Here is a 57,671-nt window from a genome sequence, read left to right as displayed (position 1 = left end):
CGTTCGGTCATGAGAATCGTCCTCCTTTTTGTTAGTCAGCTAACAATTTTAAGCGATTGGTGGCTGATTTTCAAGGGGAGATTTGTGAAACGAGCCCGGGGTAGAATTTTACACCTCAAGGCGATGCCGAAACGTTCCGCCAACTGGTACACGCTGGCCAAAAAAACGAGCCTGGAATAAAATCTCCCAAGCTCGTTTCTTTCACCTTTACTTAGCTGAAACGTGTGCCAAAAGGCAGCCGGTTCCGCTTAAACCTGATAACCGAACAATCCAAGACCAGGATTTTTCGGTTATCAGCCTTAATGCTCGCCGGCTAATCGCCTTTTGTCTCACTCTCCTTCGTTTCATAATTCAATTAAAGATTGTCACCCTGCGCCCGCAACAGCTCTCCTAAGGAAGGTTGCTGGGTCGTGTCGATGTGATTTTCCTTGGCGTAAGCGTCAACGGCGTCTTGCCCATACAACTTCGGATCGAGTGGCATGAAGGCCGTCCCAATCGGATCATCGTCCTTGATGACGGCGTTGACCACGATTGGCTTGCGGTTGCCCTTGGCCTGCAGGTCCTTGATTTGATCGAAGACCTCAGCGACCTCGGCGTTGTTGGTAACGGTAAAGCCGATACCGCCCAGCCCTTCAGCCACCTTGGCCCAATCGGCATCGGTCAAATCGACCCCGTACAAGTGTTGCTTGGTGTCGATCTGTTCGCGGTAGATGAAGCCGAAACGCCGGTTACTGAAGACCACGTTGATGACCGGCAAGCCGTAACGCGCTTCAGTAATGATATCGGGTGCCACCATCGCGAAGCCCCCGTCACCGGACAGTGACCAGGCCTGGGCATCTGGAACGCTCAAGGCCCCGGCTAACCCGGCTGGCAGGCCGTAGCCCATCGTGGCAAACAGCCCGGATAAGGCGAAACGTTGCTGCTGATCCATTGGCAAACCGCGGACCGCCCATTCGGAAACGTTCCCAGTGTCGACCCCATAGGTATCCTTAGGGCCCACCATTGACGCAATCTTCTTGGTGACGGCTTCGGGCGCCAGGCCATTGCTGTCATCTGCGGCCAATTGATCCAGCCAGTGGTTCCAGTTTTGCTTGTTTTGCCGGTTAGCAGTCAACCAAGCTGTTTCAGGTAATGTTTCACCCGTGGCATTCATCGCCTGTAGGAAGCTCTTAGCATCGCTCAAGACGGCGTAATCAACGGGAACCATCTTGCCAATATCAAAGGAATTGTTATTGACTTGAACAATCTTGATATCCTTCGGCCAGAATTGGGCAAAGGGGAACTCGGACCCTAAGAACAGAATCAGGTCGGTATGTTGCAGGGCTTCAAAGCCCGACTTGGACCCGAGCCGGCCAAAGGTTCCGATGGCGTTGGGATGATTTGTCGGAATGACACCAGTCGCGGGCACCGTGTTTAACACGGGCAGGTTGAACTGTTCACTGAATTGGACCAGTTCAGCGCGCGCTCCCAGCAAGCCCCGGCCTGCGTAGACCAGTGGATGCTTGGCCGCCTTCAACAGCTTCAATGTTTCTTGAATGGCGGCCGGGTCGATCTGTTGCGTAAAGGAATTCGAGACGACGTTAGGTGTCTTAACCGGTTCGTAGTCGATCTCTTCAGCGGCTAAATTTTCGGGGATGATGACGACCGCTGGCCCCTTTTGCCGGTAGGCTTCGCGAATCGCTTGGTTCACGACGTACGGCAGTTGTGCCGCCGTGGTGGCCGTCCGATTGTACACAGCCACGTCACTGAACATCGGTGTTTCATCCATTTCTTGGAAATAATTCGTGTTCATCGCGGCCTGGGGCACCTGGCCAACCAATGCCAACATCGGCACGTGATCCATCTTGGCGTCATACAGACCGTTAAACAGGTGGGTGGCACCGGGGCCGGCAGACCCAAAGGCCACGCCAACCTTACCAGTGAATTTCGCATCGGCCGCGGCGGCTAAGGCCCCCACTTCTTCATGGCGCACCTGAATATAATCGATATTGGCCTTTTCTAGGTACAACCCTTCAACCGTATGATTGATTGAGCCACCAGGAATCCCGTAAATATGGTTAACGTCCCAGGCTTCTAAAACCTTCACTAACGCTTGTCCAGCAATCATCTTTGACATCTAAATCGCGCTCCCTTGTGGTAAGGATGGGCGGCCGCCATGCGTGGTCGAACACCCCGAAATCATTGATTGGTAACATCATAGTCCCCCACCAACGAAAAGGCCAGTAATTTGACTTACTTTTTGTAAGTGATTAAATGCACTTGTTAGCGGTTACAGTCCTGACGCGGGTTGCGGCGGGACTCGTCCCAGCATCTTGACCCAACGCAAAAAGAGCCTAGGCTAGGCACTCCCAGACTCTCAGTGAACCTAATCTTATTTCAGCCGCCACTAGCGGTTTTACCAAAAATGCCGGTGCCGCAACAGCAAGGCGACAACGCCCATAATGCCCAGCATCATTACCACCGTGAAGAGCCACGAGATGGTATCGTTGGCAAAGGGCAGTTTCACGTTCATCCCATAGAACCCGGTGATGATCGTGGGAATCGTCAAGACCAGCGACCAAATCGTCAAGAACTTCATGGTGTCGTTCAGGTTGTTGTTCAGCACGTTGTTAAACGTATTTGAGATCCGGTCGACTACGTCCGCCTCAATCGCCGTCATTTCAGAGGTTTGCCGGGCTTCAATCACGGCATCCGCCAAGTGCTCCGAATTCTTATCCGACAGTTGCTTACCAAATGGCGTACTGCTGAGGTTGACCACCATCATGGCGTTGTTGCGCGTGGCACTCACGAAATACGCCAGGCTTTGTTGCAGGTTGGACAGTGCAATCAGGTCCTTGTTGTCGGGCGCCTGATTCAGTTGTTTGTCCAGCCGATTTTGTTCCGCATTGATCTTGCGAATTGGGGGAATGAACTGGTCGAACAAAATGAACAGACCGATCAACATGAACTCGTTGGTATCGGAAATTTGTTTCAGTTTCATCCGCTCGCTTAACGTCTGATTCACCCACTGCGTCCGCTTGGTGGTGATGGAAAAGACCTGATTGCCCTTCAACAAAAAGGTCACGGGCCGCGTGATGTAGCGTTGCGACACCTGGTCGACCACGACCGGCACGTGGAGCACGAACAGTTGCGTATTCAGGTATTCATCGCGGTCATAGTGCGACCGTTCATTCACGTCGGTCACGTAGGTCAAAATTTCATCGGTCAAACCGTACGTCACCTGTAGGGCGTCTTTATCGCTATCGTCTTCGATCATGGCCATGACCCAGACTAGATTTTGCTCGCCCGTTCCAATTTTTCTCTCGACAATCATGGGAATTCCTCTTCTCTGCCATCGTTACGTCCAGTGTACCACGTCCTTTAAAAAAAGCGGCGGCATTTTTGAACTGTTAACCGTCATCGTTTTAAACGGACAAATTCGTTAAAAACCCATTCTCACATCTCATTTGATTTGGCTAAAAAAAGAGAATTGGTCGCGTTCGACCAATTCTCTGGAGTTAAAATCTAAATCGTTTTACGCTTTCTGGTCTTCGGGGTCTTCTTTGACCGTCAGCGCACTTAACATCTTGGTCAACTGACCAACTGTATATTGACTGCCACTATCATCTAACGTCACCTGACTCATGGTCTCCGCGGCGACGTCTAACGCCTCGTGACACTTGATTTCTAACTGTTCACCACTAGCCGTTAACGACAGTGGCCGAACGCGCCGGTCAGAACTTTGATAGCTCTGAACCACATACCCCCGGCGAATGAGCTGTGAAATTCCCCGAGAAACGGCTGCCCGCGAAATGCCGCGACTATCAGCGACAGTGGCGGAAGTGAGCTTCCCTGGGTTCTCCAAAATATGGTGTAAAATCGCATATTGATCCACTGAAATCCCCATGGTTCGTTGGAATCGGGTTGCTGCCTTCTCTAGTTCTCGTTTCAACTCCATGAAAGATTCAAAGAAACTTTCCGCATGAACGACCTTACTCTTCATAGTATTATCATATCCTTATCTTCACTTTGCTAACCGGTTAGATAGTTAACACGACTAGCAATACGCAAAATGGTTGACCCCATAGAAATATCTATACATTTAATAATAAAGAACAACTTGCTGAAATGCAAGCAGAAAACCACAATTTAATAAAAAAGTTTACCATGTAAAAAGGGAACCGAGGAGTTGCATTCGGTTCCGCCTGTTTCACTTGTTTTTTTTCAACCTACTCCAATTTCCGTAAGTGGTACAACCGAGCCTCCCAAGGATGAATTTCCAAATCATCCGAATCCGCGTCCACTTCCGTGTTGGTGAAAATCAATTCGCTGGTCGTCAAATCAAACTCCTGCGTCGTGGCGACCTGGTCGCTCATGTTCACAACGACCAGCCAGTTATCCCCGTTCAAGGTACGCCGGTAAACGTACAGCTGGTCATCACGGGTATCGATCAACTCATAGCGACCTTGTTCCAGGGCCGGAACAGACTTTTTCAGCCGAATCAGCTGTTGATAGAACGTCAAGACCGAATGCGGGTCGTGACTTTCGCGTTCCACGTTGATCTGTTCGGTGCCCGGTGCCAGCTGAATCCACGGTTCGTGGTCCGAAAAGCCGCCGTAACGTTGATGGGTCCACGGCATGGGCGTCCGGGCATTGTCCCGGCTGCGCATGGCCAGTTGGGCCAACACCTGTTTTTCCGGTACCCCTGCGGCCCGTTGTTGCTGGTAGTACAGCCGACTGTCGAGGTCACGATACTGACTGATCTGCGTGAAACCGGCGTTCGGTAGGCCGAGTTCTTGGCCCTGATAAATAAACGGGGTCCCCTTCATCAACAGGTACCACAAAGCCAGTGCCTTAGCGGAACGCCGGCGGTAATTGACCGGATCGCCATAGTATGAAACAGCGCGTGGTAAATCGTGATTTTCAATGAACAAGGCGTTCCAGCCACTCTTTTCCAAGCCAAATTGCCATTTGGAAAGAGTCGCTCGTAACGCCGCAACTGGTAGCTTCGGCTCAGCCTTTTCCCAGAAGTGCACGTGATCAAATTCTAGCAGAAGGTGGAAGAACCCCTGTTGCGGGTCCAGCCAGCGTTGTGCGGTGGTCATGTCGATGCCGCCCGCTTCACCGATGACGAACAGGTTGTTGCGTTTCAATACCGGCTGTAAGTCGGCAAGAAACACGTCGGTGCCCGTCACGTCTTGATAGTAGTCCACTCGCGGATGACCGACGTTGGCGAAGTCTTGGCGCTTTTTTAAATGCGTGACGCCATCTAATCGCACACCATCGATTCCCCGGTCCGCCCACCACTGAATCGTGGCCGCCATTTCACGGCGCACGGCGGGATTTTCCCAATTTAAGTCTGGCTGGTCCTCAGCAAAGGTGTGCAGATAAGCCGCATCCACGGCGGGGACATAGGTCCAGGCTGACCCACCGAAGATGGACTCCCAATTGTTGGGACGTGTCGTGGCCGTAGCCGGACGCCAGATGTAGTAGTCGTGGTAGGGGCTCGTGGTATCATGCACGGCGGCTTGGAACCACGGGTGTTGGCTGGACGTATGATTCAACGCCAAGTCGATCACCACTTTGATGTTCGCCGCGTGAAACGCCGTGACCAAGTCGGTAAAGTCCGCCAAGGTGCCGTATTGGGGGTCAATGCCGCGGTAATCCGTCACGTCGTAGCCACTGTCCACCTGACCGGAGGGGTAAAATGCAGACAGCCAAACAAAGTCGACACCCAGGGAAGTTAAGTATGAGATTTTCGTTTGGATGCCGGGCAGATCACCCACACCGTCATGGTTACTATCCAAAAAACTTTGCGGGTAGATTTCATATCCCACCGCGTGTTGCCACCACTGTGCGTCAGCCATTGCTGTCTTCCTTTCACTGCAAAATTGTAACCGGTTGTGTTTCGTCATCTTCTGGGATTGTATCCGGCTCCAATTGTACCAATAATTATCTATTTTGTCGGCTGATTTCGCAAACTTTATGCTCAGCAGGGCAACACTATTTCTCGGTGAAACAGTTGCGTCGTCTGGGAAACTAACCCATTAAATTTCACAAAAGGAGCGTTAGGCGACTGGTGCTCGCCAGCCCACTTAACGCTCCCCGTTGCAACTCACACAACGTTTGTTCAGTTTCTTTAATCGATCTTGCGTTTCGGGTTCAACAGGTTCATCGGGTCAAACAACGTCTTGATCTGATGCTGTAACAGATCGACTGTTTCGCCTAATTCGGGGTTGTTCCATTGATTCTTAACCATCCCCACGGCGTGTTCCCCGGAGATGGTCCCGCCCATTTCCAGCGTCTTCCAGAACGTCTGCCGCAGTGCTTCGATGATCACTTCCGGCACGTCGTCTTCGTCCTTTGACCAAGTGTAGGTCGGGTGCACGTTGCCATCGCCGGCATGACCGGCCGTGTAGATGGTGATGCCCAGCTTCTTGCCCAGGTCTTGTAAGAAGTCCATCATCGGCGCCAGCTTAGACAGCGGCATCGCCATGTCTTCCATCAGGTGATTGTTCCCAGCAAAGACGGCCGGTAACATGTCCTGCCGCAGCTTTTCCAGCCCGGCCTGTTCCTTAGCGTCGGTGGTGACCTGAACGTTTTGCGCATCGTGTTTCGCTAACAAATCGTTCAAAACGCCAACGCTTTCGTCACTGCTGCCGTCCAGCCGGAAGATCAACATGGAGCCGCTGTTGTCCGCATAATGCGTGTGTTCGTAGCGGTCCAACGCCTTGACCGTGTTGCCGTCCAAGGCTTCCAACATCGTCGGGTAGACCCCCGACATGCGAACGGCCGTCACCCCAGCGGCGAGGGCACTCATGTCTTTAAAGAAGGCCACGCCCATGACGGACTTGCCTAGCGGAATCGGCATTAATTTGACCGTGATCTCATAGATGATGCCCAAGGTGCCTTCGGAGCCCACAAAGAGCTGGGTCAGGTCGTAACCAAAGGCTTGTTTCAGCGTGCGACCCCCGAGCTTGATGACCCGGCCATCTGCCAACACGGCCTTGAGGCCCAAGACGTTGTCCTTAGTGGCGCCGAAACGCACGGTACTCATCCCACCGGCATTGGTCGAAACGTTGCCGCCGATGGATGAAAATGGCTTGGAACCCGGATCTGGCGCGTAGAACAAGCCTTGTTTTCGGGCCGCTTGGTCCAAATCACCGTTGACCACACCAGGTTGTACGACCGCCACGGAATCTTCCTTGTTGATTTCTAGGATCTGATTCATCTTACGCGTCGACAGGATAATGGCGCCGTCGATCCCGTCAGAGCCAATCACCGTACTGCTGAACGTTGTTTGGGGCACCACGGCGATGTGAAATTTCCGCGCCGTCCGTAACACCCCTTGGATGTCGGCCACGCTGGCAACTTCAACGAACGCCCGAGCCAAGCCAGACTCGCCACCAGACGCATTGGGGTTGAAGGATTGCTTCTTCAACGTCTGCTCATCGGTTGCTACGGTACCATCCTTGACCTGTTCTTTCAGAAACGCCGTGATGTCTTCATCGGCGTAAGCACTAAAAACTGTCATGTCATCGACCTTCTTTGATTAGTATTCAACAGTGATCAGTGTAACACGTAATTTTAAAAAATACAGGTTTAATCTATCGCCCGCGACCGTTTCCCGCAAAAACAGCCCCGCCACCCGCTTGTTTCAGCGTGCAACGGAGCTATTTCCGGTCGTTAACTGAAGGTTGAACCTAAAATTGGGGAAACCAGACGCCTGCGTCAGCCAGGGTTCCACCTGCTCTGGGGAACGGCTCCAGCCTGAGGAGCGGTCTTCTGCCTCGCTTGAAAGCCTGGCAAAAGCAGCCAGTCTCTCAAGTCGTCCCGCGCTGTAGGCTGAGAAAGGACCTCAGCCAACACCGCCGACACAGCTGGCTCCACCCTGGCTGCCTCCGGCAAGGTTGATGTCTATCAGTGACACTGTGTTAGTGAAAGACTAGTCGTCAATATAGCTATCACCTGGGGGTAAGGCAACTGTTACTAACACGCACTACAGCAGCCGAGAGTGAAGTGAAATCCAGGCTCAGCCGGGGAATTTTGTAGCGTCCTTGGCTACAAAATTGGTGACTTTGAGACGTGGGTTTGCGGCTCAAAGCAAGGACCGAGACCGGACTTTGGCTCGGACCGTCCTCCCCCAGCGTTCCGGCCTGGAGTTTCACGTAACGGCAGGCGACCAGCACGAATCAGGTTGCCGTGATGCAGGCATTAATTAACAACGACATCATGCCAACTGCGTGAACTGCTTGTTTTCCAGCCGGAACTGGTGGTCACACCGCGCTGCCACGTCGGGCTCATGGGTCACGATGATGACGCATTTGTGCTGCTGATGCGCCAGCTGCTGGAACTGGTCGATGACTTCTTGCGTATTGTCCTCGTCTAGGTTACCTGTAGGCTCGTCTGCCACGACTAACGGGGCATCGCAAGCCATGGCCCGGGCAATCGCTACCCGCTGTTGCTGGCCCCCTGAGAGGTGCTGGACGTTGCGTTCAACCAGGTCTTCACCGATTCCCAGACTATTGAGTGTCCGCCGAGCAAAGAACTTGTCGCCGGCGTGTTCCGCCCCCGTGATGGCCATGGCCGTCAAGAGGTTGTTGAGCGGCGACATGTACGTGAACAGGTTGTAGGCCTGAAACACGATTGAAACGTCGTGGCGCCGGTAGTTGGTCAATCCGATTTGTTTCAGGGACCGGTCGCCCAGCCAGATGTCACCACTTTTGGGCTTATCTAACCCGGCAATCAGGGACAAGAAGGTGGTCTTCCCCGTACCGGAATGGCCGAGGATCGCGTAGGATTGGCCCTCGTCAAATGTCAAATTGAGATCTTGAAACAACGGTTGCGATTTATCCTGGTACCAATAACCCAGGTTTTGTGTCTTTAACATGCGCATCCTCCTTAGGAAATTAAGACTTTCTTCGGTTCCAGTCGTAAAATGCCACCCGAAGCGATCATGATCGACAGGAACGTGATAGCTAAGCCGAAGCCGCCCAGTTCCGCCAGGCTGACGGCACTCACGCTAATGTCCAGGTCGGTATCCGCGGCCTTGGTGCTAGAAGCTTGTTGCATCCCCGGACCACCGTTGCCGCCGCGCATACCGCCACCACCAGGTTGCCCACCACCGGGTTGGGTTGACGTGCTGCTCGACGTGGTTTGCGTCGTGGTGCTTTGGGCCACCAGTTGTGACCCCAGCTGGTCGCCGACAAATTTACCACCGGCCCCCGCAATCGCTACGGCCACCACAATGACCATCAACATTTCCGTAAAGAACTGGGCCACAATCTTCCAACGCGCTTCGCCCAGCGACAGGAGGACGCCAATTTCAAAGCGCCGTTCGCGAATCATCAAGATCACGATCAACGCCAGAATAATAGTCCCGGCAATGGCGACCAGCCAGACGATCTTATTGGCAAAGCTTTCGACGTTGCTCATCGAGGCCTTCACCGTCTGGTAACTGGCGTCATCGGTGCTCAGTGAATAGCTGCTGGTATTGATCAATTTCTTACCGGCGGCCTTCACGCTGCTGACCTTGGCGGGATTGCTGACGTTAAACGTGACAGAATCCGCGGTCCCCGCATACTTGCTGCCCTTGAACGTGTTGGCCAGGGTGTATGAGGTGTACATCGTATTGCTAGGGTCACTGCTCATCGGACCGGCGCTGCTGGAAGCTGTTGCGCTGGCGCGGTAAATACCGACGATCTTCAACTTGACCTTGGCCTTGCTACCGGTCGTCTTCTTAACGGTGATGGTGTCGCCCACGGTCAGGTCGTTTTGACTGGCCAGGTTCTTTTCGATGACCACGTGATTCGTGTTCTTGTCGGCGCTGGTAATGCCGCGGCCCTTGGTGATTTTGCTTTGATTATCACTAAAGGCGGTGGTCAAACTCGTGGCGCTGACCCCATTGATCTGGGTATCGCCACTGCTGGTGCCGCCCTTCATGTTGCCAGGACCGCCCTGACTGCTGCCCATCCCACTGGTGGTTGAGACCACGTCATAGGAGCTGGCATTGACGCTAGTACTGCTAGTCACATTTTCGCTTTTCACGTTACTGAGCTTAGCGATTTTGGCGGCATCGCTCAGTTTGACCGGTGTCAGCGTCATCTTAGGTCGACTAGACTTGCTGGAACTGCTACTACTTTGCACCTTCTTAAACGCCGCTTGGCGATTCGCCGACAGGGTGACCGTTGCCCCCACGTCGGCCTTCGCTTGGTCGGTCGCCTTCACCGCAGCGCTGCGGATCAGTAGGCCGGCTAACACAAACATCAAGATGGCGGACGAGACCAGGATCAGTAAGACTGACCGGCCCTTCTTCGCCCACACATTTAACCAGGCCCGTTTCAAAAAATTCATTTTGGGTCGCCTCCATTTCATAACATGTTCCGAGTATCCCAGAGCGGGCTTTGCTGAAACTTAAAGTGGCCGGGTAGTTGTGAAATTTTCACGGAAACAAAAACGACGCAACCACTAGGGCTACGCCGATTTGACCCGTTTTCGGGCAACTTGATGGTGTTAATCAAACGTTAAGGTTCCAACTCGTCTGGTGGCAAAACGTCCGGATACAGCGCGGAATATTCCTGGTACCACTGGAAGCCCGTGGTGGCCAGGACCTTGAGCACGGCAAAGCCCGGTACCCCGAAGATGACACCGAGTAGGCCAAACATTTTGCCCCCAGCGAGCAGGACGAAGACGATGGTGATGGGATGCATGGCCAGACTGTTGCCCATGATCAGCGGCGACAGGACCTGCGTTTCCAAGACCCATTCGATCAGGTACACGATGACCACGCCCAGCAACATGGACGGGCTGGTGACCACACCGATGATGAGCGCGGGGACCAGCGCGATGGCCGACCCAAAGTACGGAATCAGGTTCAACGGCCCCGCCAGCAGCCCAATCAACAGGGCATAGCGCAAGCCAATGATCGAGTAGCCGGTCGTGAAAATGATCAGCACGCACAACGCCACGGTCAGTTGCCCCCGCACGTAGGAACTGACCTTCACGTTCATCTGGTCGAGCATCGTGACGAAGCGGCTGCGGTACGCCGTGGGCACGACCTGGCTGATGTAATGCGGAAAACGCGTGCCGTCCTTGAGCATGAAGAATAGAACCAGCGGCGCGGTGATGATGGTGATGATCCAGTCGCTAACGGTCGTGACCACGTTGCCCAGTGAGCTCAGCGTCCCGGTCAACAAGTTCAACCCCCGTTTGGAAAAGTAGGTCGTAACTCGCTGGTTGATGTCCGCCAGATTGCTGTTGGACAGCCAGTGGTGCTCTTGGTTCAGGCGATTGATATTGTGGAGCATGTCATTGGCAAATTGCGGCAGCGCGCCGATAATGCCACTGGTCTGCTTGGTCAGAAACGGAATCAGATTCAAGAAAATAGCCACGATGATGCCCACCGTCAGGAGCATCGCGATGGCAATCGCCAGCCCCGTGCGCAAATGCAAGCGCCGTTCCATGAAGTGCACGAACGGGTCGAGCACGTAGAAGAGGATCCCCGCCACCACAATGGCCGGCATGGTGATACCGATGAATTTCCAGACTGGCGTCAGGATCCAGGCATTTTGCATCAATTCATTCAAGACCAACAACAAGAGAAAAATATTTAACAGTAAAATTGTAATATGATTATTTAAAAATCGTTGATAGAACCAGGAAAGTCCCGACTCTGGTTGACGCAGATTCTTCAAAAGCAACCCCTCCCGTTGATTTCCATAGCTCTAGTTTACGGCTCAGAAACGTTGGTTACTAGATTTTTTTGAATTATTTTTGGCGGGGTGCCAAAAGGGGCTACGGTTCGTCGCCGCAGCCCCTGGTTTAGCCTATTCTGCTTAACTGTTCACATTCCGTCGCCTGGCAACTTTAGTGTCTTGTCTGCCGGCCGCCTTACCGTTCGCTAGAGATGAGTTGGAACGCTGAGGGCGCCGGTCCGAGCCAAAGAGCGGTCTCGAACCTCAATTCGGAGCCGATAGCCCGCGTCTCCAAATTGCCAGTTCCCTAAGCGCCAAAAAGCGTGCCGCTAAGGGAACTCCCACAGCTGAACTCATCTCTAGCGAACTCTCGGCTACAAAAGTGCTTGCCAGTAACGATTGACTTCGCCCAAGGTAGTGAACATTGGCCGACTGAATCCTACCTAGACGTCGTGTTACTGACAGGAGCACCACTTTGCCGGAGGCAGCCAGGGTGTAGCCAGCTGTGTCGGCGGTGTTACCTGGCGTCATTTGCCAGGTTACAGCGCGGGACGACTTGAGAGACTGGCCGGTTTTTGCCAGGCTTTCAAGCGAACCGGAAGACCGCTTCTCAGGCTGGAGGTGTTCCCCAGAGCAGGCCCCACCCTAGCCTGACGCAGGCACTGGCTTCACCAGTTCCAGTAGTCAGAGTCGGCTATGGGTACCGGACGCGAACGGTAAGGCGGCCAGTATCGCACTGTGTTAGTTCAGCCCGTTCTTCGCCAGCGACATTGCCGAAACGTGCACCAGCAGGCAGCCGGTTCCGCTTAAAACTGGTAACCAAATCATCCAAAACCGGGATGATCCAGTTACCAGCCTTAATGCTCGCCGGCTAACCGCCTGCTGGCGCACTCTTTTCTCTAATTATCCGCGTTCTGGGCTACCTTGACCGTGGCGTCGGCCGCTGTGCCGCTGACCTTGTAGACCTGCTTGCCATCTTGCCAGGTCACCGAATTGGTCTCGTTGTCCTCATCTTGACTGTAGACCGTGATGGCACCCGTATCGGCCTTCTTGGGCAGACTGGCCTGGTTCAACTGCTGGTTGACCTGCTTGGCAAATTGCGTCGGCGTGCCCGTGGCATCGGCGTTGCTGGTGACCGCGGTCACGGACCAGTCACCCTTGTTCCAGTGCACATAGGTGTGGCCCATGGTCCCCTGGACGACGGCCGTGGTGCCATTATTTAGCTTCACACTCGCGCCATTTGACTTGCCCACGTAATCAACCTGGTCCTTGGCCGTGCTGGTGCTACCGTACGTGGTTTTCTGGTAGGTCGCCGACTGGCTATTCGTGGCTGTGTAATTGACCCGGTAATTTTGCTTGGTCCCACTGGCACTGTCGGCCTGTAGCTTAGTCCCATCGGCCGTGGCCTTAGCCGGCGCCGTGGTTTGGCCAACTGAACTGACATCGTTAGCCGCGTGAATCTGCAGGGCCGTGCCGGAACCCAAGGCCAACAGCGCCAGGGCCGTCGTCACGGTCGTGATGATTTTCGTTTTTCGTTGCATAACTATCCAACTTCCTTTTCTCTATTTCGTCACGTAACTTTTCAGTGCCGTGACGTAGTTGCCGTTGCTCAAAACAAAGTACCGTGAGCCCGTGGACCGCTTCTTAACGCCCGTAACGGCCAGCGTGGTGCCCTTCTTGACCGCCTTTTTCCGGCTACTCTTGGCAAATGAAGACTTCCCGTATTCGTAGACCTTCTTCTTGGTCTTGATGGTCGTTTTGGACCCCAATGACTCGTAGTAAGCGTGGTCTGAGTACTTCGTGTTGGCGGACAAGTAACCTAATTTGGTCTTGATGCGGTAGGACTTGCCGCTCGGTGCCTTGACGATTTTCCCGGCGACGGTATCGCCGGCCACGTAATAACCCCCAGTCTTCTTGGACAGACTCGAAGTTGTATAAAGATTCAGTTTATGATTCAACGTGAAGGAACCATGTTGGCCGACCCAATAGCCGGTCGCATCCTGGGACAAGACCCACTGGTTCAGGCCGCTCAAATACAACGCCTGCTTAGACTTGTCCGAGGTGACGCTCTTCACCTTGCTGATCTTGTAAAATTTCTGCCGGTCACTGGCCGCAATCGCCGTGCCATCCGCATCCTTGGTTGCCCCTTTATGTAGATAGACATGTTGGCCCTTCTTGTAACTGCTGTAAGCGTAGGTCGTGTGCGTCAGCGCGGTCGTCGTGGCGTCCGTCCACCAAGAGATCGGGTGCACCGAAGTTACGGCCTTACTGTTATCCGTGTATTCGCCCAACGCGGACAGGTAGTTGTGGTCCGTATATTGCCACAGTGCGTAAGAAATCGTAGGCGTCGTGGAGTAGTTGGCGATCCACTGCGCATCAAAATTCTGGCGTGCGGTGTTGGCATAACTTGTCGCAAAGGATTGGTAGGAATAGAACACCAACTTCTTATTGGTCAACGCGCTCATTTCATCATACCAGGCCTTGACCGCCGCGTTGGTGGTACCGGACGTGACGTCATTTTCTTCAAAATCCAAAACGTAAAATTTGGCATTTTTATTCGACCGGTTGTAGAAATCCTTAGCTTCTTGCTTGGCGCTGGCCGCGCTGGTGAACCGCGCGTAATCGTACTCCCCAAAAGGAATGCCATACTTCACGTACAGCGCCGTGTTATTGGTGGCATAGAGGTCCTTGTACGACGAGCCGTATTGCCGCCGGTTGATGACAAAGGACACCTGACTCTTCAAATTGGCCACCTGTGACGATGTTAACTTTCCTTGCCATTCGGAAATATCCGGAATGGCCAATGTGCTGGCGTGCGCAACGGTCTGGCCGCCACCCCACGCGATTCCGACCAAGGCACTCGCTGCCATCAACGTTTGCGCCAGGCGCTTGGTCCAAGTTTGTTTACTCGACATATGTTTGGCACTTCCCTATTTAAAATTGCTCTCGCTGACTCCTCGTGGCGTGACTGTTTCCCCGCACACCACGGTTCCCCTGAGGGCACCACCTCACTTCATCTTTAACCATAGCCGATTAAAATGTGCAGACCGTAACAGGGGGATTGCAGTTCAGTTACTGGATTTTACAATTATATTTATTACAGGAATGCCGTTAAATCAACGATAGTGGTAACAATCGGCCTGACAGAAAGTTAGTAACTTGAACTGGCAGCGTGGCGGTCAGCACTGGTTTGTCGGAAATCAAACAAGACTGAAGCGGGTAGCCGCGGGAAGGCGACCTATTTAGTGACCTTAACCGTTATCGTTCGCTTATAATTAACCTAATATTCTTCGTTGGCGTGAATCACGTGCGCCGGTTTGTAAATATACGAATATTTATATTTTGTTCCCGTTGATTGTTCAGGAGAAATCACGTACAATGGGGATACTCAAAAAAATCTAGGAGGCCTTCTCATGCGCCGTGCTCTGTTAAGTGTTTCAGATAAGACTGGACTGGTGGAATTTGCCCAGACGTTACTTGCCCAAGATTTCGAAATTGTCTCAACCGGCGGGACGCAAGCGGCCCTCGCTGCGGCCGGAGTCGCCGTCACACCCATCGAAGACGTGACCCACTTTCCCGAAATGTTAGACGGTCGGGTCAAGACCCTCAACCCGCTGGTCTTTGGCGGTATCCTAGCACGCCGTGACAACCCGGAACACCAACAAACGCTGGTCGACCACGCCATCACGCCGATCGACCTGGTCTGTGTCAACCTCTATCCCTTCGCGGCCACGATTGCTCAACCCGACGTGACGCTTGCCGCTGCCGTGGAACAGATCGACATTGGTGGTCCCTCATTGATCCGGGCCGCGGCCAAGAACTACCGCGACGTGCTGGTGGTCTGTGATCCCGCTGACTACGATCAAGTGGGCCATGCGCTCGCTGAACACACGGATGACCTACGTTTCCGCAAGCACTTAGCGGCCAAGGTCTTCCATCATACGGCCCACTACGACGCGGTCATCGCCACCTATCTGACCGACGACGCCAAGCCCGATACCCTGACGCTGACTTACAAACGCAAACAAGCCCTCCGCTACGGCGAAAACCCGCAACAGACGGCAACCTTCTATCAAGACTACGAACCGGCCCCCTTCTCCATCGCCGCTGCCAACCAGCTGCACGGCAAGCCGCTGTCCTTCAATAATATCAAGGACGCTGACGCGGCGCTGGGACTGATTCGGGAATTCAGCGACCCGACCGTCGTCGCCCTCAAGCACATGAACCCTTGTGGCATCGGCTCGGCCGTGGACCTGTCGACGGCTTGGGACAAATGCTACGCCGCCGATGACATCTCCATCTTTGGCGGAATCATCGTCCTCAATCGCCCGGTCGACCTGGCCACTGCCACCAAAATGCACAAGTTATTCTTGGAAATCATCATCGCACCGGCCTTCGACGACGATGCGTACGATGTGCTGGCCAAGAAGAAAAATCTCCGGTTGTTGACCGTCGACTTCGCGACCGCTCAACAACCGGAACCCGACGAATTAGTCAGCGTGCGTGGTGGACTTCTTCGTCAGGAACGCGACAACGTGCTGGATGACCCTGCTGATTTCCAAGTCGTCAGTCACGCCCAACCCACCGCCGACCAATTGGCGGCCATCAGCTTTGGTTTGAAGGCCATCAAATTCGTCAAGAGTAACGCCATCTTGATCAACACGGCGGACCAAACGCTGGGCGTCGGCCCCGGTCAAATGAACCGGATCGATGCCGTCAAGATTGCGGTCGGTAAGGCCGAAACCAAGCCCAACTATGCTCAGGGCGTTCTGGTCTCCGATGCCTTCTTCCCAATGGACGACTGTGTCGCCTACGCGGCAGAACACGGCATCACGGTCATCGCTGAACCGGGCGGTAGCATTCGTGACCAGGACTCCATCGCCATGGCCGACAAGCTGGGTGTCGCCTTGATCTTCACGGGCAACCGGCATTTCCGTCACTAACCACAAGCATGTAAAAGGGAGAGTAGGACAGAGGGCAATCAGCCAGTGAGCATTAAAGGCGCGACTCCCTTTGGCGCATGCTTCAGCTATCTAAATACTAAGCTTAGAGACATAAGAGCATCCCGTCGGATAGCTCTTATGCCTCTAAGCTTAGTATATTTTCTATGGTTAATATTTAAGAAGCTTAATTATAAGGCTGATAATGATGGGATAAAAATAAAAGAATACATCAATTTTAATGAACTAGTTGCCATAAAAAAATACGCTCGGTCACCGCGCGCACTTTTAAGGAACAATTTATCCTTCGCACTATTCAAATGGATTGGGTAACCCGTTAGCGACTTTTTCAGTTGCAGCCGCCGCCCGTTCTTGATTAACTAAGTCGATTGCCTGTGGATTTCGATAAATAGCAAGTTTTTCATCAATCCCCTTGAGGTTCGCCATAATTGTTGCTTGCTGAGCTAGAATTTGTTGGCGGTGACGTTGCAACAACCGTTCACGGTGAGCAATCGTCTTCGGCCCTTGCATCACGTCTTCGATGTAGCTTCGAATATCGGCAATTTTCATACCGGTATTTTTCAAACAACAGATCGTATGTAGTAAGTGTAGATCGCCATCCGTAAAAACTCGGTAACCCGCTGCGTTGCGTGCGACAAACGGCAACAAGCCTTGCTGATCATAATAGCGCAGTGTATAGATGGACAGACCAGTTTTAGCAGCAACGTCCTTAATTTGATATAGCAAAATAAACTTCACTCCTGACTTTCCCTCGAGTACACTCGAGGGTTTATAGTAATGATAATAACCGATTCAATCAAAATATACAATTGATCCTCAAGGAGTTTAAAATGAAAAAATTAATTTTAGTCACCGGCGGCAATGGCTTTTTAGCGACTCACATTATCAAAGAACTGCTGACTCATGGCTACGCTGTCCGGGCGACCCTCCGTTCATTGAGTAAAGCCACCCCGGTCAAACGAGCCCTTACACACCACCACGTCCCTCACTTAGATGCACTCAGCTTTGTCGTAGCCAATCTCACTCAAGACGCAGACTGGGCCGCGGCAATGACTGGTGTCGATGCCGTGATGAGCGTCGCCGCACCCGTTTTCGTCAACGGCGAAAGTGTCGATGGAAAAATTAGTCACGCCGCCCAGGTCGGCGTCCAACGGATTTTACGCGCCGCAACCACTGCCGGGGTCAACCGAGTCATCATGACGGGCAACCTCGGTGCCGTGGGTTTCAGTAACTTTAGCCGGACAAAGCCAGTTACGCCTACTGACTGGACGGACCCGGCACAACCGGGCCTATCCCCTTATGAAAAATCAAAATTGTTGGCAGAACAGGCGGCGTGGCAATTCGTCAAAACACATCCCCAAGCACCCCAACTGGTCACTGTTAACGCGGGGGCAATGCTGGGACCTAGTTTAAGCGACCACGTTTCGGGGAGTTTTGGTATTTTAACACGCTTAATTGACGGCAAACCAACGCCAAATCTAACGATCAACGTGGTTGACGTGCGCGATGTCGCCCACATGCACGTTTTGGCGTTACAAACGCCCAATGCGGCGGGCCACCGCTTCATCGCAGTCGCGCCGACCCCCATCGATATGCGAACGGTGATCCAATTGATCAAAACGACTCAGCCAACGTTAGCGCTAAAATTACCACGTCATTTGTTGCCAACCACTTTGATTCACTTACTGGCACCGTTCAATGCGGAGGTCCGGACCGCTAACCTCATGTTAAAGCTCAATCATCACGTCAGTACCCAGTCTGCAACTACATTTTTAAATTGGCACGCGCAATATTCCAGTACACAAGCCGTAGTTGCAGCATTGGATTCTTTAGCAAACCGCTAAAAATTTTCTCATTAACAAATACCCCGCATCTGTAGAGCAACTCTACTTGATACGGGGTGTTTGCGATGAAATACTAAATATACTAAGCTTAGAGGCATAAGGTTGAAAGACGAAAATCAGCTGAAACTACTGTTAGCATGCGACTTCTGATGTTAAAAATGGTCGTTTACAGCCTCACGATGCGAGCTGGCCGCCTACCGTTCGCCAAATATAGGTCGGAACGCTGGGACGGGCCGAGCCAAAGGGCGGTCTCGACGCCTCGCTTTGAGCCGAAAATCGCGTCTCAAAGTGGCCTCATGACCGAAACGTGCGCCAACAGGCAACTGGTTCCGTTTAACACTGCTAGACAAATAATCCAAACCCGGGATTATCCGCCTAGCCCGTTAATGCTCGCCAGTTAACCGCCTGTCGTCACACTCTTTTCAGCGGCTGAACCCATATTTGGCGAACTCCCGGCTAAGGTGGTGCGTGCTAGTAACAGTTGGCTTAACCCCGGATAGTAGCTGCACTGACAACTAGTCTTTCATTAACACAGTGCTGCTGATAGACATCAACCTTGTCGGAGGCAGCCAGGGATGGCCCCAGCTGGGTCGGCGGTGTTGGCTGAGGTCCTTTCTCAGCCTACAGCGCGGTTCGTTTTTCAGTCTGGAGCCGTTCCCCAGAGCAGGCCCACCCTAGCCTGACGCAGACGTCTGGTTCCGCCAATTTTAGGTGTCGGAACACCGTCGTTATAGCAATCAGCGCGTTAATTTTACTTGCAACCTTCAGTCAGCTATGTAGAAGTGACGCGAAAAGAGCCTGGGATGATCACTTGTCCCAGGCTCCTTGTCTCTAGATTTAAATGACTAAAGGTGATCCCTATTGTGCCGACATCCCGCCATCGACCACAAACTCGGAGCCGGTCGCGTAACTGGCGTCGTCCGAAGCCACGAACAGGACTAACTTGGAAACTTCCTCAGGCTTGGCGATGCGCCGGAGTGGGATGGCCTTGGCAAACTGCTTCACGGCTTCTTCCGTTCCGGGTTGGGAGATCATCGGCGTTTCAATCACTCCTGGGTGAACCGAGTTGACCCGCACGCCGGATGGTGCCAATTCTAAGGCGGCGGCCTTGGTCATCCCCCGCACGGCAAACTTGGTATCGGTGTACCCCACGGCACCACCGACGAGCCCATTTAATGAAGAAATGTTGACGATGGACCCAGCGTGTTGGGCCACCATTTCCTTGGCCACGGTCTTGACCCCTAGGAAGGTCCCAAGTTGATTGATCTTAAAGATCTTTATGTAATCCTCTTCGCTAATGTCTTGGAGTCCCTTGGCAAACGTGATGCCGGCGTTGTTGACCAAGATATCGATCCGGCCAAACGTTGCCTTGGTTTGATCGACCACCTTTTGCCAATCGGCTGCGCTGGACACATCGTGTTGGATAAAGATGGCGGCATCGCCGAGTTCTTGGGCCAATTGCGTCCCTTCGGCTTCCTTCACATCGGTAATGACGACCTTAGCGCCTTCTTTGACAAACAGCTTGGCGTGAGCGGCCCCCATGCCTTGCGCAGCACCGGTAATAATCGCAACCTTACCATCTAGTTTTCCCATAATCGAACGCCTCCATATTATTTTGGTGATATCGCTTACAAAAAATATTATACTGGATTTACTGATCAGTCGCTAATTAAATGCCTAACCCCAAAGTTAATCACCCTTAAAAAACACCCCAATTCGGGGCACATCCGTCATCATAATCTTCAGAAAGCCTTATGATGGAAGAACGTAGGGGGATTCATCACTGAGATTTTCGGGGGAGACGACTAATCATGAAATTTACCCACACGCCACGGTTGACCATTGTGGTCCCGTGCAACAATGAAGCACCAGTTCTACCGACGACGGCGCCCGTGCTGGCCGACCTGTTGACCCGCTTGATGCACGAGCGCGCCATTGCCACGGACAGTAAGATCTTATTTGTTGACGACGGTAGTCAGGACCAGACCTGGTCGCTGATTTCGCAATACACGCAACAAGACCGAATCTTTACGGGTCTCAAATTCAGCCGCAACTACGGTCAAGAAGCGGCCTTGATGGGCGGCATGCAGACGGCCAGCGCTTACTCGGACATGATCATTACCATCGACGCCGACCTGCAAGACGACCCCAACTTGATTCCGGAGATGGTCGCCAAGGCCCACGCCGGTTTTGACGTGGTCTATGGCGTACGTAATGACCGATCCACAGATTCCTGGTTCAAACGCACGTCTGCCGAGGGCTTCTACTGGGTCATGGGCAAGCTGGGCGTCGATTTGATTCCCAACCACTCGGACTTTCGGCTGTTGACACAACCCGTCGTGGCCGCCTTGATGGCCTGCCAGGAACGCAAGCCCTTTATTCGGGGCATCATCCCGCAACTGGGCTTTCCGGCTACCAAATTGTACTACAAACGCCAGCCCAGAACAGCCGGCGTTTCCAAGTACCCGTTACGCAAAATGTTGCGGTTCGCCCTGGACGGCATTTTATCATTTTCCATTGCACCGATTCGCGCGGTCCTGTATGCTGGACTGGTCATCTGCACGGGGGCATTCGTCATGTTACTGTGGATTCTCATCCAACATCTGCGGGGCACCGTGGTCACCGGGTGGAGTTCCATCATGGCGTCGCTGTGGTTCCTCGGGGGCTTTCAGCTGATCGCCATCAGCATCATCGGCGAGTACGTGGGGCGCACCTTTACCGAGGTCAAACACCGGCCGCGTTTCATCATCCAAACAGATACCTACACACCCAGCTTTGCGCGGCAACCCATGCCCTACCCGCAAGCCGTGACGCTGTACCGCAAGCAACAAGTGATTAAATCAGGAGGCCACTCATGAAAATTCGACACGACATTACCGTCACGTTAGGCGGCATCATTAGCTTAGGACTACTACTGACCTTTGGGCTAGCGCTGTGGCCGGTAACGATTCGCGTCGATCATGACTGGCTCAAACCCTTGGCCCTACTGGTGGCCAGTGCCCTGTATTTGGGCGGTGTCGGGTTATTGTTTCGTTTCTTGCATCGCGTCACCCCCCGGACGAGTAAATGGCTGGCCTGGGGGCTGTGGGGCATATTCCTCCTGGTTCAAGTGTGGGTCGCCACGACCTGGGTGGCCGCACCGCGCGCCGATCTGTACTTCGTGCATCAACAGGCGCTCAACCTACTCGATGGCAGTCATCACTGGAACGCCTATTTCTACACCTATCCCAACAACGTTAACTTCACGCTCCTGCTCAGTGGGATCCTGCAACTGGGCCGCTGGCTGGTCGGCAGCGAATCCGGCGTTTGGCTCAACGTCGTGCAATTTGCCTGGCTGGACCTCGGGCTACTGGCTATTTGGCACCAGCTCCGCCGCCACAATCCGGCGCGGGCCAACTTGTTCATGGTGCTCATCATGACGGCGGTCCCCTTCTACGCCTACGCGCTGAACACTTATAGCGATACGGCCGTGATCCCGTTGGCCTTACTGGCGATTGCGGCCTTTCGCCACCTTCAGCGCGCCACGACCTGGGAACAGATCACCGTGCGCAGCATCGTCTTGAGCCTCCTACTGGTGGCCGCCTACCTGATCAAAGCCAACTTCATCGTTCTGTTGATTGCGGCGGTCATCACGCTGTGGGTCCGCCCCAACCAGTCGCCGCACCCCGGTTTCACCCGTAGCCTCTTGACGCTGGTCTTGCTGGCGACGCTGGTGGTGGGCGGTGGTCTGGCCAAGAAGACGGCGCGCGCCAACGGTTACGTGACCGACCCGAACCAGGCCCTGCCCGCCATGAGTTGGGTGGCCATGAGCTGGAATCCCGCGACCTATGGACAATACCACCTCGATAACGTCGCTCAGATTCGCCAGCAGCCGACCCAGGCGACCAAGCAAGCGACGGCCAAAGCCGACCTGACGACCTATCTCCACGAAATGGGTCCCAGCGGCATTGCCAACCATCTGTTCAAAAAAACCCGCCTCTTCTTGGCCAACGGGACCTTTGACAGCTTTCAGATCAACCGGGCCTACGACCGTGCGCCCAACTGGTACCGCCAGCACCGCGCAACCAGCGATTGGTTCCTGGCTATCTGGTGTCAACTGAGCTATTTGGCGCTCCTATTGGTCAACCTAGGCTGGGGCATCCAGCAGATTCGCCGCTACCATCTGACTTCAGCCTATCTGCTTGGCGGCCTGTTTTTCATCGGGCTGGCCTGCTTTCACGTCATCTTCTGGGAGGCTGAAGAACGCTACGCCTTGCCGATTTTCTTCCTATTGATTGCGGGCACGGCGGCTGGGTATCGCCAACCACTGAACATCCTACGCTATTCGGAACGGTCCAGCTGGCTGCCGCTGGGCATGGCCCTAGCCTTCACCGGCATTTTGGGGCTGGCGGCCTGGCAAAATACCAACCTGATGGTCCACTCCAACAGCGAGCCCGTCAGTGTGGTCAGTCAAAGTGAGGGCCACTACTACCAAAACCACCACCTGCGCCTGAACACGCGCCAGTCGCTGACCCAACCGTTTACGGCCCCCCTGCCTTTTGATCAGTTCACGATTGGTACCGGCAAACGTCTGACCGGTCAACTCACCTTGACCAACGCCCAAGGGAAAGTCGTTTGGCAATCTCGGGGGAAGACCACCACGTTTGATCAGACCATTCCGCTGCAAGCGCCCGGCACCTATCGCCTGACCGTGACCAACCGCGGGTCCCACACTATCGCGCTCCAGACGGCGCCCGCGACCTATCCGTTATTGCCGCAAGCCATCCAGCACCATCCCCACGAGTACCTGAGTTTTGAGGTCAAACAACGTAGCGTCGCCCCAGTCTTGTCCAACGGCAAGTTCTGGCTGCTCTTTGGCGCCATGTGGCTTAGCGGCCTATTGGTCATCGACCGTTTCTACTGGTACCGGCGGCGAATTTAAGCTTTTTTGTGGAATTTCTTGCCTTCGAGCCACACGAAGGGTCTAGAATAAGTTTTATGGGGCATTGGGCCCCGCAGTCTATTCCCTCATCGGTTCGTAAAAAGGAGTAATCAATCAGTGACAACAGAAATCAACCAACAAACCTTAACCGGCGAACGGGCCCTCTTTCAGGGGCACGATTTGCACATTACTAACAGTACCTTTGTCGACGGGGAATCCCCGCTAAAACACAGTCAAAACGTGGCCATTGACCACACGATTTTCAAATGGAAGTACCCGCTGTGGTACACCCATCACGCCAACCTGACCCACACCACCTGGCAGCCAGACGCCCACGCCGGCATCTGGTACACCGATGATCTGACCATGACCCACAGCCTGGTGCGCGCCACCAAGACCTTCCGGCACGCTAGTCACCTCAAGCTTGACGACGTCACCTTTGCTAACGCTGGCGAAACGCTGTGGTGGTGCCAAGACGTCCAACTCGATAACGTGACGGCGACCGGCGACTACTTTGGCATGAACAGCGAAAACGTCGTCGTTCACAATTTAAAGGTGAGCGGCAATTACGCCTTTGACGGCAGCAAGAACGTCGAGGTCCACAATTCCACCTTTATCACCCACGATGCCTTTTGGAATTGCGACAACGTGACCATCTACGACTCCACCATCATTGGCGAATACCTGGCTTGGAACACCAAAAACATTACCTTTGTCAACTGTTGGCTGGAAAGCGATCAAGGCCTGTGTTACGTCGATCATCTGACCATGAAAAACTGTTCGTTGATCAACACCGATTTGGCCTTTGAATACTGCACCGACATCGATGCCACCATCAACACGGCCATCGACAGCGTGAAGAACCCCGTCAACGGTAAGATCACCGCGCCCGCCATTGGCCAAGTCATTTTCGATGACCCAGCCATCGACGCTAAACGCACCACGATTACCACGACTAAGGAGGCCTTGCAACAATGAGTTATGACTTTTCTGAAATGATCGACCGGCGTCACACCAATTCCGTGAAGTGGGACGTGAAGGACAACGAGCTGCCCATGTGGGTGGCCGACATGGATTTCCGCACCGCGCCCGCCATTGTGGACGCCATCAAACGAAAGGCCGACACCGGAATCTTTGGCTATGAAGAAGTCCCGGATGCCTACTTTAAAGCGGTCCAACACTGGTATGCGACCGAACACAACTGGACACCGCAGACCGACTGGATGCGCTTCGTGACCGGCGTGGTACCCGCCATTTCGTCGGCCGTGCGGCGAATCAGCCACGTCGGCGACAACGTCTTGGTCCAGGCGCCCGTTTACAACATTTTCTATAATTCCATCGTCAATAACGGCCGCCACGTCTTGAGCAACGACCTGCATTTTCAAGACGGCACCTACGTCATCGACTGGGATGATTTAACCGCCAAATTGGCGGACCCATTGACGACCATGATGATTCTGTGTAACCCGCACAATCCGGTCGGTAAGGTTTGGCAACCCGCCGAACTCAGTCGGCTGGCAGACCTGGCTGCGGCTAACCACGTCACGGTCTTTTCCGACGAAATCCACGGCGACATCACCGACGCCGGGCACGGCTACACGCCTTTTGCCTCGGTCAGTGATACGGCGGCCAACCACAGCATCACGGCCGTTTCGCCCAGCAAGACCTTCAACGTCGCGGCCTTACACGCGGCCACGTTGATCATCCCCAACGAAAATCTGCGCAACAGCGTTGACCGCGGTATCAACAGTGAAGAACTGGCCGAGCCCAACGCCTTTGCCATCCCCGGCACCATCGCAGCCTACACCCAAGGCGCCGAATGGGTCCACGAACTAAACGCTACGATCACGGCCAATAAGCAAACGTTAACGACCTTTATCCAGCAACACTTGCCCAAACTCCAGGTGATTGCCGGCCACGCCACCTACTTGGTCTGGATCGACTGCCAAGCCATCACCCACGATACTCAGGCGTTGTGTGACGTGATTCGCCAAGAAACGGGCCTCTTCATTACCGCCGGGGCTGTCTATGGCGGCGATGGCCACGACTTCGTACGCATCAACGTCGCCTGCCCGGCCGAACGCTTACAGGACGGGCTTGACCGCCTGGTACAAGGGATTCACGCCTTTCAAGCGAAATAGCTAAGGCGTAAAATCATTGGTTCGCCAGTGGACCAAACATCTCGGGAATCCCCCCGCTAATTCTCCGTTCAACTTTTTCCAAATCAGCATCGCACGGCCGACTGTTAACTTACTTAACGGGCGGCCGTTTTTATTTGCCAATAATTATCGGCTGATAACCCTTTTCAGTACCGTCAACCATCTGGCCCGTGATATACTAACTTTGATACCGATTTCACGTTAATTTTCGAGGAGGAATTCATTATGCCAATCAATCCAGCTGACGCGCAAGACGTCTACCGCGACGCCGGCGACAACATCATGTTTACCACTTACGTTATTGACCGTGACCATCTCGACCAGGACCGCGATGCCCTGGCCGAATTTGCTGACCGCCTCGCTGCGATTGAGCGCAGTATGGCGATTCGCTCGCCCGAAGCCAATCTGCGGGTCGCCTTTGGCTTGGGGGCCACGGCCTGGAAACTGCTCTTCCCGACGGCCAACGTGCCGAAAGAACTCGTGGATTTTCAAGAGGTCAAAGGCCCCAAATACACGGCTCCAGCAACCCCGGGCGACCTGTTCCTCCACGTTCGGGCCAAGGATACGGCCGTGGTTTATGAAGTCATGGACCAGGCGCGGGAATTTCTCCGCGATTGGACGACCGTAGTCGATGAAACACCAGGGTTCCGCTACTTTGAAGGCCGGGCCATCATCGGCTTCATTGACGGCACGGAAAATCCCGCGGGACCCGATGCCACCCAGTACGCGCTGATTGGCGAGGAAGACCCCGAATTTATCAACGGCTCCTACGCCTTTGCCCAGAAGTACCTGCACAACATGGACGCCTGGAAAGCCCTGAACACCGACAACCAGGAAAAAGCCATTGGGCGGCATAAATTCAGTGACCGCGAACTCGAAGACGACGAAAAATTACCGAATGCCCACAACATTGCCTCCCAAGACAACGAGGGCGGCGTCGAACACAAAATTGTGCGGATGAACGTGCCGTTTGCCGAACCGGGCAAGGGCATCGTTGGTACCTACTTCATCGGCTACGCCCGCCACTTCACCGTGACCCAGCGCATGCTGACCAACATGTTCACCCAAAGCGACCGACTGCTGGACTTCAGTACGCCCATCACCGGTGCGGCCTTCTTCATTCCTTCCCGGCGCCTGCTGGAAAAGATTGCGGATGGCGAGTACTTCCCGCAAGATTAGTTTGACCATTTATCTAACCCGATTAATGAAAAGCGTTTGGGACGAAATCGCCCAAACGCTTTTTGTGCACTAACCTTAAATTGCCGAAACGTGGGCCTGGGACAAAACCTCCCGGGCCCGTTCGCGTCACCTTTACATAGTTACATAGCTGAAACGTGCGCCAAAAGCCACCAGTTCCGCTTAAAACTGCTAACCAAACAATCCCAGCCTGGGATTGTTCGGTTAGCAACCTTAATGCTCGCCGGCTAATCGCCTGTCCCACTCTCACTTTCGGCTTGTCACAAAAATTTTACATTTGCACAAAAACGGGGGATTTAAAACACTTGCGAGCGCATACAATTAAGTCATTAATGTTGACCTTCCGCGGTTATGGGCGTATCTTAATGGGGTTACCATAACGAATAAGTCACGATTGGTTTGCGTTATTTAAGGTAACCTCACCAATCAATTTCAAGCTATAAGGAGTTGAACCATTTTGGACGAAGCTGAAAGAGAGTCCGGGCCATGGCGCCGAAATTTACGGGTTCTCTGGTTTTGTACGTTTGTTGCCGGCATGGCTTTTAGCGAGATCATGCCCTTTCTATCGTTGTATATCAGTAGTTTAGGCGATTACACCAAATCACAAGTCACCATGTATAGTGGGTTGGTCTACGCGGCCGACTTCTTCGTGAGTGCCATCGCCTCGCCCCTGTGGGGAATGGTGGCCGACCGCAAAGGCCGCAAATTGATGTTACTGCGGTCGTCTCTGGGAACCGCCGCGGCCATGGCGCTGATGGGGTTTGCCACCAGCGTCTGGCAGTTGGTCGCACTGCGGGCCTTGCAAGGGGTTTTCGCGGGGTTCATTTCCAATGCCCAAGCACTGGTCGCTTCGCAGACGCCCCGGAAACACAGTGGGGCCTCGCTGAGTACGTTGATGACTGGGGTCACCAGCGGGATGCTGCTGGGGCCGGTCATCGGTGGGGTCTTGGCGCAAGTCTTCTCGATTCGCCTGACCTTCTTCATCACCGCCGGCCTGTTGTTCTTAACGTTTGTCATGAGCTGGGTCTTGGTTGAAGAAAAATTCAAGCCTGTGACCAAATCAGCGAACGGTCCCAAGAGCCACAACCCCTTGGCCGCCTTTCCCAATCCTAAGCTGATCTTGGTCCTCTTATCCTCCACGCTGATCGTACAGTTTGGGAACATTTCCATTTCCCCTATCATCAGTCTGTACGTCAAGGAACTGATGCACAACGTCGGTCCCATTACCGTGGTCGCCGGCATTATCGCGGCTTTACCAGGGATTTCAAACATCTTTGCTTCCCCGCGCCTCGGGCGTTACGGGGACCAGCACGGCTCTGGTAAGGTCTTGATCTTCGGGTACGTCTTCGCCTTTCTGATGTACCTGCCGCAAGGATTCGTCACCAGCGTCTGGGTACTCGGGATTCTGCGCTTCATGATCGGGATTTCCGACGGAGCGCTGTTCCCCGAAATTCAGACCCTGCTGACCAAAAACTCGCCGGTCGAGCTGACATCGACCGTCTTCAGTTGGAACCAGTCCTTCCAAGCCATCGGTAACATGATGGGGTCGCTGCTAGGCGGCTGGATTGCCGGGGTCTTCAACTACAACGCCGTCTTCTTCTCGACCGCGCTGTTAATGCTGATCAACCTGGCCTTGATCTGGTGGTTGGTCCCTGAGATTCGTAAAGCTCGGGTAAAAACAGCCTAGGTCGCCCAGTTGAAAGTTGAAAGACGGAAATCGGCTGGACCACTATTGTTGTTATGTGCCTCATGCCGTCAAAAATAGTCGTCTTCAGCCTCACAATACGAACTGGCCGCCTACCGTTCGCCAAATATGGGTTGGAACGCTGGGGCGGACGGGTCGAGCCAAAGAACGGTCTCGACGCCTCGCTTTGAGCCGCAGCCCACGTCTCAAAGACGCCAGTTGCCTAAGCGCCGCGGACCGTGTCGCTAAGGCAACTCCCACGGCTGAACCCATATTTGGCGAACTCTCGGCTACGGTAGTGCGTCTCAATAACAGTCGCTTTAACCCCAGGTAGTAGTTGTCTTTCGCTAACACAGTGTGGCTGACTCCGTCAACTTGCCGGAGTCAGCCACAGCTGGGCGACTGGAGAGGCTCGTGGTCTTTGCCAGGCTCTCAAGTGAACCGGAAGACCGCTCCTCAGACTGGGAGTGTTTCCCCGAGCAGGCCCTACCCTAGCCTGACGCAGGGCGCCTGGTTTCACTAATTTTAGGTATCGGAACACCGCTGTTACGACAGTCAACACGTTAGTTTTAGGTTCAATCTTTAGTTTTCCAGTTAAGATAAGTGTTCAAAGCCCCGTCGGTTAGTCTGTCATGGACTGGTCGGCGGGGCTTTTATGCGCTATCGTCATAAAATTGGGGCTCGTTTGGCAACTCACAACTAGGGTTGATGACCAATCGCTACAAGCTAGCGCCAATCGTAAGAATCCCTTAAGACCACTCCACCACCGGTCACAAATTTCCAGCGGATTTCGTTAGTATCTATAGTGGCCCCCATAATTACCCGGCAAACCGTTCCAGTGGTCCGACTTCATCCGGCCCAAAAACCTGGGTCTCCGTTGGGGCGACGCCTAAGAGGCTGTCCACGCTGCCGAGACCTTCGACCAAATCAAAGGCCACGCCCGCCGCCAGCAGAGTTTGCCGCGCTTGGCGTTCAGCCAAGGGTAAGTCGTCGATGTCATCGGTCTTGCCGATAATCAATTGCGGATTGCCCGCCGCGCGCACCGCCGTGGCTAGGGTCACCGCCGTTTGCGCCAAATGAATCGTCGGCACCAAGGCCACGACCAGGTCTTGGTCCAACATGGCGGCGCTCAGGCCCCCTTCGTCCAGGACTTCTTCGGTCAAGGCCGTCACCGTGGCGGGGAGTGTCACCGCACTTGAGGTGTAGACGGTCAGGTCAAGTTCAGGATTGTGGCTGAGCTGCTGGATGAGCAGCTGACTGGCACTGTCGATGGCACCAGCAAGTAAAAGTCGTTTCAAGGTCGTAACTTCCTTTCAGTTTTGATGATAGCTAAAAGTATAATGGGTTCCAGTAGGTCGAAGGCAACCCTTTTTTCAGAAAATTTTATCCCCGCCTCAGGCAACGACCATCCACCATCCACAACGCTTTCTGTGTAAATGAATAAGAAATTACTTATTGAAAACTCATTTAGCTATGTTACCGTAACGAAATACCCATTCATCCCCGACGTGCCGGGCATGTCGTCAGCAGTCGAACTCGTTTATACTAGCTGATTATCAACAGAAGGAATAGTTATCTTTTGGTAAACCCCGCGCTTTCGTGTACAATAAGGATGACTGCAAAAACCAAAACCACATACGACCGGTCTCCAGGTTGCCCGCTTTCACGTGTGCTCCCGGCACACCGATCGTTATTTTTATTCGGCGGTACATCGCCGTAATTTTGTAACACCACTATACAGGAGGTTAATCTATGCTACTTTCAATGGAACATCTACGTAAGGAATATCCCAATGGCAAAGTGGCCGTTGACGACTTCAACTTACAAGTCGGTCGCGGTGAATTTATCGCCTTCATTGGGACCTCTGGCTCGGGAAAGACCACGACCATGCGGATGATTAATCGCATGTTAAAGCAAACGTCCGGCACCATCAAAATCAACGACAAGGATATTTCTAAGATGGACCCCGTCAAATTACGGCGCTCCATCGGCTACGTCATCCAAAATATCGGGTTGATGCCCCACATGACGATTCAAGAAAACATCGAAATGGTGCCCAAGCTGCTGGGCTGGTCCAAAGAAAAACGGGCCGAACAAGCCCACAAGATGATCGAACTGGCCCAACTGCCCGACGAGATGCTGAAACGCTATCCCGGCGAGCTTTCTGGTGGGCAACAACAACGGATCGGGGTCGTGCGGGCCTTGGCCGCTGACCAAGAGATCATCTTAATGGATGAACCCTTTGGGGCGTTGGATCCCATTACCCGAGAATCGCTCCAGGACCTGGTCAAGCATTTACAAGAAGACCTCGGCAAGACCTTTATCTTCGTGACCCACGACATGGACGAAGCGCTACACCTGGCCACCAAGGTCGTCATCATGAGCCAAGGCAAGCAGGTCCAAGTCGACACGCCGGAAAACATTTTACGCCATCCGGCCAACGAATTCGTCACCAACCTGATTGGGGAGGAACGGTTGATTCGGGCCCAACCGAACATTTTGTCAGTTAGCCAGATCATGTTGAAGAACCCTGTGTCCATCACGCCGGACAAGACGGTCGATGACGCCATTGACCTGATGCACGATCGGCGGGTTGATACACTGCTGGTCACCGACGATGACGGCACGCTCCAGGGGTACGTCGATTTGGAAGACATCAACCGGATCACTGACGCCCACACGACCGTCAGTGACTTCACCAACCGCCAAGTCTTCTTCGTGAAGGCCGATTCCCTGATCGGTGACACCGTTGACCGCATCTTGAAGCAAGGGGTCAAGAACGTGCCCGTGGTCGACCAAGACAAGCACCTGGTTGGCATCGTCACCCGGACGGCCTTAGTCGACATCGTCTACGATGCCTTACGCGGTGCCCCGGAAGCTGACGAAACGCCCGCCTCACCGATCAACGCGGACATCCATGCCGCAGCGACCCATGATGAAGGAGGCGACTCCCAACAATGATGCACTTTCTAGCGACTTACGGAACACAACTGATCAGTAAGACCGGCCAACATCTCTACATTTCGGCGGCGGCCTTAGCCCTCGGCGTGATTGTGGCCGTACCGCTGGGCATCTTGCTGACGCGGATGAAACACGGCGCCAACTTTGTCATTACCTTGGCCGGTGTGCTTCAAACGATTCCGGCCATGGCGCTGTTGGCCATCATGATTCCCATTTTCGGGATCGGGTCAACGCCCGCCATCGTAGCCTTGTTCATCTACTCCCTGCTGCCCATCTTGCGCAACACCTATTTGGGCATGCAAGGGGTCTCCCCCACGGTGCGTGACGCCGCGAAGGGCATGGGCATGACCTGGTGGCAAATGATGATTCAAGCCGAGATTCCACTGGCAGCGCCGGTCATCATGGCCGGGATTCGCCTGTCCGCCACCTACGTGATTGCGTGGGCCACACTGGCGTCTTACATCGGAGCCGGTGGCCTGGGCGACTTCATTTTCAACGGTCTGAACCTGTACCGCTCTGACCTGATCCTCGGTGGCTCCATTCCCGTTATCCTGTTGGCGCTCATCGTCGACTACTTACTGGGTAAAGTGGAAACGGCAGTCACGCCGCGGCAATTACGATAGGAGGCCCGCTATGCTAAAAAAGTTACGTAAATGGCTCGCCGGCTTCTTGGTTGCGGTGATTCTCCTGCCTTTAGGTGGGTGTGCCCTCCCAGGATTGGCCGGATCGGGCAACAATACTGTGCGAATCGCGTCACAGAACACGACCGAGCAACAAATCATGGCCTACGTCATCGCAGGTATGATCGGTCACTATACAAACTTACAAACGACCATCATCAACAACTTGGGGTCCGGTAACGTCAGCTTCAACGCCCTGAAAAACGACCAGGCGGACATCTCATCCATCCGGTTCAACGGGACCGATCTAACGACCATCCTGAACGAAAAATTCCAACGGGACCCCGCCAAAGTCAAGCACATCGTCACCAGTGAATTTCAGAAACGCTACCACATGACTTACTTCGACTCATACGGGTTCGCCGACACCTACGCGTGGATGGTCAAGCCCGCCTTCGCCAAGAAGCACCACTTGAAGACGGTCAGTGATCTGAAGAAACTCGCGCCCAACATGAAGGTCGGCATCGACCAAATCTGGCAAAACCGACAAGGCGACGGCTACCCGGCCTTCCAAAAGACCTACGGCTACAGTTTCGGCACCGTTTTACCGATGCAGACCGGGCTGTTGTACGATGCGTTAGCCGCCGACAAGATGGACGCCATTTTAGGCTACTCCACCGATGGGCGGGTCGCCAGTTATCATTTGAAACTCTTAAAAGACGACAAGAACTTCTTCCCACCTTATGATGGGAGCGCCGTGGCCACGGATGCCATCTTGAAACAACATCCCGAGTTGCGCAGCGTCTTGAACCGTTTGGTCGGCAAAGTTTCCTTGAAGACCATGCAAAAGTTGAACTACCAAGTCGACGATCAACTGGAAGAACCCCAGACGGTCGCCAACAACTTCTTGAAGAAAAATCACTACTTTGAAGGGGGGAACCAGTAATGAAAGACATGGGCCTATTGTCTCAACTCGTTTATTACTTTAGTCATAACGGCATGTACGTCCTGAGTCAGTTCAACCAGACATTCCTGGTTTCCATCTACGGCGTGCTGCTGGGGGCCATCGTCGGCATTCCACTGGGCATCTGGATTTCGCAGTACCGGCGGCTTTCGCCCGTCATCATCGGCATTGCCAACGTGATCCAAACGATTCCGTCACTGGCCATGCTGTCGATTTTGATGTTAGGCCTGGGGCTGGGGCAAACGACGGTCATCGTCACCGTCTTCCTGTACTCGCTGCTGCCAATCATCAAGAACACCTACACCGGCATGTTGAGCGTCGACAGCGACGTGCTGGACGCCGGTAAGGGCATGGGCATGACACGTTTTCAAATCATGATGACGATTCGCGTGCCGCTCTCACTGTCCGTCATCATCGCCGGGATTCGTAACGCCTTGGTCATCGGGATTGGGATCACCGTTATCGGGTCGTTCATCGGTTCCGGTGGTCTGGGTGACATCATCGTGCGCGGGACCAACGCCACGGACGGTGGGGCCATCATCCTCGCCGGGGCCTTACCGACCGCGTTGATGGCCATCATCACCGATCTGGTCTTGTCCTTCGTGGAAAAGCGCCTGACGCCGAAGACTTCTTCGGAGAAGTAACGGTCTGATTCTGAGTTAAAATTAAAGCCGCCAGTCACGTTAGCCCTTCGCTTGCGTGGTTGGCGGCTCTTTTTGCAGACTTTGAGACTGATGGCTTACCGCTACATGGTATGTACTGGCCGCCTTACCGTTCGCCAAATATGGGTTGGAACGCTGGGGCGGGTCGAGCCAAAAGGCGGTCTCGACGCCTCGCTGAACCCATATTTGGCGAACTCTCGGCTACGATTGGTGGTTAACAATACTGGTTTAGCCCCCTAACGCCAGCTACCTTATCGACCAGCAAAAAAGGTCTTCACAACAGCGCTAATGTTCTGGAATCCAATTGCTTAATACCGTTTTACCTCAGTCTCATCGACACTCGTCACCCCGGTGATTATCGCCGGCGCTTCCGACAATTAATGCTATACTATGTAAGAAATAAGCTACCCTACCAGAATGCTGGTCTCGCCAAACAGCTGGCCGGCTGACCACAATCACGACTCCCCTCACGTAGCCAATCGTTGGCAAGCGGCCAGCCTCATCCGTATCACTACTCACCAATCCCATTTCAAACATAAAACTACCTGCAAAGGAGATGATGGCGTGTCAAGACTGCGCCGCGCCGGCATTGATTTTTCCGTCGGCACCCTCAATTTTCTGGCCAACATCGGCTTGATGTTACCTTATATTTTAATGCTCCTGAAGTACCAACAGACCCAAAGCGAGACCTATCTGATTGCCCTGGTAGCCTTCTACATTTCGCGGGCGGCCAGCATCTTTTACACCAAGCGCCTGCACCTGCGCTCGAGCACCTACCTGATTGCTTGTTTGGTGCTGGGTGCGCTGGGGAGCCTGATCTTTGCGGTGACCACCGCGGTCGGTTGGCTGATCGTCGGTAGCCTGTTGTGGGGCTACAGCGCCGCCACGATTTGGCCGTACTTCTTGACGGTCAAGCTTCACCTGACGCAACTGACCGATTTTAAAATGAAACGGCTGTACTGGGTCATTTTTCTGGGTCTGGGCATCATGCTCGGCGTCGACCTGGCGGCAGGCTGGTCCTACACGCTGACCTTCAGTGCCCTGGCGCTCCTCTACCTGGCTGCGTTGCCGGGCGGGTTGTTGCTCGAACAGTTCACCAACGACTTTTACCGCCAACAAGCCCCGCAGCGCCACCGGCTCCAACAGGGCTGGCGCTGGGCGTTATCGCTGGTGGGCTTTGCCGCCATCGCGGTGCTGACCACGCTGCGCAAGACGCAGTTAAATTGGCCCAACTGGCTACTCCTGACGATCATCGGTGTGGCCCTGCTGGTCTTTGCCATCGAGCTGTACACGGACCGAAACGTCCTGCCCCAATACAAGGTGCGCCTCTTGAATCGGGGCTTTACCATGAGTCTGGTGTTGCTGTTCAACAGTTTCTTCGCCTACTTTTACTTTGGGACTGCGGGGATGTACCTGGTCTTTGCGTTGTATCTCATCGGCTTTGAGACCGGTTATCCGGTGTTCGGTAAATTGGCCCACGGCGATGCCCACCGAGCTCTGCGCCTCAGCCAGATCAGCCTGCTGGCGGGCCACGCATTATTGTTGGTGCCGTGGCAAGGCAGCTTTGTGTTGGGGCTGTTGCTCATTACGCTGTACATTGGCTACGACAACCCAACCATCAACGCCACGCTTTACGGCGCCCCGGACATCGACCACGACACGGCCATTATTCACAAATACCGTTTCTCCACTTACGGCGGCCTGCTGTGTCAGCTGGTCATGTTCGGCCTGATCATCGCCGTCAGTGCCAGCGCTCACCTGTCGATTCTCGCCTTCTTCAAGCCTAGCGATGCCAGTCATTTCTGGCTGTACACTTGGACACTGAGTTGGCCGCTAACGCTGGCGTCTCTGGGCATTTCACTGGGCAATGTGTTGCACGAACCGAAGAACTGAATCAGAGTGGCATAAGTTTCAGTTGTCTAAAGTTAACGCACAAGAGTTTGGGATTTATTGCGCCCAAGCTCTTTTTCTTTACCGCCATTCGCTACCAAAAGAAAAGTCAGCTAACTTTCCTCACCCCAATTTCCCGGCGGCCATCCCCGTCATATCAAGCTTTCAACCCAATATGCCCAAATGACGGTAGCGTATCATTTTCACTGAGCATGAATGCGAACTTCACTCATTAAGTGGTGCTAAAGTTAATGTAGTAGACCGCTTATTGGGGAAAGGAGTCGCTTTATCATGCGAAAATGCCATTTTAAATTTCTATTGCTAGCTATCATGACCTGCCTGTGTGCCTGGGGACTGACGGCTAATTTGTCTGCGCGCGCCGATTCGCTTGACCTCGACCAAACGATCGACCAGGTCCTGCCCAGCACCAGCGCTGACCCCAACGAACAGGCCGTGCGCACCGCTCTGTTAACCAATCCTTCACTTACCGGCGAATCGACGCTCGATTGGGTCCAAAAAGTCGGCGCAAAAGTGGCCATCGATCAGCCACTCACCTCGTACGCCCCGCTCATCAAGATCGTTAGCGTGCTGACCACACTACGGTTGACCGACCAAACCGCCTTGTCTGGCGACAATCTGGCGCCCGTCATCCAAGCCTATTTAAACGACCGGCCCGACAAGTCCGCCGCTCGCCCCGACCTAAACCTCCAACTCGTCCACGACCAGCTGACCAACACCGACCTCGCCACCATCCTGCAGATCGCCCAGGTCAACGCACAAAGCACCGCACCCATGCACATCAAGAACCTGAATCTGATGCAAAATCAGATCTCGGACTTTTCCGCTTGGCAGACCTACAAAGCCGCCAACGGCTTGAACAGCCCCATCACTGCCTTAAGCGCCAACCCCCAAGACACCAACGCCACCGTGACCTTGCCCGCCGCTAAAGTGACCGGCAATACCGTCAAGCTCCCCTTCGCTGATTTAACAATCACCAACGCCGACTACGATACTGGCGCCGTGCCACCCATCGCCATCGCCATGGGTACCCAGCTTGCCCCTTACTTCGATGATTCCAGCCACTACGACAGCCAGGGGGGAATGGACGCCACGAATCTCACTAACCAAATGGACACGCCGCATTGGAACATTGATCTAGATAATCACACGTTTGATTTGACCAATCTAAACACCTTCACCGCCCAAACGCCAACCTACACCATTTTCTACACGCCTAAAAGTCTGCAAGAAACTGCCGATAATTTCGCTGTCATCGGTGATGTCTCGCTGCCGGAGGATTTGGACAACCTCACCATCACCAACGTCCCGGCCAATGCCAAGCAGCTTCAGGTCAACCTGCTGATCACTTACTATAACGGCAGCGACGATGACACATATGCCACTTTCACGCAAAAATACACCCTGCCGCTAACTTCGCCGGCCACCACAACGCCTAGCACCACTCCGCCGGCCGCAACAACACCGGCACCAACACCGGCACCAGATACTGTTGCCGATCAGGCCACGACATCGCCAGCTAAGACCGCCACCAAGATCATCACGGCCACCCGAAAATTAGGGCTCTACCAATCCCCTAACTTTAGCGCCAAACAACGTCTGCACTGGTACACTCAGTCAGCCCGGGCCCAACGCCCCATGTTCAAGATTCTCGGCGTCGTCCGTGCCCAGTCCGGGGCGTTACGCTACCACGTCAAGGACGTCACGCCGGGCGCCAAGACGTACGGGCAGACCGGCTACATCACGGCTAAGGCTGACTTCGTGGCCAACGCCTATTACCAAATCAAGGCCACCAAGATCAAGGTGCTGCGCGGCCTCAACAGCTACCGTTCGGCCGCGTTGACCGGACGCAAGCACCACTATCGCAAGAACCAGACGATTCGCGTCACCAAGCTGGTCAAGCACAAGCTGACCACGCGCTACCAGCTTCCCAACGGCCGCTACGTCTCCGCCAACAAGCGCTTGGTCTTGCGGGTTAAGTAACGCGTTAGACCCATTGGCAGTGACTCATATCAGCGTTAGGTTAGTTGGTGACCGCTTCATAGTGGAAACCAGCCGCCTTGCCGTTTACCAAATTCGCTGGCGACACACCACGCTTAAAATACGATTGGCTGGTCCGCAAAACGAATGACCTGTTCGGCATCGCCCTGGCTCCGCTGATCCTCGCAGGATTCCTAATCATCTATGGCCTGCAGCAAACCACCCGCTAGTCCATCAACTGCCGCTGGTAACCCGGCTCGCCCACCAGCGGATGCCGCTTCCTGACCAACCAAAAATCAGCACCCCGGCCACAGACCGTTGTGCTGATTTTTATTGAGCTAAATGATTAAGGCCAAACCGAAAGCGTGCTATGATGAGCTTGTGAAATTTCACAAACTTTTCTCACAGCAGGGTGATCCGCTTGCCGGCGATGGCCAACAGACCGTCACTGACCAGCTGACCGAGTTGCCGGCTCAGGGTTTCGGGCGTGATGCCCAAGAAGCTGGCCAGTTCCTTCTTCTTGACTGGCAGGTCAAATTCGGTCGTCTGCTTCTCCTGGCCAATCTGCTGGAGGTAGGCCAAGACGCGGTTTTTGGATTTCAGGTTGCCCGTCAACGCGCTGACGGACTCCAATTCAGTCAGGCGGTCACCTAAAATATTTAAAAGGTTGAAGGCCACTTCCGGTTCGCGCCGCAACAACGCCTGAAAGTCCGCGCGGCCAATTGAGCAGATTTTGGTATCCTCGACGGCCTCGGCGTAGTTGTAGTGCTTGCGCTTGGCAAAGAGCGCCGCTTCACTGTCGATGGCCCCGCTGCGCAACATGTACAGGACCTTCTCCTTGCCGTTTTCATTTAGCTGATAGACCTTGACCCGCCCGGAATCGATGATCATCATCCGGTCCAGCTGAGTCGTCGGGTCATACAGCACCGTGCCCTTCTTGACGGCCTGTTGGTGCACGGAAATTTTGACCAGCTCGGCGATGGCCGCATCGCTCAGGCCCTTGAAGATTGGGGCCCCCTGCACACATTTAAATGGCGAATGCGTCATCTTTTTTCCTTCTTTCGTCATTTCTTGATAATTATCAATTTTTATTCGTTAAAATCATTGTACACTAAGTCTATCAAATCGAGGAGGTTTTTTCTTATGAAAATCTATCAAGCAAACATCGTGCCACTTAACGAAAAGGCAATCGGCACCGCCGCTCACGGGACTGCGCTGTTCACCATCAACGGCGACAGCCTGACTATCAACATCGAAATGTTTGACACCCCAGCCAGCTTACAACACTGGGAACATTTCCACGGCTTCCCAGATGGCAAGGCCGCTGAAATCGCAACCAGCGCCCAGGACGTGAACCACGATGGCTTCGTGGACCTCCCCGAAACCGGTGCCGTCTCCGGGACGACCATGGTGCCGTTCAACGACGCGCCACACGAAATGGACATCCCCAACGACGAATACCCCGTCGCAGATGCCAACGGCTACTTCGCCTACACCAAGGTCGTGCCGCTAGCCGCTTTGGACAAGAAGTTCAAGGAGACCTTCAACGATAGCGAGCTCGAACTCGACAAGCGGGTCATCTACATCCACGGGGTCACCGACGATGTCGCCCTGCCAGACACGGTTGAAGGCGCGGTCGGCCACTACTCTACCCACGTCACCTTGCCAATCGCTGTCGGCAAGATCGTGGCGCTCTAATGTCGCGGCGCCGGGCAAAAGCGGCAGTCGCCACCCTGTACTACGCGGTGGTCTTGATTCTCGTCGCGACCCATCAGGATATGCTCGCCATGTGGGGGATGGCCGTTGGTATGGTCATCGGCGCTGGCGAACAGCTTTTTCAAAAAGATGACTAAATGTCAAAAGAGAGTGGGATAAAAGGCGATTAGCCGGCGAGCATTAAGGCTGATCACCGAATAATCCCGGGCTTGGATTGTTTGGTGATCAGGTTTAAGCGGAACCGGCTGCCTTTTGGCGCACGTTTCAGCTATATAAAGATAAAACGAAAGGAGCCGTGGCCATCGTCACAGCTCCTCTTTTGTTTACCTAAAAATTAGCAGGTGAAAGTCGTTGTCCGCGTCATCGTGGAAACTGGCCGCTTACCGTGCGCGACAGCACACTGTCATGCTGGTGCGCAACCCACACTAGTTACTCGTCCCCGGCGCATCGTTCAAATACCAGGTCAGCGTGCCGGCATAGGCGTTGGCCGTACTACCGGTATAGATATTCGGCTTGGCGTCCAGGTAGATGCCCGCGGGCACATTGCTCGTGTAGGCTTTTCCATTTTGCGTCCAGTCCTTGGCGGCGTCAATCGACTCCCCGGACCGCGTGCCCGAAGCGACCGGCACGGCATTACCCGCATCTAATTTGGTCACATTGCCGCTCCCGTCTTCGTAGACCACGTCGCCACTCAGCGTGTGGCCACTGCTATCGGTCATCGCGGAGGCGGTGGCGCTCAGGTACCACGGCGAACCGGTCGCACGAGAATCAGAAATGTTGACATGGTACGTTCCTGGCGCAAACAGGGTCGACTGCGCGGGCACGGCCAACGTCGCCCCCGCCCCGAAGATCAGTTCACTCAGGTCGACAAATTGCAGTTCACCTAAACCTCGGGTCACGGAAATGGCAGCCGGCGTGGTGCTCTTGTCGCCATTGCTGTCGGCGGCGTTCAGATTGACCGTCTGCGTGCCACCAGCCGTCAACGTCGTCAGGTCGTCGGCCGTGCTAAACGCTAGTCCGTCGCCGGCCTGCGTCAACGGCGTGGTGTCACCTTGCTTGGTGACATGTAGATTTGCTTGGTCGGCCAGCCATGCCGCAATGTCTGCGGACGACTTGCCGGCAATGTGGGCCGCCCAATCATCAGGCGAAATCGTCAAGGTCGTGCTCGCGGGCGAGATGTCCAGCGGCACGGTGGCGACGACGTTGGCGGTAGCGGACTTGGAATCACCGAATTGGTTGTACTCGGTGACTTTGATGGTGCTCGGATCGCCAAGACTCTTTAGCGTGGTGCTGCCCAGATCAAACTTGTACGTCCCGTCGGACTGAACCGTGGTTTTGTAATCTCCTGCTTTGATATTTCCACCGGTAAGCATGGCCGTTAACCCCGCATCACCAGTCCCTTCGACCGTCGTACTTGACGAAGGAATATCATTTCCCTTGTTAATCGTCACGCCCGCTAAGGCACTCGTATTATCGTTATTTGCAGTTAACGTAATTGACTTATAGTAATCCATGATATTAATGTTAAACAAATCACTCTTAGCACCGTAGTCAAACCCAATATAGATTGGCAAACTGGGACTAACACCTAAGTCAGTGAAATCTACAGGAATCGTAATATAACTTGACGGCGCCTGTGCAACTGTATTACCAGAACTCAATGACCACATTTTTGGAGAATCCGTATTCAGCGTCGTTACCGTTGACCCGTCATAAGTGGTGACATCAGCATAAAATTTGGTAAATTGAGAATCAGAATAGTAATCGGTCTTGATTGTGGCATTCCCTGAAAATGAAACATAAATATGCTTTGTCGCACTGGTAATTCGCCCATTAACAACGCCATCAGCTGTGACATTATCAAGCGTAGGGTATGATGCACGAAATCCTTTACTATCATCATCAATAAAGTTTGGCGTTTGCTCGTATGACCCTTGGGCACCAATTAGACTAGTCCCCGGCTGGGCAGCATAGCCAGTCGTTACACCCACACCAACGCCCAGCCCCACAAAGGCCAGCAACAAGCCAAGCTGTCGTAAAATTTTCTTCAACTTCATCTCGGCTCACTCCCTCTCCTTCAGTAGCCGTGCCTGGTGATAGACAATCAACGATAACATCAAGACCGTTAAGAGCAACAGGCCAAAGACACTCATCAAGAAGACTCGCGACTCGCTAGTCTGTGGTAGTCGTCCGGCAATCAAATCTGCCGAACCGGCCTTGACCATGGTGACCACGGCGCCGGGAGCTGATTTTTTCTTGGCTGGCTGACGATTATTTACTGACTGATCAGCATCGTTTCCAGCTGTGGTGGGCTTATCTCCACTAGGAACATTGCCATCGCCTTCATCAGCGTGATTACCAGCAGTCAATCGAGCCAGATTGGCGTTGCCCACAATGTAGACGCTGGTTCGAGTCGTCCCACCGGTACCACTCACTGTCTTGGCAAGCGCTGGCGTTCCTGCACCAACACCGATCATCAACGTGAGCACCAAAACCAATTGCATGACCAACTTTTTCATGACCAACGCCCCCCTTTCGCAGTCACTATTCGGCCGCCTCCTCGTCATCACGACGACGGCGACGAATCAAGTAGATAATTAACAAAATCAGTAAAATCAAAATTAACATTCCCAGAGCACCCAAACCAATCAACAGCCAGATGTTAATCCCCGGATTGTCGACCGAATCGGCATTATACTTGTCGGCTTGTGCCTTGGTAATCGCAAAGTTACGGTCAAAGACCCAGGTCCGGTCCCGGTTCTTCACTACCATGTGTAGGCGATAATGGCCAGCGTCTAAGGCCGTCTTCCCATAGAGCATGGGGTAGCTAAACGTTGTGTTCGGCGCCATTTGCACGTTTTCTTGCTTCAAATCCTTGATGACTTGGCCGCCGTCACGATTGGTGATTGTCGTCGTCATTTTCAAATTCGGAACGATAGTCGCCGTCGGGTTCTTGAGATTGGCGATGACCCCACGGTGGTAATTACTGATGCCAGCGCCCACTTTACCGAGCGTCAAATTTCCTGCCGGGACCTTGCCCATGACATATTCCATGCCCACAACATAGGCATACTTGTTCCGAACATTACTGGCTCCCTTAACGTTGCTAGTGACTTTAGTATTGAGCCGTTCAAAGTACCAGCCACCCAAGATAATGCCATTAAATTTCTGATCCCGGGGAACCTGCACCTTAGTCGTCATAACCCGGCTCTTCCTAGCTGGAATCGTCACGGTCTTAGCACCTTGCACCTTACTAATATCACTCATCTTATACTGCAACGACGAATCAAACTTTTGCGGCTGATTCGTGTAATCAATCGTTCCGCCAGAGTTCGTCCACGCCGTATGAATAGCCGATTTTATTTTGATAGCTTGATCGGTCACATTGTACAGACGTACGCGCAACGTCTGCGTTTGCCCTGGTTTCATTCGCAACTCAAAGAACGACTGACGTTTATCAATCTGATTCTTGGGAATCAACGCCTTCACGCTATATCCAATATCATTAGTGGCTGTCGCTGCCCGCCCCAAAACTGGCAATGAAAGTCCCACCAATAGACTCAAACACACGACAATGATGAGTCGAAACTTCTTCAATCCTTGCATACTAAATCCCGCCTTACCCTAGTTAGACTTTTAGTTGCTATATCAGTTCGTCGACATAGCATATGTAGGCGAAAAAGGTGTTCATTTCAACCCAATGGACACCCTTTAATCGCAACTCAAAATTTATTTAGCTGGTTCAACTGGTGTGTCATTCAAAGTCCAAGTCAAGTTACCATTGTAGGTACCTGTATTCGTATTAGGACCCACGTTATTCAATTCGATATTCTTGGGATTCAACTGGAATGACGTTTGACCAGCACCGTTATCAGCAGTAGCTTGATAAATAGTCTGCGCTGTTGCCGTTTCGGTAGGAACGCTGACGGCATTCGCCGAGATACCGTTTTCACTTGCGGAATTATTGATCTCCGTTCCAGTACCGAAGTCAACAGTTGCCCCTTTTAATGTATTTGTATTTGAATTACTATTGGTCGTATCTGTCATTGGGCTACTAGAAACGGTGACATACCAGCCAGCGCTAGTCCCACGGGTGTCAGAGAGTTCAGTGACAAAGTTTGGATTGACTTGCTCATCGTCGGTAAAACTTCCCGTGCTGATCTTGCTAGCCGGCATTGACGGTTGAACACCACTGGAAACGGCTTCAGCACTACCAAAGTCGATTGAATCCGTGACATATAGGAAGTTTAAGCCACCAGTCGTATCCGTATTGGTCACCCCATTACCGCCATTGTCCCCTGTAGATGGGGTGCTTGGATTACTTGGATCAACTGGGTCAACTACTGATTTAGGTGCAGTGAAAGCTGCTTGTGTCTTCGTGTTCCCAGTCGTTCCTGTAACCTCAGCCGCGTTAGCCGCAACGGGTGCAACAGTCCCCAACAATAATGCACTTGCTAATAAAATACTGCTTACTGTCTTCTTCATCATGATGTAACGCACTCCTTTGTTTGATAAGTCCCAACACTTAGTGACAAACAATACCCTGTAATCTAAACTACCTGGTTCCCAAGACCAAGCACCTCAATTATTTAGATTACCTCAAGAATTGCAACGGCCATTAATGGTTGTTACGCTTCTTTAAGTATGTAACAACGTTATTATAGGGCCGATGACTGGGGTTGTAAATATTATCACGGGACAAAACGTAAAATTGGCGTATTAATCATGAAAACGTTTGTAAGGCTATTGTATCAACTGATAGGCGTATATATTGGTGTTATTTACACCCGTATCTTTTTATATAGCCCCCGTACTCATGCGATTTAAGCCGGATTTTCAAAATACGATAGGCCCTCAATCGTCTATCCCCGTAGGCGTTAACCGGGTTCTGTTGGCAACCGTTTTCACAATACTAATCTTGTAAAAGGTTGGATGGCGTATCACTTTATTAAACCGGTTTATGCGTCAAATCCGACTTTTGGTTCCCAGTCAACAAAAAGGCGTCCCCACACCACGATTACCCGTGAGTTAGTACGCCAACTTGCCAAAGCTATTTCATTGTTTAGGCGGTTGTGTCGTTGATGCCCGCACTGACCGAGCCGGGCAATTCAGACTGGTCACTAGTCATTTAACAGTTGCTGCAACAAGTCACGGGTCGCCTCTCGCCGCTGCTCACGCTCATCTGCTAGCAACAACACGTATTGTTGCAGTGCCGACAGCGTGGCCGCTTCTTACTGACTGGACAACCTCATCAAAAATGACGGACCCACTCATCTTAAAGCGATGAGCGGATCCGCCATTTTTAGCATCATACGCCTAAGGTTTTTAATTGCTAATATCACTGCCCACAGAACCTGGGGCATTGGTTAACTGCCAGGAAATTGTTCCCTGGTATTGCATCGTATCGCCGCCCGCGTATACCGTTGGCAGTGCATCAATGTAGAGGCCCGTCGCGGGATCGGTGAGACCTTGATTTTTCGTGGACCATTTGCTGGCCGTGTTTTGCGGGTAAGTCGTCTTCCGGTCTCGTACACCGGTAGCAACTTGAACCGCATTGGCCATGGACTCCTTTTCCCCATCGGCATCGACGTAGACCATGTGTCCTGCCAACTTCCGGCCATCAGTTGAGGTCAAGTCAGTCGCCTGGGCCATCACGTACCACGGCGTCCCACTCGCTTGAGTATCGCTGATTGAGATATCCGGTTGAGTCGTCGGTGCAAATAGCATCTCCTGACTAGGCACCGCGACTGAACCAAATTCAAGCGTTGGGCTGATAGACGTAAAACTCAGCGCTCCGTCAGTCCGCGTCAACGTGATATCCGCCGTATCAACGGTCGAGATATTCGCTGAATTCGTCGCCCCAATCTTAACGGTCAGACTGTTGCCATTTGCCAGATCAGCAATCTGGGTCGCTAAATCAGTTTGATCAGATTTCAAGGTCACATCGCTCAAGTTATACTGGTCGCCCAAATACGACACCGTAATGCCTGCCTGTTGGGCAATCCATTTTAGAATGTCGCTGTCGCTCTTGCCGGCAATGTTGTCTTCTAAAGTATCTGGGTCGATGCTTAGTGCCTGTTTATTCGTAGTAATATCCAGAACCGGAATGACATTTGCAACGGCGCCAACAGCGTCCCCGGTATCATTATACTCCTGTACACCAACTGTCTTCTTACTCGTCAATTTACCAACATAGTCGGGCAAGTCAAATTCAAATTTACCATCCGAACCAATTTGACTATCGTACACAACTTCTTTGCCGTTTGTATCAGTTATCGTCAGCTCAATATCTAACCCGGGATAACCCACCCCTGTAATCTTTTTATCGGATCCTTTAATGTTCCGGACGTTCCCCGTAGTTGGATCGTTGGTCGTGATGGTAGAGTCAATATACATTTTGGGATCAGTCGTCAGAGAACCCCCACCCCACTCTCTTTCAAGCTCAGCATCCTCAAGGAGTTCAGCAAACTTTAGATAATCAGTCTTTGACGAATTTTGATAAGTCACAGCAAAGCCAACGTTTAACGGAATGAGGTTCTGAATCCGCGACAAATCAACATCAATCTCATAGTAGCTATCTAATGCTGTGCTGACCGTTGTGGGAAAAAGTACCGTGCTCGTTCCTAAATTAAGGACTTTCGTACCATTCCGAACGAACGGCTTGACACTCGTAATATTAGACCCACTTTGTGCCAAAAACCTACCTGATATTGAAATATAGATTTTAGTCGTCTTATTTGTGACCCGACCGTTTGGTGACAGATTATTGGCCGCAATTGGCGCTGCTAATTTTGGGTAGTCTGCAACAAGCGACCAGTCAATAGGATCCGAATCCCCTACAGGGGTCACATGCGGCTTATAGAACGCACTCTGCGTATTCACCGCACGAGCTCCCGCCGGCAATGTCGCCGCGCGTGCCGGTAGTACCAGGGTTCCCAGACCAAAAACGACAGCCAGGAACAAGCCAAGCTGAATTATCCATTTACCTAGCTTCATCTTGACTCACTCCCTCTCTCGTAATAAGCGGGCTTGCCAGTAAACGATTGCCGCCAGAATCACGACGAGCAACAACAAAATACCGACCATATCCGCCAGTAATGACTGCACTTCGTTGGTTTGGGGTAGCCGCCCGGCAAGCATGTCCGCGGCAGCAGCCTTGGCTGCCCACAAGCCGTGCTTTCGTGGTTGGGCTACTGAGGTGTTAGGCGTTGTTGCGGTCGCGCCTGCTCGGCCGTTTTGGGTTCGCTGAGTTCCCCCACTACGCCCATGACGTTCGGCAGTATCCGCCGCGGATGGTATTTTCATCGGTGTCTTGCCGGTCGGAATCTCATCATCAGCCGTCCCGGTCACGGAGCTACCAGTAAAGGTAATTCCCACTTGCGTTTCCCCGCGACTGACCACATTATCGGCGAGCGCTGAAGTTCCCAGGCTTAGCACGCAAGCCAGCGTGAGCACCAACATCAGTTTCATGATAAATTTTTTCATGACCAACGCTCCCCCTTTCAGGTAGATGGTCTAAGATTCAGCCTGCTCCTGCTCATCTTGTTTTTTCTTATTGCGCCGGATCAAGTAGATGATTAAGAGAATCAAGAGAATGAGCACTAACATCCCCAGCGCCCCTAGCGCCAGCACCAGCCACAGATTAATCCCAGAATTCTCGACCGAACCGCGGTTGAATTGCGCGGCCTGCTTAGCCGTAATCGTGAAGTTACGGTCAAATACCCAGGTCCGATCCGTGTTCTTCACTACCATGTGGAGGTGGTAGTTACCGGCTTTTAATTCTTCTTTGCCAAAGTAAATGGGGTACCGGAACGTGGTATTCGGGGCCATTTGGACATTGTCCTTCGTGGCTTGCTTGACTAGCTTATTGCCATTGCGATTCGTGATGGTCGTCTTCATTTTAAGGTCGGGAATGATGACCGCTTTAGGATTCCGCAAGTCAGCGAAGACTCCGCGGTGATAATCACCTAAGCCAGCGGCGACCTTGCCTAATTTCAAATCAGGAAACGGCGTCTGACTGCCCATGGTGTACTTCATTCCCACCACGTAAGAATAGCTATTCCGGAGGTTGCTAGCTCCCTTGACGTTACCCGTGACCTGGTGATCGATTCGTTTAAAGTACCAGCCACCTAGAATGACCCCGTTAAACGCAGTCGTTGGCATCTTGACCTTAGCCGTCACCACGCGGGACTTGCCCGCTGGAATCGTCACTGTCGATTTTCCTTGGAGCTTACTGATGTCACTCATCTTGTACTTGAGCGACGAATCAAATGACTTGGCCGGCTTAACGTATTCGATCGCACCGGCACTACTGGTCCACGCCGTATGAATGGCCGTTTGGACCTTGATGCTTTGGTTGGTCACGTTGTAGATTCGGACCTGCAAATTCTCCGTCTGCCCCGACTTCATTTTCAAATCGAAGAAAGAGTTCTTCTTGTTGATCTGATTTTTGGGGATCGCGGCTTTCACGCTATACCCAACTTCGTTTTCCCCAGCGGCCTGTGCGACTGCGGTGAGTCCCCAGCCACCTAAAATCAAGCTAAAAACTGCTAAAACGATAAACTGAATCCGTTTAATACCTTGCATCCTTACACCCCTGACTACCCTAGTTAGTTTTAATTTGTCGTTCATGTTACCGACTTATGTAAGGTAAAAAGGTGCTCATCCTTCACCAAATGAACACCCATTTACCGCGTAATGCAATTATTCAGCTGGCGTATCACTCAACGTCCAGTTAATGTTCCCAGAATAAGTGACGCCACCTTTAACGTTGGCTGGAATCGAGCTTAATTGAATGTCGCCTGGATCCATTTGGAAAGTCGTGGTCAACATCCCACTGTTTTCCTTTGCCCCGTAAATGGGTTGTGTGGAAGTACCATCCGTCGTCATATCAGTAACGGCACTTTGCGTGATGCCGCTTTCTGTATCAGAACTACTCTTGATTGTTGCGGCCTTCTTACTGTTGAGGTTCAACAGGGCACCCTTCAACGTGTTATCGCCATTTGAAGTACTGTCAGTCTTACCATCAACCGTCATCGGGTCAGCACTAAGGCTAATGGACCAGCCAGCGTTGGTACCCCGAGTATCGGTGACTTCAGTCAGTAAGTTCTTATTGTTTGCAATGGCTGTACCGGTTCCAGTAGACCGCGTGTTGTCGATACTTTCGGCCGTTGCTTTAGTCGTTTGGGTCGAGACATCATGTGTCCCGAAGTTAATTCCATTAGAAACGTACAGCAAAGCCAAGTCCCCTGCTGGATTATCTGGGTCAACATCGACCCCACCTTTGTCACCAGGATCCGTCGTACCAGGATTATCTGGATCGACTGGATCAGTCGTTGCGGCTGGCTTGTTAAAACTAATGGATCCGGTAGTCTTCCCAGTCATGCTCCCCGTGTTAGTTGCCGCATTGGCCGCCACTGGCGCGATGGAACCGAGTAACAACGCACTGGCTAACAAAATACTACTAATAGATTTCTTCATAAAGAATGCACCCCTCTGTATTGGTTATTCCAAAAACTGACAAACCCTTAAGCACCATACGATAGTCGTTGTCACTCATCCAATTTCCAGCCGTTCCCAAGTAACGACTCCACATATAGGATCAGCGGCGGCAAACATGTAACGTTTGCTTAACTATGTAACAACAACATTATAAGTCCAAATTATGAACATGTAAACCTTTTTCCGGAAATAATCATTAACTTTTTTAAATAAAACTTAAAATCCCTTTAACGCCGGCATTCCGGTATTGATAGCGGTTTTAAATTAATGTGAATTAACTCGCAATCAAATAATTGGACAACAGATTTTTTATTTTGTCTAACAAACGACAATATTCGTTATTATCACGATAATGCCTATCGTGACAGTATCTGCCGTCCTAGTGAGTGGTGGACAACCATTAACACTGTATATGGTGACTAAAAACAACCCCTAAACTATTAGGGGTTGTTTTATTTAAAAAATAACGAATAGACTCGACCGTATGATGCAAATTTTAGAACAGTAAAAAAAGTCAGTGACCCGGAATCCCTCGCCGTCACTGGCTTTTCACTAATCCTCTAACAATTTCTGAACCAACGCATGTGTCACATTTTGCCGCTCGGCCCGCTTATCCGCTAGCAATAAATAATACTGTTGCAGAGCCGACAACGTGGCCGCTTCCGTCGCGGCAGGTAAGGCGTACAGCCGGTGATAGGCCGTGGCCACCGCCGGAAAGTCGGGGTGGCTGTGGGCCAACTGCCGCAGCTGGGCGGTGGTCACGTGATTCTTCTTGGCGGGCACCCAGCCGGTTTGGGGCTGAACGGCCAGGCGGTGGGCGAAGGCCCGTCGCACGGCTGCCGGCCAAGTTGCGGGCACCGGTTGCCCCGCGGACAAGCGCTCACGGATCGTCAGGCAATCCTTAAAGACTGCGGCGGGAACTTGGCGTCCCTCCCATGGCTGACGCAACTGGTCGAGACGCGCCTGGCGCTGATCGTGAGTCCAGTCAAATCCCACCGCGGCATTGAACAAGTCATCATCCCAATCGCGCTGGCGTTGATGTGCCAATTGCCGACTCAAGCGGTCGACGTCGGCCACCAGGTACCGCGGCACGATTTGTAGGCGGGTGGCGGTAATTTGGTGTTGCCGGTCAAATTCCGTGGCCATCACACCCAGCTGATAGGAATTGACCAGCTTTTTAAGTTGTGGTGGCAGGATGACCTGCGCCAACTGGGCCTTGAACTCAGCTAAAGGCAGGTGTTGCACGATTAATTCGGCCACCCGCTGCAAAGTCGTTTGGTACGGTGCGGAGGCGCGTAAGGCCTGGACCGCCGCGCTTTCTTGGTGCTGGGCGTGGTCCCAGGCGGCCTGAGCCTCTTCTTCAGCCAGTTGACGTTCCCGGTCAGCCCGACGCTGGGCAGCTCGTTTGGCCGCAACCGCGGCCTCGTGGTCCAGAGTGGTCAGGGTATCGTATTCACTGAGGTATGGCTGGAGTTGCGTTTCCGGCAAAGTCGTCTGGCGGTGTTGCAAATACCCGGTCACCGTGTGCGCCGTTCCGCTGTGGACCCAACGCTGACGGCGATGATGCGTGGCTGGCAAATGGGGCAAGGCTGCCGGGTCCCACAAGATTTCGGGGACCTGCGGATAATGGGCGGTCAGGACATCGTACTGAGCGACCGCGTGGATGTTGTCCTCGGTGGTGATGGTCATCAGGTATTGCATCTCGTCGCTCATGAACTTCTTCACGCATTCCGAGCCCACGATAATCTTGTGGCCGTTGGCGCGCAACACCACGTGGTATTCGTAGCGCACCGGCTTGTGGCACAGGGCACAGTGACGCCAGTCCAGGCGCTGATTGCTGGGATTGATCACGTAGGGAGAATCCGCCAGCAATTTCCACGCCGTACTGCTCAGCTTCAACCAATCCACCCGCTGTTCCAGCAACGCCGCCCGGGCCGAACGGGTCAAGAAGTCACTGCTGTCCTTGATGGTCGGGTGGTCGCGCAACAGCGGCATCAACCGCGTCAACGCCGGTAGGTCCAGGGCCTGCTGACTCAATTGTAGGAACCGGTTTTCCGCCGGCGTTAAAATCGTGGTTGCCATGTTCTCCGTCCTCTCTGCAAAATTGCGTTCTTTTAGTTTAGCATATTTTAGGTGGAATGGGAACGTATGTTTTCAAATATCGTTGGTCCAAGCCCTTGCCGTTGCCCGACTCAGGCGCCTAGTTTCACCAATTTCAGATATTAGAACACCGTCTTTGCGGCAATCAGCGCGGTCCCACCCAGATTTGGCGAGCCGGAGGCAGCCAGATTCAACAGACGCCGGCCGACGCTAGTTCTCCGCAATCCAAGCCCGCAGCGCCACGCCGGTCCGGGACTGGTCCACCTTGACGGCTTCGCGGGGCGTGCCGCTGTACTGAATCTGGCCACCGTAGCGGCCGGCGTCGGGACCGACGTCGATCAGCCAGTCCGCCTGGCCAATGACAGCCAGGTTGTGTTCGATGATGATCAGGGAATTGCCGGCGGCCACCAGGGCGTTGAACAGCTTCAACAAACGGTCCGTGTCCTGCAAATGCAGGCCGGCCGTGGGTTCGTCCAACAGGTAAACGGTCCCCTGTTTGCCCAGTTCCACGGCCAATTTCAACCGCTGGAGTTCGCCACCCGACAGTGTCGTCAGGGGTTGAGCCAGCGTCAAATAGCCCAGGCCGACGCGGTCCAAGTTGCCCAATTGACTGGCTAATTTGGGCGTATCGGCGAAGAAGTCCTTGGCCACCTTGACCGACAGTTGGAGCACCTCAGCGATATTTTTGCCCTGATACGTGTACTGCAAGGCCTCATCACTGTAGCGTTTACCGTGACACAGCTCGCAGGTCTGCACGACCGGGTCCATGAAAGCCATATTGGTGATGGTGACGCCCTTCCCCTTGCACCGCGGGCAGGCGCCCTTGCCGTTGTAGCTGAACAGGCTGGTGCCCACCCGATTGTTGGCGTTACTGAACAATTTGCGAATCTCATCCAAGATGCCCAAATACGTGGCCGGCGTCGAGCGAATGTTGATGCCCACGGGCGCCTGGGCCAAGTCGATGTAGTCGTCTTTGAGCTGGCCCTTGAGCGCGGTGACCAGCGAGGACTTCCCGGAACCGGCGACCCCGGAGATGACCGTCATAACGCCCAGGGGCACGTCCACGTCGACGTCCTTCAGGTTGTTTTGGGTAACGTGGCGCAGCGGCAAAGTCCCCGTCGGCTGCCGTTCAGCGCCCCAGTGGTGCGGTTGCCGCAGCCATTTTCCCGTCAACGAATCCGACGCCAACAGCTCGGGATAGGTCCCGGTAAACGTCACGGTCCCGCCGCCTTGGCCGGCCAGTGGGCCCATTTCGACCACGTAATCGGCGAAATCGATCATCGCCGGATTGTGCTCGACCACCAGAATCGTGTTGCCCTTATCCTTCAACCGGGTCAACGCCTGCTTGACCAGCTGGATGTCGTGGGGATGTAAGCCGACGCTGGGTTCGTCCAAAATGTAGACCATGTCGACCAACGCGCTGGTCAGGTACTTGGCAATCTTGATGCGTTGGGCTTCCCCGCCGGATAGCGAACTGGTCCCGCGGTCGAGCGTCAAATACCCCAGGCCAATATCGACCAGTGACTGAATCTTGGTGGTCAGCTCCCGCACGACGTCGGTGGCCAACGGTTCGGTGATGCCGCGCAAGAATGCCAACACGTGGTTCAGGTCCATGGCCGTGACGTCGGCGATGTTCTTGCCGTTGATGTGGTTGGTTAAGACCGCCGCCCGCAACCGCGTTCCGTGACAGGTGGGACACGGCTTGCGGGTCACGATTTCCGCAATGGCCTCGCGGTGGTGTTCGGCTTCCTTCTTGCCAATCACCGACCGGCGAATTCGCGGCACGACGCCTTCATACAACGCCGTGCGTGGGAAACCTTCGCCGGGATGGGCCAGCTTCTGTTGCGGCGCGTGCATCAACATTTCGTATTCTTCCGGCGTGTAGTCCTTGATGGGCTTGTCGTCATCGAACAACCCGCTGGTCGCGTACCGCCGCCACCGCCACGTATCGGGACCGAAGCTGACAAACGTGATGGCGCCTTGATTCAACGACTTTTCCGGGTCGATCAGCTTGGACTCGTCGATGTCGTCCACGTAGCCGAGGCCCTGGCAGTCCGGGCACATCCCCTGCGGCAAGTTAAACGAAAACGTGTCGGAATACCCGATAAATGGCTTACCAATCCGTGAAAATAACAGCCGCATCAACGAGTAGATCCCGGTGTACGTCGCCAACGTCGAGCGGGCATTCTTGCCCAAGCGTTGTTGCTCGATCACGATGGCGACCGGCAGATGCTCGATGTCGCCGACGTGCGGTTGCCCGTATTTAGGCAAATACTGTTGCGTAAAGCTGGGGAACGTCTCGTTCAATTCCCGCCGTGACGCCGCCGCAATCGTGTCGAACACCAGCGACGATTTCCCCGACCCCGACAGGCCCACGAACACCGTGGTTTGGTATTTGGGCACGCGTAAATTAACGTGCTGCAGGTTATTTTGCGTGGCATCCTTGATGTCGATAAAGCCTTTTTCAAATGTTGGTTGCATCCCAGTACCCCTCTCGTTTTTTCGTTGCGAAACACTACCAATTCACCTTAACATATTCTAATTTTTTGTGGGCGACCGTGACTCGGTTGTTCTAAAGGTCACAATCAAACCTCTCCAAAAAAGTGACCGAAAAGGCTATAATTTGACGTGTAGAACTATTTGAAGGAGGAAATCTTTTATGTCTTTATTTAAACGTCATCCCCTCAACTTACCGGCAGCCATCATCGCTGGCGGTGCGGCGGGTATCGTCTCTGGATTAGTCAAGCTCGGCTGGGAAAACGTCTTGCCACCCCGCACGGCAGCCCGCGACGCCACCAACCCACCGCAGACTCTGCTGGAACAATTCGGCATTCCCAAGCAAGTCACCCACGCCACTTATACTTATTCTGGCCACCAACTGCCTTGGGTCAGTTACGTCATTCATTTCGGCTTCTCGACTACCTTTGCCGTGCTTTACCAAATCATCGGCGAAAAGATTCCGGCCGTGAAAAAAGACGCCGGTACCTGGTTCGGCCTGGCCATCTGGGTCGCCTTTCACCTGGGCATCATGCCAGCCATGGGCACCGTGCCGTCCGCAGCCGACCAGCCTAAGGAAGAACACGTCTCCGAAGCCCTCGGCCACATCGCCTGGATGGTCACCAACGACCTGGTCGGCGCCGAAGTCTACCGGCGCCTGACCCAGGAAAGTCGCCGGCACTAGCAAACGTCACACCAACGCCTCCGGCTGTCAGGGATTCTGCCTGCTAACCATTGTGAAAACTGTCCGCCTACCGCGGCGCGCCAAATGCGTTGGAACGCTGTGGGCGGACGCACCGAGCCTGAAGTGCGGTCTCGGTACTCGCTTTGAGCCGAAGCCCGCGTCTCAAAGACGCCATTTCCCTAACCGACTTCGTCGCTAAGGGAAATCCTACGGCTGAACGCATTTGGCGCGCCACTCACGACTACGGTTGAGCAACCCAGCAACAGTCCTACGTCAATACTTTGGCCCAGTTGTCAACTTGCGATGGCCACTTTTCTGAGGGTGACCAGCAACTGGACCTTTTGGTTACGAACAATGGTTAGTCTCGCCGATAACGTTAGTCAAACGCGTTACGTTGCCTAGCCGGAGACTGGCAGGGGCGGAGCCGGCTGTGACGACGGTGTTAGCTGGCGTTTTGTGCCAGGTTACACCGTGGGACGACTTGAGAGACTGGTGATTTTTACCAGGCTTTCAAGCGAGGCGGAAGACCGCACTTTGGCTGGGGCCGGTCCCCATAGCAGGCGGAACCCCTGCCAGGCGCAGGCGACCCGCACTTATTTTACCAACCCATCAGAATGAGAACTTAAGGGGGAATACCCATTGAACAAACCTTGGCAAACCAAGTGGCCCGAGCGGATTAGCTACGGCCTCAGTGATGCCGCCGATAACTTGGTCTTTCAAATGATGACCACCTACCTGCTCTTCTTTTACACCGACGTCTACGGCTTGTCCGCCAGTGCTGCCGCGATTTTATTTATCGTGGCGCGCCTCGCCGATGTGGTGGAAAGCCTGATTATCGGCTTGATGATTGACCGGACCCATTCCAAATGGGGCAAGAGCCGGCCATTCTTTCTGTGGTACGCGCTGCCGTACGTGATTTTTGCCATTTTAACCTTCGTCACTCCGCCGTTTGGCGATACCGGCAAGCTCATCTGGGCCTACGTCACCTACCTGGGGCTGGGTTTCTTCTACACGGCCGTCAACCTGCCCATCACGTCGATTCTGCCGACCATGACGCAAAACGAATCAGAAATGACCCTGCTGGGCGTGATTCGCCAATTTGGTGGCAGCTCCGTGCAAATCATTGTGGCGGTCTTCACGTTACCGCTGGTCGCCTTCTTCGGTCACGGCAACCAGCAACAAGGCTTTCTGCTCACAATCGCCCTCTTCGGCCTGATTTCATTGGTCCTGATCCTCAACACCTTCATTCACGTGCGCGAGCGGTTCACCAATCCGGAGAAATCCCACCAATCCTGGTCCGCCGTCAGCAAGATGTTGCGGCAAAACAAGCCGTGGCTGGTGATTTCCACGGTCATCCTGTTGTACTGGTTGACCACGGCCATCAAGAACCAGACCACAATCTATTATTTCAAATACATCCAACACAGTGAAAAATTGGTGCCGCTAGCCAATGGCTTCACCTTCGCGGCGCTGATTGGCGTCGTCTTAATTATCAAGGGCGCTGACATCTGGGGCAAAAAGGCTACTATGCAACGCGGCATCTTAACGGCCGGAAGTGGCCAACTCGTTTTGACGCTGGGAGTCATGACCAACCAGCTGGGCATCATCTTTGCCGGTATCCTGCTCAATGCCGTGGGCGGTGGTCTGATCATTGGCTTGGTCTCCATCATGATTGCCGACACGATTCGCTACGGCATGGCGCTGGGCATTCAAGCGGAGGGCATCTTGGCCTCCACGGATGACTTCGGCGTCAACGTCGGCTTGGGTCTGGGCGGCCTGGTCACCGCCGGGCTGTTCCACCTGTCCGGCTACGTGGCCAACCACCAGCAAAACGTCGCCACCCAACACACCATCATCCTCAACTACGCCTGGATTCCCCTGACCCTGTACATCGTGATGTTCGTGGTCCTGTGGTTCTACAACGAAAAAGAACTGCAGGCCACCATCAAGGGTGCTTAAAAAGAGTGGGCCAACAGGCGGTTAACTGGCGAGCATTAACGGTGATAGGCGGATAATCCCGGTCTTGGATTATTTGCCTATCAGTGTTAAGCGGAACCAGTTGCCTGTTGGCGCACGTTTCGACTATGAGGCCACTTTGAGACATGGTTTGCGGCTCAAAGCGAGGTAGCGAGACCGCCTTTTGGCTCGACCCGCCCCAGCGTTCCAACCCACACTTGGCGAACGGTAGGCAGACAGTTCGGATTGTGTGGCTGAAAACGACTACTTTTGACGTCACGAGTCGCATGATCACAGTGGTTCCAGCTAATTTTCGTCTTTCAATCTTCAAAATATTAAATAGTCCGCTCCCCGTCGCCAATTAATCAATGGTGACGAGGACGGGCTATTTTAGATTAATTCGCCAAAAATCTAAACTGCTTCAAGTCAATCAAGACCCCATTCAATAATTTTTAATTTACACCGTTTAATGTAGTGGAATGGTATAATAAAATTAATTACATAGAAAGTCAGGTGGCTAAAATGTTTAGCTCTGTTCGTAAAATAATTACGATCATTTTCGCTTTAGTATCGTTTGGTATCATTTTTAACACCAGCCCAGTTTTGGCAGATAATACATCCTCAAGCCAGGCTGATTCAAATACTGCTGATAACCAAGTTACAATAAGTGGTATCCAAATGCCCTACACCACCTTCGTCTCAAAATCTGGCGAACGCCAAAAACATTATTGGCTGCCTAATTCCGAAGATCCAGTGACCGTGAAAAATATTCTCGATAATAAATATGACGAAAATTTAGTCAATTCTTACAAGGATGACCCAATTTACAAAGATGCGGCTGCTACAATCATCACTATTCTACAAACTTGTGTATGGACCTATTGGGAAAATCCTGTCACTATTACTCCCAACGAAACATTGTTAGATGCTGTACAAACAATGATGTCACCGAATAACTACCTTGATAATATAATTTATCAAGTCTGCCTCACTCGCGATTTTTTTCGCTATCAAATCGGAGTGCCATTTTCTCTAATACAACCGGATTATGATAAGTACTTAAAATCTGGGCCAGAACGCGACACAGTGAAGAGCGACCTGTACTGGCCCCTGTCAAGTTGTCATTCGAAATAATATAAAATGGACGTTTACCCTAAGCGGCTTCATTCCAGTATTCTACTGGGGTGAGGCCGTTTCTTTCTGGGGAACGATCCAAGTAATTGAAGTAGTGGATACCTTCGTTTACCAGCTTCACAAGCTCTTCATACGTGTTTGGCATTGGATGACGTTCCATCCAATGCGCTTTAAATTCATTCCACCAACGCTCCATTGGCGCATTGTCATAAGGTGTTCCTGGTCGAGACATACTGCGCATCACTTTGTGTCCTGTCAAAAAGTGATTGAAGGCTTTGGCAGTATAAGCAGCCCCACGATCCGTATGGATCAGTGGGTGCACATCACCGGCTTGTTCAAAGGCCTGTTTAAAAACCTGAATCTCTGCTGCCGCTGTCTCTGTAGTACTCAAAAATGAAGCGATTAATCTTCGACCACACAAATCTAAGACACCACTGAGTCGGATTTTGAACTGACCTTTTGGCCCGTATGACAATTCAGTTGAATCCGCAAGCCAAACCTGGTTGGGGCCGGCGACCTTAAAGTTACGATTCAAAACATTGTCCTGAAT

At 53.1% G+C, this 57,671-nt stretch carries 45 protein-coding genes (1 of these 45 running past the window's edge); 19 read left to right on the top strand and 26 right to left on the bottom strand.

Annotation, left to right across the window (positions count from 1 at the left end; translation table 11 throughout):
* The 11 genes from EGT51_RS02695 to EGT51_RS02645 all read right to left on the bottom strand — a co-directional run.
* Window positions 1-11, bottom strand: the start of a protein-coding gene (locus tag EGT51_RS02695; RefSeq protein ID WP_135367267.1) for a MarR family winged helix-turn-helix transcriptional regulator. The gene continues 421 nt to the left of window position 1, outside the view; only the first 11 of its 432 coding nucleotides appear in the window; it begins with the start codon at window positions 9-11; its stop codon lies beyond the left edge, outside the window.
* 344 nt (window positions 12-355) lie between these two features.
* Window positions 356-2,116, bottom strand: a complete 1,761-nt coding sequence (locus EGT51_RS02690; protein ID WP_135367266.1) for a thiamine pyrophosphate-binding protein — start codon at window positions 2,114-2,116, stop codon at window positions 356-358.
* Between the two features lie 279 nt (window positions 2,117-2,395).
* On the bottom strand, window positions 2,396-3,313 hold the full coding sequence (locus EGT51_RS02685) for a magnesium transporter CorA family protein (protein WP_135367265.1): 918 nt from the start codon (window positions 3,311-3,313) through the stop codon (window positions 2,396-2,398).
* Between the two features lie 201 nt (window positions 3,314-3,514).
* Complete coding sequence (locus EGT51_RS02680) at window positions 3,515-3,982, bottom strand: MarR family winged helix-turn-helix transcriptional regulator (RefSeq protein ID WP_225428667.1); 468 nt, start codon at window positions 3,980-3,982, stop codon at window positions 3,515-3,517.
* A 226-nt stretch (window positions 3,983-4,208) separates the two neighbouring features.
* Window positions 4,209-5,846, bottom strand: coding sequence for an alpha-glucosidase (locus EGT51_RS02675; protein ID WP_135367264.1), 1,638 nt, complete (start codon window positions 5,844-5,846; stop codon window positions 4,209-4,211).
* Between the two features lie 272 nt (window positions 5,847-6,118).
* Window positions 6,119-7,513 (bottom strand): FAD-binding oxidoreductase, encoded by a 1,395-nt coding sequence (locus EGT51_RS02670; protein ID WP_135367263.1) that lies wholly within the window; start codon window positions 7,511-7,513, stop codon window positions 6,119-6,121.
* 696 nt (window positions 7,514-8,209) lie between these two features.
* Complete coding sequence (locus EGT51_RS02665) at window positions 8,210-8,869, bottom strand: ABC transporter ATP-binding protein (RefSeq protein WP_135367262.1); 660 nt, start codon at window positions 8,867-8,869, stop codon at window positions 8,210-8,212.
* An 11-nt stretch (window positions 8,870-8,880) separates the two neighbouring features.
* Window positions 8,881-10,332 (bottom strand): ABC transporter permease, encoded by a 1,452-nt coding sequence (locus EGT51_RS02660; protein WP_135367261.1) that lies wholly within the window; start codon window positions 10,330-10,332, stop codon window positions 8,881-8,883.
* 170 nt (window positions 10,333-10,502) lie between these two features.
* Window positions 10,503-11,672 (bottom strand): AI-2E family transporter, encoded by a 1,170-nt coding sequence (locus EGT51_RS02655; protein ID WP_135367260.1) that lies wholly within the window; start codon window positions 11,670-11,672, stop codon window positions 10,503-10,505.
* An 899-nt stretch (window positions 11,673-12,571) separates the two neighbouring features.
* Window positions 12,572-13,213 (bottom strand): hypothetical protein, encoded by a 642-nt coding sequence (locus EGT51_RS02650; protein ID WP_135367259.1) that lies wholly within the window; start codon window positions 13,211-13,213, stop codon window positions 12,572-12,574.
* A gap of 21 nt (window positions 13,214-13,234) precedes the next feature.
* Entirely contained in the window at window positions 13,235-14,587 is a 1,353-nt protein-coding gene (locus tag EGT51_RS02645) for a GH25 family lysozyme (protein ID WP_135367258.1), read from the bottom strand.
* A gap of 498 nt (window positions 14,588-15,085) precedes the next feature.
* Here EGT51_RS02645 and purH point away from each other — a divergent pair, with 498 nt between their 5' ends.
* Window positions 15,086-16,615 carry a bifunctional phosphoribosylaminoimidazolecarboxamide formyltransferase/IMP cyclohydrolase gene (gene purH, locus EGT51_RS02640; RefSeq protein ID WP_135367257.1) on the top strand — a complete coding sequence of 510 codons (1,530 nt, stop codon included), beginning with the start codon at window positions 15,086-15,088 and terminating at the stop codon, window positions 16,613-16,615.
* A gap of 309 nt (window positions 16,616-16,924) precedes the next feature.
* Here purH and EGT51_RS02635 read toward each other — a convergent pair whose 3' ends face one another.
* Entirely contained in the window at window positions 16,925-17,359 is a 435-nt protein-coding gene (locus EGT51_RS02635) for a MerR family transcriptional regulator (protein ID WP_135367256.1), read from the bottom strand.
* A 104-nt stretch (window positions 17,360-17,463) separates the two neighbouring features.
* Between EGT51_RS02635 and EGT51_RS02630 the strand changes: the two genes are divergently transcribed.
* Entirely contained in the window at window positions 17,464-18,477 is a 1,014-nt protein-coding gene (locus EGT51_RS02630) for an NAD-dependent epimerase/dehydratase family protein (protein WP_135367255.1), read from the top strand.
* Between the two features lie 858 nt (window positions 18,478-19,335).
* On the opposite strand, the gene EGT51_RS02625 is transcribed toward EGT51_RS02630, so the two are convergent.
* Complete coding sequence (locus EGT51_RS02625; protein WP_135367254.1) at window positions 19,336-20,070, bottom strand: SDR family NAD(P)-dependent oxidoreductase; 735 nt, start codon at window positions 20,068-20,070, stop codon at window positions 19,336-19,338.
* A gap of 218 nt (window positions 20,071-20,288) precedes the next feature.
* Here EGT51_RS02625 and EGT51_RS02620 point away from each other — a divergent pair, with 218 nt between their 5' ends.
* The 6 genes from EGT51_RS02620 (at window position 20,289) to EGT51_RS02595 (ending at window position 28,441) form a co-directional block, all read left to right on the top strand.
* Window positions 20,289-21,335: a glycosyltransferase family 2 protein gene (locus EGT51_RS02620; RefSeq protein ID WP_135367253.1), complete on the top strand. Its 1,047-nt coding sequence runs from the start codon at window positions 20,289-20,291 to the stop codon at window positions 21,333-21,335.
* Window positions 21,332-23,398: a hypothetical protein gene (locus EGT51_RS02615; protein ID WP_135367252.1), complete on the top strand. Its 2,067-nt coding sequence runs from the start codon at window positions 21,332-21,334 to the stop codon at window positions 23,396-23,398. The genes EGT51_RS02620 and EGT51_RS02615 overlap by 4 nt, the downstream gene beginning before the upstream one ends.
* Window positions 23,399-23,515: 117 nt before the next feature.
* Window positions 23,516-24,376, top strand: coding sequence for a DUF3737 family protein (locus tag EGT51_RS02610; protein WP_135367251.1), 861 nt, complete (start codon window positions 23,516-23,518; stop codon window positions 24,374-24,376).
* Entirely contained in the window at window positions 24,373-25,539 is a 1,167-nt protein-coding gene (locus EGT51_RS02605; RefSeq protein WP_135367250.1) for a MalY/PatB family protein, read from the top strand. Before EGT51_RS02610 ends, EGT51_RS02605 begins: the two co-directional genes overlap by 4 nt.
* A 243-nt stretch (window positions 25,540-25,782) precedes the next feature.
* Window positions 25,783-26,736, top strand: a complete 954-nt coding sequence (locus EGT51_RS02600; protein WP_135367249.1) for a Dyp-type peroxidase — start codon at window positions 25,783-25,785, stop codon at window positions 26,734-26,736.
* Between the two features lie 475 nt (window positions 26,737-27,211).
* Complete coding sequence (locus EGT51_RS02595; RefSeq protein ID WP_135367248.1) at window positions 27,212-28,441, top strand: MFS transporter; 1,230 nt, start codon at window positions 27,212-27,214, stop codon at window positions 28,439-28,441.
* 815 nt (window positions 28,442-29,256) lie between these two features.
* Here EGT51_RS02595 and EGT51_RS02590 read toward each other — a convergent pair.
* Window positions 29,257-29,736, bottom strand: coding sequence for a Rossmann-fold NAD(P)-binding domain-containing protein (locus EGT51_RS02590; RefSeq protein ID WP_135367247.1), 480 nt, complete (start codon window positions 29,734-29,736; stop codon window positions 29,257-29,259).
* Window positions 29,737-30,190: 454 nt separating this feature from the next.
* On the opposite strand from EGT51_RS02590, the gene EGT51_RS02585 reads away from it, so the two are divergent.
* The 6 genes from EGT51_RS02585 (at window position 30,191) to EGT51_RS02560 (ending at window position 37,536) form a co-directional block, all read left to right on the top strand.
* Complete coding sequence (locus EGT51_RS02585; RefSeq protein WP_135367246.1) at window positions 30,191-31,399, top strand: betaine/proline/choline family ABC transporter ATP-binding protein; 1,209 nt, start codon at window positions 30,191-30,193, stop codon at window positions 31,397-31,399.
* The gene (locus tag EGT51_RS02580) at window positions 31,396-32,022 is read left to right on the top strand and encodes an ABC transporter permease (protein ID WP_135367245.1); all 627 of its coding nucleotides are present in this window, start codon (window positions 31,396-31,398) and stop codon (window positions 32,020-32,022) included. The genes EGT51_RS02585 and EGT51_RS02580 overlap by 4 nt, the downstream gene beginning before the upstream one ends.
* Window positions 32,023-32,032: 10 nt before the next feature.
* Window positions 32,033-32,965, top strand: a complete 933-nt coding sequence (locus tag EGT51_RS02575; RefSeq protein ID WP_135367244.1) for an osmoprotectant ABC transporter substrate-binding protein — start codon at window positions 32,033-32,035, stop codon at window positions 32,963-32,965.
* Window positions 32,965-33,627 carry an ABC transporter permease gene (locus EGT51_RS02570; protein ID WP_135367243.1) on the top strand — a complete coding sequence of 221 codons (663 nt, stop codon included), beginning with the start codon at window positions 32,965-32,967 and terminating at the stop codon, window positions 33,625-33,627. The genes EGT51_RS02575 and EGT51_RS02570 overlap by 1 nt, the downstream gene beginning before the upstream one ends.
* Window positions 33,628-34,209: 582 nt before the next feature.
* Window positions 34,210-35,538, top strand: a complete 1,329-nt coding sequence (locus EGT51_RS02565; RefSeq protein WP_135367242.1) for a hypothetical protein — start codon at window positions 34,210-34,212, stop codon at window positions 35,536-35,538.
* A 288-nt stretch (window positions 35,539-35,826) separates the two neighbouring features.
* Entirely contained in the window at window positions 35,827-37,536 is a 1,710-nt protein-coding gene (locus EGT51_RS02560; protein ID WP_135367241.1) for a DUF5776 domain-containing protein, read from the top strand.
* Window positions 37,537-37,935: 399 nt separating this feature from the next.
* On the opposite strand, the gene EGT51_RS02555 is transcribed toward EGT51_RS02560, so the two are convergent.
* Window positions 37,936-38,580 (bottom strand): Crp/Fnr family transcriptional regulator, encoded by a 645-nt coding sequence (locus EGT51_RS02555; protein WP_167850125.1) that lies wholly within the window; start codon window positions 38,578-38,580, stop codon window positions 37,936-37,938.
* A gap of 96 nt (window positions 38,581-38,676) precedes the next feature.
* On the opposite strand from EGT51_RS02555, the gene EGT51_RS02550 reads away from it, so the two are divergent.
* Window positions 38,677-39,231 carry a hypothetical protein gene (locus EGT51_RS02550; protein WP_135367239.1) on the top strand — a complete coding sequence of 185 codons (555 nt, stop codon included), beginning with the start codon at window positions 38,677-38,679 and terminating at the stop codon, window positions 39,229-39,231.
* On the top strand, window positions 39,231-39,386 hold the full coding sequence (locus EGT51_RS12900; protein WP_167850124.1) for a hypothetical protein: 156 nt from the start codon (window positions 39,231-39,233) through the stop codon (window positions 39,384-39,386). The genes EGT51_RS02550 and EGT51_RS12900 overlap by 1 nt, the downstream gene beginning before the upstream one ends.
* A gap of 288 nt (window positions 39,387-39,674) precedes the next feature.
* Here EGT51_RS12900 and EGT51_RS02545 read toward each other — a convergent pair whose 3' ends face one another.
* The 10 genes from EGT51_RS02545 to EGT51_RS02500 all read right to left on the bottom strand — a co-directional run bounded on the left by EGT51_RS02545 (window position 39,675) and on the right by EGT51_RS02500 (window position 53,331).
* A complete protein-coding gene (locus EGT51_RS02545) occupies window positions 39,675-41,306 on the bottom strand; it encodes a hypothetical protein (RefSeq protein WP_135367238.1) in 1,632 nt (543 codons plus the stop codon).
* Window positions 41,307-41,312: 6 nt separating this feature from the next.
* The gene (locus tag EGT51_RS02540) at window positions 41,313-41,768 is read right to left on the bottom strand and encodes a hypothetical protein (RefSeq protein ID WP_135367237.1); all 456 of its coding nucleotides are present in this window, start codon (window positions 41,766-41,768) and stop codon (window positions 41,313-41,315) included.
* Between the two features lie 25 nt (window positions 41,769-41,793).
* The gene (locus EGT51_RS02535) at window positions 41,794-42,855 is read right to left on the bottom strand and encodes a DUF916 and DUF3324 domain-containing protein (protein ID WP_135367236.1); all 1,062 of its coding nucleotides are present in this window, start codon (window positions 42,853-42,855) and stop codon (window positions 41,794-41,796) included.
* Window positions 42,856-42,978: 123 nt separating this feature from the next.
* Window positions 42,979-43,737: a WxL domain-containing protein gene (locus tag EGT51_RS02530; RefSeq protein ID WP_135367235.1), complete on the bottom strand. Its 759-nt coding sequence runs from the start codon at window positions 43,735-43,737 to the stop codon at window positions 42,979-42,981.
* 837 nt (window positions 43,738-44,574) lie between these two features.
* The gene (locus EGT51_RS02525) at window positions 44,575-45,645 is read right to left on the bottom strand and encodes a hypothetical protein (protein WP_135367234.1); all 1,071 of its coding nucleotides are present in this window, start codon (window positions 45,643-45,645) and stop codon (window positions 44,575-44,577) included.
* 606 nt (window positions 45,646-46,251) lie between these two features.
* Window positions 46,252-46,734, bottom strand: a complete 483-nt coding sequence (locus EGT51_RS02520) for a hypothetical protein (RefSeq protein ID WP_135367233.1) — start codon at window positions 46,732-46,734, stop codon at window positions 46,252-46,254.
* Window positions 46,735-46,764: 30 nt separating this feature from the next.
* Window positions 46,765-47,835, bottom strand: a complete 1,071-nt coding sequence (locus EGT51_RS02515) for a DUF916 and DUF3324 domain-containing protein (RefSeq protein ID WP_135367232.1) — start codon at window positions 47,833-47,835, stop codon at window positions 46,765-46,767.
* A gap of 117 nt (window positions 47,836-47,952) precedes the next feature.
* Window positions 47,953-48,729 (bottom strand): WxL domain-containing protein, encoded by a 777-nt coding sequence (locus tag EGT51_RS02510; RefSeq protein ID WP_135367231.1) that lies wholly within the window; start codon window positions 48,727-48,729, stop codon window positions 47,953-47,955.
* A 573-nt stretch (window positions 48,730-49,302) separates the two neighbouring features.
* Window positions 49,303-50,832 carry a hypothetical protein gene (locus EGT51_RS02505; protein WP_135367230.1) on the bottom strand — a complete coding sequence of 510 codons (1,530 nt, stop codon included), beginning with the start codon at window positions 50,830-50,832 and terminating at the stop codon, window positions 49,303-49,305.
* A 228-nt stretch (window positions 50,833-51,060) separates the two neighbouring features.
* Window positions 51,061-53,331, bottom strand: coding sequence for an ATP-binding cassette domain-containing protein (locus tag EGT51_RS02500; RefSeq protein ID WP_135367229.1), 2,271 nt, complete (start codon window positions 53,329-53,331; stop codon window positions 51,061-51,063).
* A gap of 178 nt (window positions 53,332-53,509) precedes the next feature.
* Here EGT51_RS02500 and EGT51_RS02495 point away from each other — a divergent pair, with 178 nt between their 5' ends.
* The 3 genes from EGT51_RS02495 to EGT51_RS02485 all read left to right on the top strand — a co-directional run bounded on the left by EGT51_RS02495 (window position 53,510) and on the right by EGT51_RS02485 (window position 57,121).
* Entirely contained in the window at window positions 53,510-54,031 is a 522-nt protein-coding gene (locus EGT51_RS02495) for a DUF1440 domain-containing protein (protein WP_135367228.1), read from the top strand.
* 639 nt (window positions 54,032-54,670) lie between these two features.
* Complete coding sequence (locus tag EGT51_RS02490) at window positions 54,671-55,990, top strand: MFS transporter (RefSeq protein ID WP_135367227.1); 1,320 nt, start codon at window positions 54,671-54,673, stop codon at window positions 55,988-55,990.
* A 519-nt stretch (window positions 55,991-56,509) separates the two neighbouring features.
* Complete coding sequence (locus EGT51_RS02485) at window positions 56,510-57,121, top strand: hypothetical protein (RefSeq protein WP_135367226.1); 612 nt, start codon at window positions 56,510-56,512, stop codon at window positions 57,119-57,121.
* Window positions 57,122-57,140: 19 nt separating this feature from the next.
* On the opposite strand, the gene EGT51_RS02480 is transcribed toward EGT51_RS02485, so the two are convergent.
* Window positions 57,141-57,671, bottom strand: a 531-nt coding sequence (locus EGT51_RS02480) for a DDE-type integrase/transposase/recombinase (protein ID WP_167850123.1), incomplete at its 5' end; no start/stop codon positions are given.

Source organism: Levilactobacillus suantsaiihabitans (genome assembly GCF_004745505.1).
Lineage (GTDB): Bacteria > Bacillota > Bacilli > Lactobacillales > Lactobacillaceae > Levilactobacillus > Levilactobacillus suantsaiihabitans.
Note: the sequence above shows the minus strand (reverse complement) of the source record. Positions and strands in the feature narration are given on the sequence as shown.

Bases quoted from the DNA above. Each gene is read 5' to 3' on its own strand.
- EGT51_RS02690 (WP_135367266.1), bottom strand. From the start codon at position 2,116: ATGTCAAAGATGATTGCTGGACAAGCGTTAGTGAAGGTTTTAGAAGCC.
- EGT51_RS02685 (WP_135367265.1), bottom strand. From the start codon at position 3,313: ATGATTGTCGAGAGAAAAATTGGAACGGGCGAGCAAAATCTAGTCTGG.
- EGT51_RS02680 (WP_225428667.1), bottom strand. From the start codon at position 3,982: ATGAAGAGTAAGGTCGTTCATGCGGAAAGTTTCTTTGAATCTTTCATG.
- EGT51_RS02675 (WP_135367264.1), bottom strand. From the start codon at position 5,846: ATGGCTGACGCACAGTGGTGGCAACACGCGGTGGGATATGAAATCTAC.
- EGT51_RS02670 (WP_135367263.1), bottom strand. From the start codon at position 7,513: ATGACAGTTTTTAGTGCTTACGCCGATGAAGACATCACGGCGTTTCTG.
- EGT51_RS02665 (WP_135367262.1), bottom strand. From the start codon at position 8,869: ATGTTAAAGACACAAAACCTGGGTTATTGGTACCAGGATAAATCGCAA.
- EGT51_RS02660 (WP_135367261.1), bottom strand. From the start codon at position 10,332: ATGAATTTTTTGAAACGGGCCTGGTTAAATGTGTGGGCGAAGAAGGGC.
- EGT51_RS02650 (WP_135367259.1), bottom strand. From the start codon at position 13,213: ATGCAACGAAAAACGAAAATCATCACGACCGTGACGACGGCCCTGGCG.
- EGT51_RS02645 (WP_135367258.1), bottom strand. From the start codon at position 14,587: ATGTCGAGTAAACAAACTTGGACCAAGCGCCTGGCGCAAACGTTGATG.
- purH (WP_135367257.1), top strand. From the start codon at position 15,086: ATGCGCCGTGCTCTGTTAAGTGTTTCAGATAAGACTGGACTGGTGGAA.
- EGT51_RS02630 (WP_135367255.1), top strand. From the start codon at position 17,464: ATGAAAAAATTAATTTTAGTCACCGGCGGCAATGGCTTTTTAGCGACT.
- EGT51_RS02625 (WP_135367254.1), bottom strand. From the start codon at position 20,070: ATGGGAAAACTAGATGGTAAGGTTGCGATTATTACCGGTGCTGCGCAA.
- EGT51_RS02620 (WP_135367253.1), top strand. From the start codon at position 20,289: ATGAAATTTACCCACACGCCACGGTTGACCATTGTGGTCCCGTGCAAC.
- EGT51_RS02615 (WP_135367252.1), top strand. From the start codon at position 21,332: ATGAAAATTCGACACGACATTACCGTCACGTTAGGCGGCATCATTAGC.
- EGT51_RS02605 (WP_135367250.1), top strand. From the start codon at position 24,373: ATGAGTTATGACTTTTCTGAAATGATCGACCGGCGTCACACCAATTCC.
- EGT51_RS02600 (WP_135367249.1), top strand. From the start codon at position 25,783: ATGCCAATCAATCCAGCTGACGCGCAAGACGTCTACCGCGACGCCGGC.
- EGT51_RS02585 (WP_135367246.1), top strand. From the start codon at position 30,191: ATGCTACTTTCAATGGAACATCTACGTAAGGAATATCCCAATGGCAAA.
- EGT51_RS02580 (WP_135367245.1), top strand. From the start codon at position 31,396: ATGATGCACTTTCTAGCGACTTACGGAACACAACTGATCAGTAAGACC.
- EGT51_RS02575 (WP_135367244.1), top strand. From the start codon at position 32,033: ATGCTAAAAAAGTTACGTAAATGGCTCGCCGGCTTCTTGGTTGCGGTG.
- EGT51_RS02570 (WP_135367243.1), top strand. From the start codon at position 32,965: ATGAAAGACATGGGCCTATTGTCTCAACTCGTTTATTACTTTAGTCAT.
- EGT51_RS02560 (WP_135367241.1), top strand. From the start codon at position 35,827: ATGCGAAAATGCCATTTTAAATTTCTATTGCTAGCTATCATGACCTGC.
- EGT51_RS02555 (WP_167850125.1), bottom strand. From the start codon at position 38,580: ATGACGCATTCGCCATTTAAATGTGTGCAGGGGGCCCCAATCTTCAAG.
- EGT51_RS02550 (WP_135367239.1), top strand. From the start codon at position 38,677: ATGAAAATCTATCAAGCAAACATCGTGCCACTTAACGAAAAGGCAATC.
- EGT51_RS12900 (WP_167850124.1), top strand. From the start codon at position 39,231: ATGTCGCGGCGCCGGGCAAAAGCGGCAGTCGCCACCCTGTACTACGCG.
- EGT51_RS02545 (WP_135367238.1), bottom strand. From the start codon at position 41,306: ATGAAGTTGAAGAAAATTTTACGACAGCTTGGCTTGTTGCTGGCCTTT.
- EGT51_RS02540 (WP_135367237.1), bottom strand. From the start codon at position 41,768: ATGAAAAAGTTGGTCATGCAATTGGTTTTGGTGCTCACGTTGATGATC.
- EGT51_RS02535 (WP_135367236.1), bottom strand. From the start codon at position 42,855: ATGCAAGGATTGAAGAAGTTTCGACTCATCATTGTCGTGTGTTTGAGT.
- EGT51_RS02530 (WP_135367235.1), bottom strand. From the start codon at position 43,737: ATGATGAAGAAGACAGTAAGCAGTATTTTATTAGCAAGTGCATTATTG.
- EGT51_RS02525 (WP_135367234.1), bottom strand. From the start codon at position 45,645: ATGTATATTGACTCTACCATCACGACCAACGATCCAACTACGGGGAAC.
- EGT51_RS02520 (WP_135367233.1), bottom strand. From the start codon at position 46,734: ATGAAAAAATTTATCATGAAACTGATGTTGGTGCTCACGCTGGCTTGC.
- EGT51_RS02515 (WP_135367232.1), bottom strand. From the start codon at position 47,835: ATGCAAGGTATTAAACGGATTCAGTTTATCGTTTTAGCAGTTTTTAGC.
- EGT51_RS02510 (WP_135367231.1), bottom strand. From the start codon at position 48,729: ATGAAGAAATCTATTAGTAGTATTTTGTTAGCCAGTGCGTTGTTACTC.
- EGT51_RS02505 (WP_135367230.1), bottom strand. From the start codon at position 50,832: ATGGCAACCACGATTTTAACGCCGGCGGAAAACCGGTTCCTACAATTG.
- EGT51_RS02500 (WP_135367229.1), bottom strand. From the start codon at position 53,331: ATGCAACCAACATTTGAAAAAGGCTTTATCGACATCAAGGATGCCACG.
- EGT51_RS02495 (WP_135367228.1), top strand. From the start codon at position 53,510: ATGTCTTTATTTAAACGTCATCCCCTCAACTTACCGGCAGCCATCATC.
- EGT51_RS02485 (WP_135367226.1), top strand. From the start codon at position 56,510: ATGTTTAGCTCTGTTCGTAAAATAATTACGATCATTTTCGCTTTAGTA.